The 57,671-nt window shown below is 62.4% G+C and carries 49 protein-coding genes and 1 other RNA gene (2 of these 50 only partly in view); 14 read left to right on the top strand and 36 right to left on the bottom strand.

Annotated features, from left to right (window positions below):
* The 26 genes from ligA to ABCW43_RS19125 all read right to left on the bottom strand — a co-directional run.
* Window positions 1-876, bottom strand: partial view of an NAD-dependent DNA ligase LigA gene (gene ligA, locus ABCW43_RS19000; RefSeq protein ID WP_345927268.1) — the 5' end (the start) only. 1,281 nt of this gene lie to the left of the window's left edge; only the first 876 of its 2,157 coding nucleotides appear in the window; it begins with the start codon at window positions 874-876; the stop codon falls past the left edge of the window.
* 89 nt (window positions 877-965) lie between these two features.
* Complete coding sequence (gene recN / locus ABCW43_RS19005; protein ID WP_345927270.1) at window positions 966-2,639, bottom strand: DNA repair protein RecN; 1,674 nt, start codon at window positions 2,637-2,639, stop codon at window positions 966-968.
* 10 nt (window positions 2,640-2,649) lie between these two features.
* Window positions 2,650-3,492, bottom strand: a complete 843-nt coding sequence (locus ABCW43_RS19010; RefSeq protein ID WP_105400782.1) for an outer membrane protein assembly factor BamD — start codon at window positions 3,490-3,492, stop codon at window positions 2,650-2,652.
* A 241-nt stretch (window positions 3,493-3,733) separates the two neighbouring features.
* Window positions 3,734-4,690, bottom strand: coding sequence for a UDP-3-O-acyl-N-acetylglucosamine deacetylase (lpxC, locus tag ABCW43_RS19015; protein WP_345927273.1), 957 nt, complete (start codon window positions 4,688-4,690; stop codon window positions 3,734-3,736).
* A 266-nt stretch (window positions 4,691-4,956) separates the two neighbouring features.
* Window positions 4,957-6,738, bottom strand: a complete 1,782-nt coding sequence (gene ftsZ, locus ABCW43_RS19020) for a cell division protein FtsZ (protein ID WP_345927275.1) — start codon at window positions 6,736-6,738, stop codon at window positions 4,957-4,959.
* 87 nt (window positions 6,739-6,825) lie between these two features.
* Window positions 6,826-8,157 carry a cell division protein FtsA gene (gene ftsA / locus ABCW43_RS19025; protein WP_345927278.1) on the bottom strand — a complete coding sequence of 444 codons (1,332 nt, stop codon included), beginning with the start codon at window positions 8,155-8,157 and terminating at the stop codon, window positions 6,826-6,828.
* Window positions 8,154-9,086, bottom strand: coding sequence for a cell division protein FtsQ/DivIB (locus ABCW43_RS19030; protein WP_345927280.1), 933 nt, complete (start codon window positions 9,084-9,086; stop codon window positions 8,154-8,156). Before ABCW43_RS19030 ends, ftsA begins: the two co-directional genes overlap by 4 nt.
* On the bottom strand, window positions 9,074-10,000 hold the full coding sequence (locus ABCW43_RS19035; protein ID WP_345927282.1) for a D-alanine--D-alanine ligase: 927 nt from the start codon (window positions 9,998-10,000) through the stop codon (window positions 9,074-9,076). The genes ABCW43_RS19030 and ABCW43_RS19035 overlap by 13 nt, the downstream gene beginning before the upstream one ends.
* Before the next feature lie 346 nt (window positions 10,001-10,346).
* Complete coding sequence (gene aqpZ, locus ABCW43_RS19040; RefSeq protein WP_345927284.1) at window positions 10,347-11,048, bottom strand: aquaporin Z; 702 nt, start codon at window positions 11,046-11,048, stop codon at window positions 10,347-10,349.
* A gap of 275 nt (window positions 11,049-11,323) precedes the next feature.
* Window positions 11,324-12,298: a UDP-N-acetylmuramate dehydrogenase gene (gene murB / locus ABCW43_RS19045; RefSeq protein ID WP_345927286.1), complete on the bottom strand. Its 975-nt coding sequence runs from the start codon at window positions 12,296-12,298 to the stop codon at window positions 11,324-11,326.
* Window positions 12,299-12,301: 3 nt separating this feature from the next.
* The gene (murC, locus tag ABCW43_RS19050) at window positions 12,302-13,711 is read right to left on the bottom strand and encodes a UDP-N-acetylmuramate--L-alanine ligase (RefSeq protein WP_345927288.1); all 1,410 of its coding nucleotides are present in this window, start codon (window positions 13,709-13,711) and stop codon (window positions 12,302-12,304) included.
* The gene (murG, locus tag ABCW43_RS19055; RefSeq protein WP_345927290.1) at window positions 13,708-14,832 is read right to left on the bottom strand and encodes an undecaprenyldiphospho-muramoylpentapeptide beta-N-acetylglucosaminyltransferase; all 1,125 of its coding nucleotides are present in this window, start codon (window positions 14,830-14,832) and stop codon (window positions 13,708-13,710) included. The genes murC and murG overlap by 4 nt, the downstream gene beginning before the upstream one ends.
* Before the next feature lie 7 nt (window positions 14,833-14,839).
* Window positions 14,840-15,994: a putative lipid II flippase FtsW gene (gene ftsW, locus ABCW43_RS19060; protein ID WP_345927291.1), complete on the bottom strand. Its 1,155-nt coding sequence runs from the start codon at window positions 15,992-15,994 to the stop codon at window positions 14,840-14,842.
* 25 nt (window positions 15,995-16,019) lie between these two features.
* Window positions 16,020-17,417, bottom strand: a complete 1,398-nt coding sequence (gene murD / locus ABCW43_RS19065) for a UDP-N-acetylmuramoyl-L-alanine--D-glutamate ligase (RefSeq protein WP_345927293.1) — start codon at window positions 17,415-17,417, stop codon at window positions 16,020-16,022.
* 7 nt (window positions 17,418-17,424) lie between these two features.
* Window positions 17,425-18,528 carry a phospho-N-acetylmuramoyl-pentapeptide-transferase gene (gene mraY, locus ABCW43_RS19070; protein ID WP_306870622.1) on the bottom strand — a complete coding sequence of 368 codons (1,104 nt, stop codon included), beginning with the start codon at window positions 18,526-18,528 and terminating at the stop codon, window positions 17,425-17,427.
* 30 nt (window positions 18,529-18,558) lie between these two features.
* The gene (locus tag ABCW43_RS19075; RefSeq protein WP_345927298.1) at window positions 18,559-19,989 is read right to left on the bottom strand and encodes a UDP-N-acetylmuramoylalanyl-D-glutamyl-2,6-diaminopimelate--D-alanyl-D-alanine ligase; all 1,431 of its coding nucleotides are present in this window, start codon (window positions 19,987-19,989) and stop codon (window positions 18,559-18,561) included.
* Complete coding sequence (locus ABCW43_RS19080) at window positions 19,986-21,446, bottom strand: UDP-N-acetylmuramoyl-L-alanyl-D-glutamate--2,6-diaminopimelate ligase (RefSeq protein WP_345927300.1); 1,461 nt, start codon at window positions 21,444-21,446, stop codon at window positions 19,986-19,988. Before ABCW43_RS19080 ends, ABCW43_RS19075 begins: the two co-directional genes overlap by 4 nt.
* Window positions 21,447-21,505: 59 nt before the next feature.
* Window positions 21,506-23,248: a peptidoglycan D,D-transpeptidase FtsI family protein gene (locus ABCW43_RS19085; RefSeq protein WP_345927302.1), complete on the bottom strand. Its 1,743-nt coding sequence runs from the start codon at window positions 23,246-23,248 to the stop codon at window positions 21,506-21,508.
* Window positions 23,248-23,709 carry a cell division protein FtsL gene (gene ftsL, locus ABCW43_RS19090; RefSeq protein ID WP_345927304.1) on the bottom strand — a complete coding sequence of 154 codons (462 nt, stop codon included), beginning with the start codon at window positions 23,707-23,709 and terminating at the stop codon, window positions 23,248-23,250. The genes ABCW43_RS19085 and ftsL overlap by 1 nt, the downstream gene beginning before the upstream one ends.
* A gap of 3 nt (window positions 23,710-23,712) precedes the next feature.
* Complete coding sequence (gene rsmH, locus ABCW43_RS19095; RefSeq protein ID WP_345927306.1) at window positions 23,713-24,738, bottom strand: 16S rRNA (cytosine(1402)-N(4))-methyltransferase RsmH; 1,026 nt, start codon at window positions 24,736-24,738, stop codon at window positions 23,713-23,715.
* Window positions 24,739-24,752: 14 nt separating this feature from the next.
* Complete coding sequence (gene mraZ, locus ABCW43_RS19100; RefSeq protein WP_245440363.1) at window positions 24,753-25,187, bottom strand: division/cell wall cluster transcriptional repressor MraZ; 435 nt, start codon at window positions 25,185-25,187, stop codon at window positions 24,753-24,755.
* Between the two features lie 445 nt (window positions 25,188-25,632).
* An RNA gene (gene rnpB, locus ABCW43_RS19105) (RNase P RNA component class A) lies at window positions 25,633-26,067 on the bottom strand.
* Window positions 26,068-26,122: 55 nt separating this feature from the next.
* Complete coding sequence (locus ABCW43_RS19110) at window positions 26,123-27,313, bottom strand: NAD(P)/FAD-dependent oxidoreductase (protein ID WP_345927308.1); 1,191 nt, start codon at window positions 27,311-27,313, stop codon at window positions 26,123-26,125.
* Between the two features lie 67 nt (window positions 27,314-27,380).
* Window positions 27,381-27,977, bottom strand: a complete 597-nt coding sequence (locus ABCW43_RS19115; protein ID WP_345927310.1) for a lytic transglycosylase domain-containing protein — start codon at window positions 27,975-27,977, stop codon at window positions 27,381-27,383.
* 241 nt (window positions 27,978-28,218) lie between these two features.
* Entirely contained in the window at window positions 28,219-28,977 is a 759-nt protein-coding gene (locus ABCW43_RS19120) for an N-acetylmuramoyl-L-alanine amidase (protein ID WP_345927312.1), read from the bottom strand.
* Window positions 28,974-29,723, bottom strand: a complete 750-nt coding sequence (locus ABCW43_RS19125; protein ID WP_345927314.1) for a TerB family tellurite resistance protein — start codon at window positions 29,721-29,723, stop codon at window positions 28,974-28,976. The genes ABCW43_RS19120 and ABCW43_RS19125 overlap by 4 nt, the downstream gene beginning before the upstream one ends.
* A 328-nt stretch (window positions 29,724-30,051) precedes the next feature.
* Here ABCW43_RS19125 and ABCW43_RS19130 point away from each other — a divergent pair, with 328 nt between their 5' ends.
* The 3 genes from ABCW43_RS19130 to ABCW43_RS19140 all read left to right on the top strand — a co-directional run bounded on the left by ABCW43_RS19130 (window position 30,052) and on the right by ABCW43_RS19140 (window position 33,158).
* On the top strand, window positions 30,052-31,263 hold the full coding sequence (locus ABCW43_RS19130) for a pyrophosphate--fructose-6-phosphate 1-phosphotransferase (RefSeq protein ID WP_345927315.1): 1,212 nt from the start codon (window positions 30,052-30,054) through the stop codon (window positions 31,261-31,263).
* A gap of 48 nt (window positions 31,264-31,311) precedes the next feature.
* Window positions 31,312-31,947 (top strand): LysE family translocator, encoded by a 636-nt coding sequence (locus tag ABCW43_RS19135; RefSeq protein WP_345927316.1) that lies wholly within the window; start codon window positions 31,312-31,314, stop codon window positions 31,945-31,947.
* A 140-nt stretch (window positions 31,948-32,087) separates the two neighbouring features.
* Window positions 32,088-33,158: a transglycosylase SLT domain-containing protein gene (locus ABCW43_RS19140; RefSeq protein WP_345927317.1), complete on the top strand. Its 1,071-nt coding sequence runs from the start codon at window positions 32,088-32,090 to the stop codon at window positions 33,156-33,158.
* Between the two features lie 41 nt (window positions 33,159-33,199).
* On the opposite strand, the gene ABCW43_RS19145 is transcribed toward ABCW43_RS19140, so the two are convergent.
* Window positions 33,200-34,552, bottom strand: coding sequence for a serine hydrolase (locus tag ABCW43_RS19145; RefSeq protein ID WP_345927318.1), 1,353 nt, complete (start codon window positions 34,550-34,552; stop codon window positions 33,200-33,202).
* A 165-nt stretch (window positions 34,553-34,717) separates the two neighbouring features.
* On the opposite strand from ABCW43_RS19145, the gene ABCW43_RS19150 reads away from it, so the two are divergent.
* From ABCW43_RS19150 to ABCW43_RS19170, 5 genes are all read left to right on the top strand, one after another.
* The gene (locus tag ABCW43_RS19150; RefSeq protein WP_345927319.1) at window positions 34,718-35,965 is read left to right on the top strand and encodes a BtaA family protein; all 1,248 of its coding nucleotides are present in this window, start codon (window positions 34,718-34,720) and stop codon (window positions 35,963-35,965) included.
* Entirely contained in the window at window positions 35,965-36,633 is a 669-nt protein-coding gene (locus ABCW43_RS19155; RefSeq protein WP_345927320.1) for a class I SAM-dependent methyltransferase, read from the top strand. Before ABCW43_RS19150 ends, ABCW43_RS19155 begins: the two co-directional genes overlap by 1 nt.
* Before the next feature lie 147 nt (window positions 36,634-36,780).
* Window positions 36,781-37,566 carry a glycoside hydrolase family 25 protein gene (locus tag ABCW43_RS19160; protein ID WP_345927321.1) on the top strand — a complete coding sequence of 262 codons (786 nt, stop codon included), beginning with the start codon at window positions 36,781-36,783 and terminating at the stop codon, window positions 37,564-37,566.
* Window positions 37,567-37,707: 141 nt separating this feature from the next.
* A complete protein-coding gene (locus ABCW43_RS19165; RefSeq protein WP_345927322.1) occupies window positions 37,708-38,910 on the top strand; it encodes a lytic murein transglycosylase in 1,203 nt (400 codons plus the stop codon).
* Window positions 38,911-39,001: 91 nt separating this feature from the next.
* Entirely contained in the window at window positions 39,002-39,931 is a 930-nt protein-coding gene (locus ABCW43_RS19170; protein ID WP_345927324.1) for a DMT family transporter, read from the top strand.
* Between the two features lie 414 nt (window positions 39,932-40,345).
* Here the strand turns inward: ABCW43_RS19170 and metF are convergent, their stop codons facing one another.
* From metF to ettA, 4 genes are all read right to left on the bottom strand, one after another.
* Window positions 40,346-41,233, bottom strand: coding sequence for a methylenetetrahydrofolate reductase [NAD(P)H] (metF, locus tag ABCW43_RS19175; RefSeq protein WP_345927326.1), 888 nt, complete (start codon window positions 41,231-41,233; stop codon window positions 40,346-40,348).
* Between the two features lie 13 nt (window positions 41,234-41,246).
* The gene (locus tag ABCW43_RS19180; protein ID WP_345927328.1) at window positions 41,247-42,245 is read right to left on the bottom strand and encodes an ArsR/SmtB family transcription factor; all 999 of its coding nucleotides are present in this window, start codon (window positions 42,243-42,245) and stop codon (window positions 41,247-41,249) included.
* Window positions 42,246-42,410: 165 nt separating this feature from the next.
* Window positions 42,411-44,708 (bottom strand): methyl-accepting chemotaxis protein, encoded by a 2,298-nt coding sequence (locus tag ABCW43_RS19185; protein WP_345927330.1) that lies wholly within the window; start codon window positions 44,706-44,708, stop codon window positions 42,411-42,413.
* Between the two features lie 224 nt (window positions 44,709-44,932).
* Entirely contained in the window at window positions 44,933-46,582 is a 1,650-nt protein-coding gene (ettA, locus tag ABCW43_RS19190; RefSeq protein WP_046625932.1) for an energy-dependent translational throttle protein EttA, read from the bottom strand.
* A 91-nt stretch (window positions 46,583-46,673) separates the two neighbouring features.
* On the opposite strand from ettA, the gene ABCW43_RS19195 reads away from it, so the two are divergent.
* The 4 genes from ABCW43_RS19195 (at window position 46,674) to ABCW43_RS19210 (ending at window position 51,535) form a co-directional block, all read left to right on the top strand.
* Complete coding sequence (locus tag ABCW43_RS19195; RefSeq protein WP_345927333.1) at window positions 46,674-47,612, top strand: alpha/beta fold hydrolase; 939 nt, start codon at window positions 46,674-46,676, stop codon at window positions 47,610-47,612.
* Between the two features lie 98 nt (window positions 47,613-47,710).
* Entirely contained in the window at window positions 47,711-48,673 is a 963-nt protein-coding gene (locus tag ABCW43_RS19200; protein WP_345927335.1) for a DMT family transporter, read from the top strand.
* Window position 48,674: 1 nt separating this feature from the next.
* Window positions 48,675-49,877 (top strand): succinate--glutarate CoA-transferase, encoded by a 1,203-nt coding sequence (caiB, locus tag ABCW43_RS19205; protein WP_345927337.1) that lies wholly within the window; start codon window positions 48,675-48,677, stop codon window positions 49,875-49,877.
* Complete coding sequence (locus ABCW43_RS19210) at window positions 49,874-51,535, top strand: thiamine pyrophosphate-binding protein (protein WP_345927339.1); 1,662 nt, start codon at window positions 49,874-49,876, stop codon at window positions 51,533-51,535. Before caiB ends, ABCW43_RS19210 begins: the two co-directional genes overlap by 4 nt.
* A gap of 60 nt (window positions 51,536-51,595) precedes the next feature.
* Here ABCW43_RS19210 and ABCW43_RS19215 read toward each other — a convergent pair whose 3' ends face one another.
* From ABCW43_RS19215 to ABCW43_RS19225, 3 genes are all read right to left on the bottom strand, one after another.
* Window positions 51,596-51,937: a RidA family protein gene (locus ABCW43_RS19215; RefSeq protein ID WP_345927341.1), complete on the bottom strand. Its 342-nt coding sequence runs from the start codon at window positions 51,935-51,937 to the stop codon at window positions 51,596-51,598.
* Between the two features lie 71 nt (window positions 51,938-52,008).
* A complete protein-coding gene (locus tag ABCW43_RS19220) occupies window positions 52,009-52,347 on the bottom strand; it encodes a protein tyrosine phosphatase family protein (protein WP_345927343.1) in 339 nt (112 codons plus the stop codon).
* Between the two features lie 78 nt (window positions 52,348-52,425).
* Window positions 52,426-53,265 carry a DUF4432 family protein gene (locus ABCW43_RS19225; protein ID WP_345927345.1) on the bottom strand — a complete coding sequence of 280 codons (840 nt, stop codon included), beginning with the start codon at window positions 53,263-53,265 and terminating at the stop codon, window positions 52,426-52,428.
* Window positions 53,266-53,458: 193 nt separating this feature from the next.
* Here ABCW43_RS19225 and ABCW43_RS19230 point away from each other — a divergent pair, with 193 nt between their 5' ends.
* Window positions 53,459-54,853 carry a L,D-transpeptidase gene (locus ABCW43_RS19230; RefSeq protein ID WP_445738977.1) on the top strand — a complete coding sequence of 465 codons (1,395 nt, stop codon included), beginning with the start codon at window positions 53,459-53,461 and terminating at the stop codon, window positions 54,851-54,853.
* A 134-nt stretch (window positions 54,854-54,987) separates the two neighbouring features.
* Window positions 54,988-55,590, top strand: a complete 603-nt coding sequence (locus ABCW43_RS19235; protein ID WP_345927347.1) for a ClpX C4-type zinc finger protein — start codon at window positions 54,988-54,990, stop codon at window positions 55,588-55,590.
* A gap of 29 nt (window positions 55,591-55,619) precedes the next feature.
* Here ABCW43_RS19235 and ABCW43_RS19240 read toward each other — a convergent pair whose 3' ends face one another.
* Complete coding sequence (locus tag ABCW43_RS19240; RefSeq protein WP_345927349.1) at window positions 55,620-56,336, bottom strand: AAA family ATPase; 717 nt, start codon at window positions 56,334-56,336, stop codon at window positions 55,620-55,622.
* Window positions 56,337-56,556: 220 nt separating this feature from the next.
* Window positions 56,557-57,671, bottom strand: the 3' portion of a protein-coding gene (locus tag ABCW43_RS19245; RefSeq protein WP_345927351.1) for an iron-containing alcohol dehydrogenase. 31 nt of this gene lie beyond the right edge of the window; 1,115 of the gene's 1,146 nt are visible here — the last part of the coding sequence; its start codon lies beyond the right edge, outside the window; the stop codon is at window positions 56,557-56,559.

Below are 57,671 nucleotides of genomic sequence, written 5' to 3' on the forward strand. Positions count from 1 at the left end.
GAGGTCCGGGCGCTTGAGGCCGATCTCGTTGTAATGGGCGATGATGTCTTCGACCGCATGAAGTCGTTTCATCAGCGGGTTGACCGGAAAACCCCATTCCCTGAATTTTTCGACCATGCCCATCTGGGTATCGGCCGGCATTTCCGACATCTCGCCCCAGGCATAGGCGAAGAATTGCAGGTTGCGGCTGGCAGTGACCTTGGCGTCGAGCTGGCGCAGCGACCCCGCGGCCGTGTTGCGCGGGTTGACATAGGTCTGCTTGCCTTCCGCCGCCATCTTCTCGTTGAGCGCCAGGAAGTCGCTCTTCGTCATATAAACCTCGCCGCGCACCTCGACGATATCGGGCACGCCGGCCGGCAGACGATTGGGGATTTCCTTGATGGTCTTGATGTTTTCGGTGACGTTCTCGCCGGTCGTGCCGTCGCCGCGGGTTGCGGCATTCACCAGCCGGCCGTTCTCGTAGCGGATCGACATGGAGAGTCCGTCGATCTTCGGCTCGGCCGTAAACGCGATCGAACCATCGGGAAGCTGGCCGAGGAAGCGGTAGACGGAGGAGACGAAGTCGCGCACGTCTTCGTCGGAAAAGGTATTGTCGAGCGACAGCATCGGCCGCGAATGGGTGATCGCCGCAAACGTCGGCAGGGGTGCTGCGCCGACACGGATAGAGGGGCTGTCGGCGCGGATCAGCTGCGGGAACCGCTTCTCGATCGCATCGTTGCGCCGTTTCAGCGCGTCGTAATCCGCATCCGAAATCCGCGGCGCGTCGTGGCCGTGATAGAGCTCGTCATTACGGGCAATCTCCGCCGCCAGATAGGCGAGCTCGGCTGCGGCCTGTTCTTCGGTCAGGTTTTCGACGGGCGTCTGTTCGGCGGGCATGCGGGTCTACTCCTCGGGTAGCGAGGAGTCGTTTTGTAGCGCAAAATTTACCGATGGGAAGAGCGGATGGAGGGTCTCGGAGGATGAGTCTACCCGCCGCCAGCCAGCAGCCGCTTGGCCGCCGCCCTCGCCTCGTCGGTCACCGATGCGCCGGCGAGCATGCGGGCGATCTCTTCGGTGCGGTGTTCCGGCTCCATGGTGGCGACGCGGGTGGCGATCTTGTCGGTGCCCTCGCCGGCCGGACCCTTGGAGATCAGGAGATGCGTTGCCGCACGGGCGGCCACCTGCGGCGCGTGGGTGACGGAGAGCACCTGCACCTTGTCCGAGAGCCGTTTCAGCCGCTGGCCGATCGCGTCGGCCACCGCGCCGCCGACACCGGTATCGATTTCGTCGAAGACCAGCGTCGGGGCCGAGCCTCGGTCGGCGAGCGCCACCTTGAGCGCCAGAAGGAAACGCGACAGTTCGCCGCCCGACGCGACCTTCATGATCGGGCCGGGACGCGTGCCGGGATTGGTCTGGACGTGGAACTCGACGGTATCGATGCCCTCGGCGCTCGCCGCTTCCGGATCGCTCGCGACGTCGACCATGAAGCGGGCCCGTTCGAGCTTCAGAGCCGGCAGTTCGGCCATCACGGCTTCGGCCAGCGCCTCGGCGCCATGCCGGCGCTTCTCTGACAGGATGGCGGCGGCATGATCGTATGCGGCCTTGGCAGCGGCGGTCAGCTTTTCCAGCTCGGCGAGCTTCTCCTCACCCGCATCGAGATCGGCAAGGTCCGATATCATCTTTTCGGCAAGCGCCGGCAGGTCGGCGACCGGGATCGAATATTTACGGCCTGCGGCCCTGAGCGCAAACAACCGCTCCTCGACCCGCTCCAGTTCGCGCGGGTCGAATTCGGTGCGCCTCAGCGCCGCCTCGACTTCCATCTGGGCATTGGAGAGATAGTTGAGCGCCTGGTCGAGGAGCTCGACGGTTTCTTCGAGCAGGCCCGGCGCCTCGTGGCTCTTGCGCTCCAGGCGCCGCACCAGCGAGGCGATCAGCGGCACGGGCGATGCATTGCCGTTGAGGAATTCCGACGCCTCGGAAATGTCGCCGGCGATCCGTTCGGATTTCTGCATCCGCGAGCGCTGTTCGGCGAGCCCGTCCTCTTCGCCGTCACGCGGCGAAAGCGCTTCGAGTTCTTCCACCGAGGCGCGGATATAGTCTGCTTCACGGGCGGCGGCCTCGACCTTGGCGCGATGGGTCTTGAAGGCCCGCTCGGCGTCCCGCCACGAGCGATAAAGGGTGGACAGCTGCAGCACCTCGTCACCGAGGCCGGTGAAGGCGTCGAGCAGCGTGCGATGGGCGTCCGTGTCGATCAGCGCCCGGTCGTCGTGCTGCCCGTGGATCTCGACGAGCAGCTGGCCGGCCTGGCGCATCAGCTGCACGCTGACCGGCTGGTCGTTGATAGAAGCGCGGGTGCGCCCGTCGGCCGACTGGATGCGGCGGAAGATCAGGTCGCCGTCGTCGTCGATGCCGTTGTCGCGCAGGAGTTTTCGGGCGCCGTGGCTGCCGGACACGTCGAAGACGGCCGTCACTTGGCCCTTGTCCTCGCCATGGCGCACCAGGTCGCCGTCACCGCGGCCGCCGAGCGCCAGCGAAAGACTATCGAGAAGGATCGATTTGCCGGCGCCGGTTTCGCCGGTCAGCACCGAAAGGCCGGTCTCGAAGGCAAGATCCAGCCGCTCGATCAGAACGATATCGCGGATCGATAACTGGATCAGCATGTCTCAGACCTTAAGCGCCGATCAGCTTGGCCCCGGCGCGGGAAATCCACGAACCGCGATTTTCGCGGGGTTCGACGCCGTTGCCCTTCAGCAGCTTGAAGGAATCGGCATACCACTGGCTGTCGGGATAATTGCGCCCGAGGACGGCGGCAGCGGTCTGCGCCTCTTCGGTGATGCCCATCGCATAGTAGGCTTCGGTCAGGCGCGCCAGCGCCTCTTCCACCTGGTTTGTGTTCGGGTACTGCTCGACCACGTTGCGAAAACGCTGGATCGCGGCAAGATATTCCTTGCGCTCCAGGTAGTAGCGGCCGATCTGCATTTCCTTGCCGGCGAGTTGGTCGCGCGCAAAGCGAATCTTCGCCTGCGCATCCTCGACATATTCCGAGGTCGGATAATTGGTCACGACCTTGTTCATCGCATCGATGGTGCGCACCGCAGCGCGCTGGTCCTGGGTCACGTCGGCGATCTGCTTGGAGTAAGCGAGACCGACGAGATACTGGACATAGGCCGAATCCTGCGATTGCGGATACTGGCTCATGTAGCGGTTGCCGGTGGCGACCGCCTCGTCGTTGCGGCCGAGCCGGTACTTGGTGAATGTGCTCATGACGAGCGCCTTGCGGCCCCATTCGGTGAAGGGATTCTGGCGGTCGATCGAATCGAACTTGCGGCCCGCTTCGGCAAGGTTGCCGGCCTTCATGTTGGCGAGACCCTGGTTGTAGAGCGTCTCCGGCGCGTCCGTTTCGAGACCGAGCTTGGTGATGTCGATATCGGGATCCGATTGGCAGGCGGTCATGCCAAAGCCGGCGCCGGCCAGCACCAGCGACACAAGCGCTACTCTTGCCGTCTTACGCATTCCAACAGACCTTACATGGTTCATTCGACAATTCCTGATCGTCCCGCGCCTGAGAAGCCCGCTGCCAAGCAGGCCGTTCTAGCCATAAAAGCAAAGGGAGAGCAACGCAATGCTGTGGCATTAATGCATTTTTGTGGCACGCCGCAGCAATACGGCATTTCAAGGTTAAATCCGGAACCGGTCTCCCAAAAAGAAAAAGGCCGCTTCCGGAGAAGCGGCCGAGTCGACTGGGTCAACTTTATCAGGCAAACCAGGACGCCAGTTCCGGCACGTTGACCGGTACGAACTCCCGTGCCCGCACGCGGGCCGCGCGCGACGACGGAGCCTCGACGACCTCATAAGCCGTCGGATCGCTCATCAGCGCCTTCAATGCGTTGGCATTCATCTTGTGGCCGCCGCGATAGGAGCGGTAGCAGCCGATGAACTGGGCGCCGGCAAGCGCCAGGTCGCCGACGGCGTCGAGCGTCTTGTGACGGACGAATTCATCCTTGTAACGAAGGCCTTCGACATTGACGATCGAGTCGTCGTCGGAGATGACCACCGAGTTTTCGAGCGAGGAACCGAGTGCGTAACCGGCAGCCCAGAGACGCTCCACGTCGCGCATGAAACCGAAGGTGCGGGCCCGCGAGAGTTCCTGCTTGAAGGTCTCAGGCGTCAGGTCACCCTTCCAGCTCTGGCGGCCGATCAGCGGCGAAGCGAAATCGATCTCGACTTCGAAACGCGTGCCGTCATAGGGGCGGAACTCCGACCAGGAAGCACCGTTATCGATGCGGACCGGCTTCAGGACACGGATATAGCGGCGCTTGATGCCGAGATCGACGATGCCGACCTGCTCGATCGCTTCGATGAAGGGAAAAGAGCTGCCGTCCATGATCGGCATTTCACCGCTGTCGACTTCGACCATGACATTGTCGACGCCGAGCGCGTAGAGCGCGGCCATCACGTGTTCGATCGTCGCGACGGAGCGGGAAAGCGAGGTGCCGAGAACGGTGCAGAGATCGGTATTGCCGACCTGGGAGGAGACGGCGCGGTATTCGACCGAGCTGCCGTCATCCAGAAGACGCGTGAAGATCACGCCGGTGCCGGCTTCGGCAGGCTGAAAAGTAAGGCTGACGGGGGCTCCGGAATGAACGCCAATGCCCTTCAGGGTTACCGGGGAGGCGATGGTGGTCTGGAAACCGAACAGTCCGATAGTCATTCCTGCTGCCTTCTTTTCGCCGGATCCGTAAAGGAAAAAGATCCGATATTCTTGAGCGCCCTGGGACCGATCGCCTGAATCGGTCGATCTCTTTTGGCGTGTCTTAGCGTCTTTCATACGCAGCCGTTTGGCACAATCCAAATCACTGTTCATTTCGGATTGTTACGTTGTTAACTCTGCGTCTTGATTGATAAAACGAGCGAAGGCCCGGATGCGTGATCCGGGCCTTCTTCACATTTCGTGACCGTCTTTATCAGTTCGCCAGATCAGTTGGATTGGCGACGCAGGAAGGCCGGAATTTCGAGCTGGTCTTCCTCGTGATGAGCCTGCGGAACCGCACGTCCATGATCGTCAAGATTGCCGCGCCGCGGCGCGTAGAGGCTTGCCTCGGCCGACAGCGGACGACGCTGCTGGGAGGCCGGAGCCGGTGCGGCCGGCTCGACGTGAGCAGGCTCTTCCTCTTCGCGGCGGCCGAGCGAGTTGGTGATCCGCTTCAGGAGACCCATCGGGCCACGTTCTTCCTGCACATGTTGCACCGGCTGGGCGCGACGATCCATTTCGGCCTTCACGACCGGCGGGAAATCCTCGACCTTCGGCATGCGAACCGGTTCGACCACCTGCGACATCGGCTCGCGGTAGACCGGCTGCGCCGGGCGCGGAGCCGGCTGGCTCATCGCCGGAGCGGGCTGCTGCACGTGATGATGAACCGGGGCCGGCTGCGGGGCCGGAGCCGGGCGGCTCATGACCGGTGCGGGAGCCTCGGCCGGAGCCGCACCGAAGATGCGGCTCTGCGGACGGAACTCTTCCTGCTGATGCATGACCGGCTGCGGAGCGACCGGCTGGGGTGCCGGTGCCGCATACTGCTGCTGCGGTTCTGCAATCGCCAGTTCGCGTTCCATCTCGGCTTCCGCCATGCGGATCGTCTCGGCGATCGGGTCGACGACCGGCTTCGGAGCCGGAGCTGCCTGCATGACCGGAGCCGGCTGAGCGGCAACCGGAGCCGGAGCGATGGCGGCCGACGGGCGGATGATCGGCTTTGCAGCGGCACGCATTTCGGCGGCGCGGATGTCGACGGCGCCGGCGGCGCGATCGATGCCGGTCGCCACGACCGACACGCGGATCAGGCCTTCGAGCGCTTCGTCGAAGGTCGCGCCGAGGATGATGTTGGCGTCCGGATCGACTTCCTCGCGGATGCGGGTCGCGGCTTCGTCGACTTCGAACAGCGTCAGGTCACGGCCGCCGGTGATCGAGATCAGCAGGCCCTGAGCGCCCTTCATCGAAGTTTCGTCGAGCAGCGGATTGGCGATCGCGGCTTCTGCGGCCTGCATGGCGCGGCCCGGGCCGGACGCTTCGCCGGTACCCATCATCGCGCGGCCCATCTCGCGCATCACCGAACGGACGTCGGCGAAGTCGAGGTTGATCAGGCCTTCCTTGACCATCAGGTCGGTGATGCAGGCGACGCCCGAATAGAGAACCTGATCGGCCATCGCGAACGCGTCGGCGAAGGTGGTCTTGTCGTTGGCGATGCGGAAGAGGTTCTGGTTCGGGATGACGATCAGCGTGTCGACCGACTTCTGCAGTTCCTGGATGCCGGATTCGGCAAGTCGCATGCGGCGCTGGCCTTCGAAGTGGAACGGCTTGGTGACGACGCCGACGGTCAAGATGCCCTTGGAGCGGGCGGCCTGTGCGACGACCGGGGCAGCACCCGTGCCGGTGCCGCCGCCCATGCCGGCGGTGACGAAGCACATATGGGTGCCGTGCAGGTGGTCGACGATTTCGTCGAGGCATTCTTCCGCGGCGGCGCGGCCGACTTCCGGCTGCGAACCGGCGCCGAGACCTTCGGTAACCCGGGCACCCATCTGGATGATGCGCTCGGCCTTGGTCATGGTCAGCGCCTGGGCATCGGTATTGGCGACGACGAAATCGACGCCTTCGAGGCCGGCAGTGATCATGTTGTTGACGGCATTGCCGCCGCCGCCACCGACGCCAAACACGGTGATCCGCGGCTTCAGTTCGGTGATATCAGGCTTCTGCAGCTTGATGGTCATTGCACCAGTTCCTTCTTTTTCTGGCCGCATCGCCGCCGGCCAATTCATTACAACTCTGCTCCGATGCGGGCGGGCGAAGCCCTCACATCAAAAACTTTCCTTCAACCACTGCCCCACGCGGGCCAAGCGGCCATTCCCGCTTCCCAGCGAGGCCATCAGACCGCTCTGCGAAGCGTGTGTTTCAAGATCCGCGACCTGCGGATAGATCATCAACCCGACTGCCGTCGAAAAGGCCGGTCCCTTGGCGGCCGTCGGCAGGCCGGAGACGCCCATCGGACGGCCGATGCGGACATTGCGCGCCAGGATGCGGCGCGCCGTCTCCGAAAGACCGGTGAGCTGGCTGGCGCCACCGGTCAGCACGACGCGCTTGCCGACGATCGGGCTGAAACCCGACTTCTGGATGCGGTCGCGGATCAGTTCGAGCGTCTCTTCGATGCGCGCCTGCACGATGCGGGTGACTAGAGAACGAGGCACCTGGGTCGGCTGGTCGCGATCGTCCTCGCCGATCGGCGGAACGGAGATCACATCCCGTTCGTCGCCACCGTTGGCGAGCGCCGAACCGTGCACGACCTTCATGCGCTCGGCATCCTCGATGCGGGTCGAAAGCCCGCGGGCAAGGTCGGTGGTCACGTGATGACCGCCAAGGCTGATCGCATCCGTATGGACGAGCTTGCCCTCGGCAAAGACCGAGATCGTCGTCGTGCCGCCACCCATGTCGATCGCAGCGCAGCCGAGTTCGACTTCGTCGTCGACGAGGGCTGCAAGGCCGCTGGCATAAGGCGTTGCGACCATGCCTTCGACCGAGAGATGCGCACGGTTGACGCAGAGCTCGAGGTTCTTCAGCGTGGCGCGCTCGGCGGCCACGACATGCATGTCGACACCGAGTGTGTCACCGAACATCGCCAGCGGATCGCGGATGCCGCGCTCGCCGTCGAGCGAGAAACCGGTCGGAAGCGAGTGGAGGATGGCACGATCCTGGCGCAGCGACTGCTGGCTTGCCGCCACCAAAACCTTCTTGAGGTCGGCTTCTTCGACTTCCTGGCCGCCGAGATCGATCGTCGCGGTATAGACGTCGCTGGTGATGCGGCCGGCCGAGACGTTGACGATCAGGCTGTCGACGGTAAGCCCCGCCATACGTTCGGCGGCATCGACCGCCAGGCGCACGACGTTTTCGGCGGCATCGAGATCGCCGATCACACCGGACTTTACGCCGCGCGAACGCTGGTGGCCGATGCCGATGATCTCGATATTGTGGGTACGGCCCGGCAGAACCTGGCTTTCCTGGCGCGGCGTCAACCGGGCGATCATGCAGACCACCTTGGTCGAGCCGATATCCAGGACCGAAACGACGTGACTGCGCTTGGAAGACAGCGGCTTCATGCGCGGCAGGCCGAAATGAGAAGAACCGAATACGCTCAAGACTGCTCTCCCAGTTTCTTCAGGGCCTTAGTGCGCGCATCGAGCGCCTCCTTGCGGCGATCCATGGCACCGGGAGTGAGCTGAATGGTGGTACGATCCTCAAGCCTCAGATCGACGGCGGCAACATCGCGTTCCAGTAGGCCCTGCTCCCTTTCGAGCCGCCCGAGCACGCGCAGCGCCTTGGCGACATTGGCTTCCGGCAGCTTCAGCACGACGCCGTTGTCGAGATGCAGATCCCAGCGGCGACCGGCGATGCGGACATAGGCCTTCACACGATTTTTCAGCTCCGGCCAGCCGGACATGGCATCCTCGAAGGAGGATGCGGCCGTCTCGGCATCGCGGCCGACAAAGAGCGGCAGAGAGGCGAACTTGTTGTCACGCAGCGGCGCGATCACGCTGCCGTTCTTTTCGATCAGCGAGAGCTCGGAACCATGCTGCCAGATGCCGAAGGCCTGACGCTCCTTCAGCATCACCTCGATCGTCTTCGGATAGATCTTGCGGACTTCCGCATACTGGACCCAGGGAAGCGCCGAGAGCTTGCGGCGGGCGGAATCGATGTCGAGGGCGACAAGGGACGTCGTCCCGTCGAGGCCGAGAAGCTGCAGGATGTCGATTTCCGACGTCTGGTCATTGCCCGAGACGCGGACGTCCTCGATCGCAAAGCCGACAGCCGCCGTCGTCGCCTGCGCGACCGCCTGGCCATGGCCGCCGAGCGACATGCCGTAGAGGCCGACCGCAGCGAAGAAGCCGATGGCCGAAACGGTTCCGGTATGGGCCGGGATATGGATGCGGCCAGTGGCGAGGCTCACACAGAAGCGAAACACCCGGCGCAGCGGACGCGGAAGCACCCGGCGCTCTTCGGCACCGAGATAATGAGCCTGAGAACGGCCCCGCGGTCCACCCGCCTTTCTGCCGATCAACGCAAACACGTAGCGTCCTCCACCATCCAACGGACGAGTTCACCAAACGAGTGGCCGGCGTGGCCGGCCATTTCGGGCACCAGCGATGTCGGGGTCATGCCCGGCTGCGTGTTGATTTCCAGCCAGATAACCTCGCCGTTCTCGGAGAAGCGGTCGTCGTAGCGAAAGTCGGAGCGACTGACGCCACGGCAGCCCATCGCCTGATGCGCCTTGAGCGCTAGTGTTTGAATCTTTTGGTAAATATTCGGTGAAATTTGCGCCGGGATGACGTGTTTCGAACCACCCTCCGCATATTTCGCATCGTAATCGTAAAAGGCGTGACTGAGAGGCACCACTTCAGTGACGCCAAGCGCCACATCGCCCATCACGCCGCAGGTCAGTTCGCGGCCATAGATATAGCGTTCGACCAGGACACGGTCGCCGTAGCGCCATTCGGGCGAGCCGATGACCTGCGGCGGATGCGACTGATTCTCCTGGACGATCACGACGCCGAAGGACGACCCTTCGCGCACCGGCTTCACCACATAAGGCGGCTTTATCGGATGGACACCACCGATATCGAAGCGGCTCATGGCCTTGGCTTCGGCGACAGGAATGCCGGACGCCTTGGCAACGTGCTTGGCCTGGTGTTTATCCATGGCGAGCGCCGAGGCAAGCACACCGGAATGCGTGTAGGGAATCTCGAGGTATTCGAGGATACCCTGGATCGTTCCGTCCTCACCGAAAGGTCCGTGCAAGGCATTGAAGGCAACGTCCGGCCGAAGCTCAGAGAGAACGGCCGCGACATCCCGGCCGACATCGACGCGGGTGACGCAGTAACCTTCGCCTTCGAGAGCATCCGCACAGGCAGAGCCCGAGGACAGGCTGACAGGCCGCTCGGAGGAAAATCCTCCCATCAAAACAGCCACGTGCTTGTCGCCCATCAATCACTCCCGCCAAAAAGGACTACACTCTCTAGTACGGCGCTTGCGCCAACCTGTTCTCTGACGATTCTCGCCGGACGTTAGGCATGCCTGCATTAGTGCCCGAATATAGTTAACAAACCGTTTACCTTGATTAACCCGAGCAGCCAAAAGCATGAAAACAAAGGAAAAATCGAATCGCGGGATGTTAACGCGCGGTTTGCGGCAACATTCGGATCGGCAATAAAATGATGCCGGGTCTCTCGAATCGGCAGACGATTCCTGAGATCGAGACACAGAAAAGCCCGCAAAGCATTCGGCTTCGCGGGCTCTTTTACGTCGGCGGAACGCGCCGGTTTTCTGAAGATCAGGCTGCGACCCGCTCTTCCGAATCGTCCACCAGCTTCCACGCCAGCGCGCCGAGGATTGCGCCTACGATCGGCGCAAGCCAGAAAAGCCAAAGCTGTCCGAGAGCCCAGTCCCCGGCGATCAGCGCCACACCGGTCGAACGGGCGGGGTTGACGGAGGTGTTGGTCACCGGGATCGAGATCAGATGGATCAGCGTCAGCGCAAGGCCGATTGCGATCGGAGCAAACCCGGCCGGCGCCTTCGGCCCGGTTGCGCCGAGAATGATGAAGATGAAGAAACCGGTCAGAACCAGTTCGATCAGCAGCGCGGAGATCAACGAATAGCCGCCGGGCGAATGCTCGCCATAGCCGTTGGACGCAAAGCCGCCAAGTTGGAAACCAGCCTTGCCGGAGGCGATGAGATAAAGAACCAGGGCCGCGACAATGGCCCCCACCACCTGGGCGACGACATAGGCCAGGAGGCTGGATGCCGGGAACCTGCCCGCCACCGTCAGTCCCACCGAGACGGCCGGATTGAAGTGCCCGCCGGAAATACCGCCGACCGCATAAGCCATGGTCAGCACCGTCAGGCCGAACGCGAGCGCAACGCCGACGAAACCGATACCGAGATCGGGGAATGCAGCAGCCAGAACCGCGCTGCCGCATCCACCGAAGACAAGCCAGAAAGTGCCGAAAAACTCGGCCGTTAATTTTTTGAACATTGGATATCCCCCTGCTTGTGCCCCCCGGCAGCCTGCCGGTTTTCGGCACGAATCTCATTCACGACAGGATCATTATGCAATACACGCTCATGAATGCTCAATGAATAAGCAGGCTCTGAAAAACATGTTCACATTACGGCAGCGGTTCTGGTCCGGTTTATGAAACCAGGAAGCGAGAGAACAGCCGTAGATCTCCGTTTCAGAAATTCTCGTAGAGAACGCGTGATCGGCGCGTCGCAAGATGCTTTTACCTCAGCCTGCCGGCCGGCCTCCTGTCATTCGCTCGTCATGCCGTGGAACGGTCTCACCTCGCGGCCAGGCATGAAGATGCCGAGGCGCTTGATTTCCCATTCGAGCTTGATGTCGGAATGTTCGAAGACCCGCTGGCGGATGGTCTCGCCGAGATATTCCAGGTCGTAGCCGCTGGCATGGCCGATATTGATCATGAAATTGCAATGCAGTGACGACATCTGTGCGCCGCCGCTGACCAGCCCGCGGCAACCCGCTTCGTCGATCAGCTTCCACGCGGAATGGCCTTCCGGGTTCTTGAAGGTCGAGCCGCCGGTCTTTTCCTTGATCGGCTGCACCGTCTCGCGATGCTGACGCACGGCATCCATCTCGGCGCGGATCTTCGCGCGCTCCTCGGGATATCCCTCGAAGACCGCGTGGGTGAAGATCATCTCCGCCGGAACCGAGGAATGGCGATAGCTGTAGCCCATCTCGGCGCCTGAGAAGACGTGCGTAACGCCCTTGCGGTCGACGGCATGAACTTCGATGACGCGCCCGGCCGTCTCGCCCCCATTGGCGCCGGCATTCATGCGCAGAGCGCCGCCGATCGAGCCGGGGATGCCGTAATAGAAAGCGAAACCGCCGATGCCATTGTCCATCGCCATTGCGGCGATGTGCTTGTCGGGGCAGATTGCACCGGCCTTGATCCGGTTCTCGCCGACAAGGTCAACCCCGCCAAAGCCCTTGGCCGAGAGGCGTAGAACGACGCCCGGAATACCGCCGTCGCGGACGAGCAGGTTTGAACCGACGCCGACTACCGTCAAAGGTACTTCTTCCGGCAGGATCTGCAGGAAGGTCACGAGGTCGTCGACGTCATGGGGCTGGAACATCAGTTCGGCAAGCCCGCCGGCCTGGAACCAGGTGACGCGATCCATCGGCGCATCCGGCGTCAGCCTTCCGCGCAGTTTGTTGACGTCATCCCCCAACGACGCCAGAAGTTTTTCCCCATTCACCTGTTTCATTTCCTATCGTCCCGATATGCTTTCCAGTTCCTTCGGCAATGCCGCCGCCCATTGCGTGATATTACCTGCCCCCAGAAGAACCACGAAATCACCCGGTTTCGCAATGCCCGATACAATCGAAGCGAGTTCGCTCGGCGATTCCATGTATCGTGCGTCGCGATGACCGCCCGACCGGATGCGGGAAACCAGGGTTTCCGAATTGGCACCTTCGATCGGCTCCTCGCCCGCGGCATAGACCGGCGCCAGGAGGATGCTGTCGGCATCGTTGAAGCAATTGGCAAAGTCCTCGAACAAGCTCGACAGGCGCGTGTAACGATGCGGCTGGTGAACGGCGATGATGCGGCCCTGGCACGATTCTCGCGCGGCCCGCAGCACGGCCTTGATCTCCACCGGATGGTGGCCGTAGTCGTCGAAGATCGACACGCCGTTCCAGGTGCCTGTCAGCGTGAAGCGCCGCTTGACGCCGCTGAAATTGGCGAGCCCCTTGCGGATATCCTCTTCCGAAATGCCGAGCCGGTTGGCGACCGCGATCGCGGCCGTCGCATTCGAGATGTTGTGGCGACCAGGCATTGGCAGCGCAAGATCCTTGAACTGGAACACACGGCCGGTGCGGCGACGGCGGATTTCCACGTCGAAGATCGACCTGGTGCCTTCCATGCGGACATTCGAGAAACGCGCATCCGCCTGGGGATTCTCGCCATAGGTGACGATCTTGCGGTCCTCGATGCGGCCGACCAGCGCCTGCACTTCCGGATGGTCGAGGCAGAGCACGCCAAAACCGTAGAACGGCACGTTCTCGACGAATTGCCGGAAGGCGGCGCGCACAGCGTCGAAATTGCCGTAATGGTCGAGATGTTCGGGATCGATATTGGTGACGACGGCGACGTCGGCGGGCAGTTTCAGGAAAGTGCCGTCCGATTCGTCGGCTTCGACCACCATCCATTCACCCGCGCCCATACGGGCATTGGTGCCGTAGGCATTGATGATGCCGCCGTTGATGACGGTCGGGTCGAGACTGCCTGCTTCAAGCAGCGCCGCGACCATCGAGGTGGTCGTGGTCTTGCCATGCGTGCCGCCGATGGCGATCGCATTGCGGAAGCGCATCAACTCGGCGAGCATTTCGGCACGGCGGACGATCGGCAGCGATTTTTCGCGCGCCGCCATCAGCTCCGGATTGTTCTTCTTGATCGCCGTCGAGACGACGACCACCTCGGCATCACCGATATTCTCGGCCTGATGGCCGACGAAGACCGGGATTCCCTTGTCGCGCAGGCGCTGCACATTGGCGCCGTCGGCCTGATCGGATCCCTGGACCTTGTGGCCGAGATTATGCAGCACCTCGGCGATACCGCTCATGCCGATACCGCCGATGCCGATGAAATGGACGAGCCCTATGGCCTTCGGCATCTTCATGCACGCACTCCCTTAAATTCCGAAATCGATTTCCGCTCCGCGATTGCCTCGACCAGATCCGCAAGCTGGCCGGTTGCATTCGGCCGTCCGGCAGACTTGGCGGCAGCCGCCATTCTTTCGAGCTTGTCCGGATCCTTCATCGCACCCGAAATGATCGAGGCGAGCTTTTCCGGAGAAAGCTCCGACTGCTGCACAACCTTTGCGCCACCGGTCGCCACCAGCGCCTCGGCATTGGCGGCCTGGTCGTGATCCAGAGCATGCGGGTAAGGCACGAGAATGGCCGGCCGGCCGATCACCGCAATTTCCGACACCGTCGAGGCGCCGGATCGGCAGATGACGAGATGTGCCGTCGCCAGCCGTTCGGCCATGTCCGAGAAGAACGACGAGATATCGGCGGGCGCCTTGAGCTTTGCAAAGCAGGAGCTGACGCGATCCTTGTCTTCCGGACGCGCCTGCTGGGTAACGACGACACGATCGCGTTCGGCCTGGTCCAGCAGGCTCAGCGCCGTCGGTACGGTCGAGGAAAAGAACTGCGCGCCCTGGCTGCCACCGAACACGACCAGCCGGAACGGATCGTCGCCCCGGGATGCGACATAGGGAATATTGGAGGCCGCAAGCACGGCCGGGCGCACCGGGTTGCCGGTCGTGACGGTCTTGTCCGCATAGGGACCGCTGCCTTCCGGCAGGAAGCCGCCGGCGATTGCCTGGACCTTGGCAGCCAGCGCCTTGTTGGCGCGGCCCATCACGGCGTTCTGTTCGTGGATTATCGTCGGCACGCCCATGGCGGTAGAGGCCATCAGCGGCGGCACGGTCGGATAACCGCCGAAGCCGACGACGGCGAGCGGCTTCAGACGGCCGATCAGGCGGCGGGCGGCCCGCAGGCCCGTCCACAGCTTCCAGCCGGTGCGGGCGAGCGCGATCGGGTTCTTGGATCCGAATGTAGCGGACGGAACGACATGGATTTCGTCGGCAGGAAACGTGCCGGCATAACGCTCGGCCCGGCTGTCGGTGACGAGATGCACGGAATAACCGCGCTTCTTCAGTTCGTGCCCCAGCGCTTCCGCCGGAAACACATGACCGCCGGTCCCCCCGGCGGCAAGCAATATGATGCCCTTGGTCATTGGACTTTTACTCCGCGGGTACGCCCTGGGCGACCCGGAACAGGCTCCGCTCTTGCGCTCGCTTCTCCGGACGATGGCGTGTCAGCGCCAGGATGAAACCTGCAGTGATGCAGATCGCGATCATCGAGGAGCCGCCATAGGAGATCAAGGGGAGCGTCATGCCCTTGGCCGGCATGAGTTCGAGGTTGACGCCGATATTGATGAGCGACTGCATGCCGATCTGCAGCACGAGGCCAGCGACCGCGAACCGGTTGAAGTCGTTGCGCTCCTTGAAGGCGTGGTTCAGGCCGCGCAGCACGATGAAGGCGAAGATCGCCACAAGTGCCATACAGAAGATAATGCCGAATTCCTCGGCTGCAACGGAGAACACGAAGTCCGTGTGGCTGTCCGGCAGGATGCGCTTGACGATGCCCTCGCCCGGCCCCTGCCCGAACCAGCCGCCCTGCAGGATCGCTTCATGCGCCGTCTCGATCTGGAAACGGTCGCCCTCGCCGGTCAGGAATTTGTCGAAGCGGGCGGTCACGTGCGGCAGCATGTAATAGGCGGTGAGGATGCCCCCGGCGCCGACGCCGCCGAGCAGCACGATCCACAGCCAGGGCATGCCGGCCATGAAGAACATGCCGCCCCAGACGACGCTGGTGAGAATCGTCTGGCCAAGGTCCGGCTGGGCGACGAGCAGCGCCGCGACGATGCCGAACAGGATAATGGCGAAGAGATTGCCTGGAATTTCCGGCTGCCGCGCGTGCTCGGCAAAAAGCCAGGCACAGACGACCACGAAAGCCGGCTTCATGAATTCCGAAGGCTGGATCGAGAACATGCCGACGCCGATCCAGCGCCGTGATCCCTTGACCTCGACGCCGAAGAACAGCGCCAGCACCATCAGCGCCAGCGAGATGATCAGGAGGACAATCGCGGTCCGCCGCACCTGCCGCGGCGTCAGGAAAGACAGGCCGACCATCACCACCAGCGACGGCAGCAGGAACAGCGCGTGCCGCTCGACGAAGTGAAAGCTGTTGAGGCCGATCCGCTCGGCGACCGCCGGCGACGCGGCGAAGGAGAGCATGAAACCGACCCCCATCAGCAACACGAAGGCGACGAGGAAGAAACGGTCGATCGTCCAGAACCAGTCTGCGAGCGGCCCACGGTCTGCGCGGCTTACCATCTGTCGTTCCCCTTTTCCGTCTCGATCAATCTGAATCGACCAACATCGTGACGCCGTCGAGGCCCGCGACATGGCCGACAAAGGCATCGCCGCGAACTTCGAAATTCTTGAACTGATCGAAGCTGGCACAGGCCGGCGACAGCATCACCGCGGACGGCGTGGTATCGGCGCTCGCATCCGCAGCGGCATGCGCGACCGCCTTTTCGAGTGTGCCCGAAATCTCGTAGGGCACCGCCTCGCCAAGCGTCGCCGCGAATGCCGGTGCGGCTTCTCCGATCAGATAGGCTTTGACGATACGCGGGAAGAGTGGAGCGAGGCTGACTATGCCGCCCTCCTTCGGCAGGCCACCGGCAATCCAGTAGATCCGGTCGTAGCTGGAGAGCGCCGGCGCCGCCGCATCCGCGTTGGTCGCCTTCGAATCGTTGACGAATACCACCTGCACCCGGCGCCCGACCGGCTGCATCCGGTGCTTCAGGCCCGGGAAGGATCTCAACCCCGCACGGATCTCGTCCCTCGACACGCCGACCGCCAGGCAGGCGGCGATTGCGGCCGCCGTGTTCTGGGCGTTGTGGCTGCCTTTCAGCGTCTCGATACCGTCGAGATCGACGAGCTGCGACGCAGTTCCGCCATGCGCCTCGATGATCCGACTGCCCTCGGCATAGACACCGTCGGCAACGACGACCCGCTTGGAAATCCGCTTGACCGTGACGCCGGTCCGTTCGACGCGGTCGGCGATGAGGGCACAGAACGAATCGTCGACGCCGATCACGGCGGTCCGGCTGCCGGCGACCAGCCGTTCCTTGACGTCGGCATAGTGCTGCATGGTGCCGTGCCGGTCGAGATGGTCGGGCGTGAGGTTCAACAGAATGCCTGCGGTCGGATTGAGCGTCGGAGCCAGGTCGATCTGGTAGGACGAACATTCGACGACGAAGAAGCGCTGATCTTTGGGCGGGTCGAGCGTCAGGATCGCCGTGCCGATATTGCCGCCGAGCTGCGTGTCGCGACCGCTGGACCTAAGAATGTGGGCGATCAGCGCCGTGGTGGTCGATTTGCCGTTGGTGCCGGTGATCGCGATGAAGGGGCAATCCGGCGCATGCGCCCGGCGCTCGCGCACGAAAAGCTCCACATCACCGATAATCTCGACGCCGGCGGCGTGAGCGAGATCGACGCTCCAATGGGGTTTTGGATGGGTGAGCGGCACGCCCGGAGACAGGACGAAGGCGGCCTGTGCCGACCAGTCAATGCCGCGCAGATCGGCGGTCGCGATCCCCTCGGCCGCGGCCTTGGCGACGCTGTCGGGATTATCGTCCCAGGCGACGACCCTGGCGCCGCCCGCGACGAGCGCCTTGGCGGTCGCAAGCCCCGAGCCGCCGAGCCCGAAGAGCGCGACGGGCTTATCCTTGAACGTGGTGACCGCGATCATCGCCGTGTCACCGCAGCTTGAGTGTCGAAAGGCCGAGCATGGCAAGGCCGACGGCGATGATCCAGAAGCGGATCACCACCTGGCTTTCGGTCCAGCCGAGCTTTTCGAAATGGTGGTGGATCGGCGCCATCAGGAAAACGCGCCGGCCGGTCATCTTGAAGAAACCGACCTGGATGATCACCGACAAGGTCTCCATCACGAACAGGCCGCCGACGATCGCCATGACGATCTCGTGCTTTGTGGCAACCGCGACGGAGCCGATCAGCCCGCCGAGCGCCAGCGATCCGGTATCGCCCATGAAGATCGCCGCCGGCGGCGCATTGAACCACAGGAAACCGAGGCCGGCGCCGATCACCGCTCCGAGAATGACGGCAAGCTCGCCAGTACCGGGCACGAAATTGATCTGCAGGTATCCCGCAAACACCGCGTTGCCGGCGAGATAGGCGATGATGCCGAAGGAGGCCGCGGCGATCATGACAGGCACGATTGCGAGCCCGTCGAGGCCGTCCGTCAGGTTCACCGCATTACCGGCCGCCACGATGACGAAACCGCCGAACAGGACGAAGAAGATGCCGAGATTGATGAACAGGTCCTTGAAGAACGGGAAGGCGACCGACGTGCCGAGCGTCGGATTGCTCGACTGGCCGGTGGCGAGCGCCACCCGCATCATGAAGAACACGGCGATGCCGGCGATTACGAACTCGATGCCGAGGCGGGCCTTGCCGGAAAACCCCTTGTCCGTCTGCTTGGTGACCTTGAGATAGTCGTCATAAAAACCGATCGCGCCGAAACCCAGCGTAACGAGCAGGGTCGCCACAACGTAGACGTTGGAAAGGTCGGCCCAGAGCAGCGAGCCGCCGACGATGCCGGCGAGAATCATCAGGCCGCCCATGGTCGGCGTACCGGCCTTCTTGAAATGGGTCTGCGGGCCGTCGGCGCGGATCGGCTGCCCCTTGCCCTGGCGCAGGCGAAGCGATGCGATGATCATCGGCCCGAACAGGAAGACGATCAGCGCAGAGGTAAAGAGCGCAGCGCCCGTCCTGAAGGTGATGTACCGGAACAGGTTGAAAAATTGGACTTTGTCCGCCAGTTCCACAAGCCAGATCAGCATTCAGCGCCCTTTCTAGAAGCCGCGTCTCAATTAGTGGCGCTCCGTGTCGGAGAATGCCGGGTAGTTGTCAATAAGCGCGGCCACGATCTTGCCGAAACCGATGCCAAGCGAAGATTTCACCATCACCACGTCGCCTGGCATCACCGAGCGCACTGCGTAATCGGCGAGATCCGCCGTTTTTTCGAAATACGTTACTTGGACGTTTGCCGGCAGCGATTCCTTGAGTGCCGCCATTTCTTTTCCTGCCAGCCAGACATGCTCGATGCCGGCGGCAAGCAGCGGACCTGCCAGTTCCTCATGCACCTTGGCCGAAAATTCACCCATTTCGAGCATGTCGCCGAGAACGGCGATTCGCCGGCCGGTCAGTTCCGGCACCGAGGATGCGAGAAGCGCGATCGCTGCCCGCATCGAGGCCGGGTTGGCATTATAGCTCTCGTCGATCAACGTCAGATGCCCCTCGCCGATGCCAAGCCGGTGGCGTTCGCCCCTGCCCTTGACCGGCTTCAGCGCCGCAAGCGCCGCCATGGCACCGGCCATGTCCGCGCCGACCAGCAGGCAGGCACCGAGGACCGCCATGGCGTTTTCGGCGATGTGCCGGCCCGGCGCGCCGATATGGACTTCCGACGTCTCGCCGTTCAGCACCGCCCAGACGACCGAGTTATCGGCATTGCCTTCGAAATCCGCGAGCCGGAAATCCGCCTTGGCATGCTGGCCGAAGGTGTGGATATGCGAAACACCCGCTTCCTGCGCCTTTTTCTGCAGAAAGCCGAACTGCTTGATGTCGCGATTGAGGATAGCCGAACCGCCGGGCTCCAGGCCTTCGAAAATCTCGGCTTTGGCGGCGGCGATCTCCTCGAGGTCCTTGAAATGGCCGAGATGGGCGGCCGCGATGGTGGTGATCATCGCTACATGCGGACGCACCATCTTCACCAGCGGGCGGATCTCGTCCGGATGGTTCATACCGATCTCGAAGACGCCGAAATGGGTATCCGCCGGCATGCGGGCAAGCGTCAGCGGCACGCCCCAGTGATTGTTGAACGATGCGACGGCGGCATGCACCTTGCCGGAGGGGGCCAGCGCATGCCGCAGCATTTCCTTGGTGGTCGTCTTGCCGACCGAGCCGGTGATGGCGATGATGCGTGCCCGGCTGCGCGCACGCGCTGCAAGCGCCAATTTTCCAAGGGCGGCAAGCACGTCCTCGACGACGATCATCGGCACGCTCAGCTTGCCGAGCGCCGGCAGTTTCGCCTCGTTGACGACGATCAGCGTCGCGCCGTTGGCGACGGCGAGGCTTGCATAGTCATGACCGTCGACGCGGTCGCCCTTGATGGCGAAGAAAGCCTCGTCCTGGCCGATGGAACGGCTGTCGATCGAGATGCCGGTAATGCCCGCCGGAAGCGCACCGATCGGCCGGCCGCCCATGGCAGACGTCAAATCCTCCGAGGTCCATAACCAACTCACGATTTCAGCTCCTCCAAAGCCTTGCGGACTTCGACGTGATCGGAAAACGGCAGGACCGTGGTGCCGATCGTCTGGCCGTGTTCATGGCCCTTGCCAGCGACGATCAACGTATCGCCCGACTGCAGCATATTGACTGCCTCGCGGATCGCGTTCGCCCGATCACCGATCTCGATTGCGCCCGGAGCCGCCGCCAGGATTTCGGAACGAATGACTTCGGGAACCTCGGAGCGCGGATTGTCGTCGGTGACGATGACGATATCGGCGAGCCTCGTCGCCACGTCGCCCATGATCGGCCGCTTGCCCTTGTCCCGGTCGCCGCCGCAGCCGAACACCACGATGACGCGGCCGGTCGTGAAAGGCCGGACGGATGTCAGCACGTTTTCCAGCGCGTCGGGCTTGTGGGCATAATCCACATAGGCGAGCGCGCCGTCTTTTGTCTGGCCGATCAGTTCGAGACGACCCGAGGCGCCGACCAGCTTTTCGAGCGCGGCCATGGTAACGGCGGCCGGAACGCCGGTCGACATGGCAAGCCCCGCCGCGACCAGTGCGTTCGCCACCTGGAAATCGCCGGCCAGCGGAATATCGACTTCGAAGATCTGGTCGCCGATATGGATCTCGGCCATCTGCTTGTGGCGGAAATGCTCGACCCGCTTGAGGCAGATATAATCGCCCCTTCGGCCGACCGTGCGGACTTCGAGGTCGGCAACCGTCGCCACCCGCATCGCTTCTTCCGACCAGGGGTCATCGGCGAAGATGACGGCCGGCGAGCCCTTCGGCATCAGCGTATCGAAAAGCCGCATCTTGACGGCCATGTAGCTCTCGATCGTCGGATGGTAATCCATGTGGTCGCGGCCAAGATTGGTGAAACCGGCGGCCGAAAGACGCACGCCGTCGATCCGGCACTGGTCGAGGCCATGGCTGGAAGCTTCCATCGCTGCATGGGTGACGCCTTCGGCAGCCAGTTCCGCCAGCAGTTGCTGCAGTTCGACCGGATCCGGCGTGGTCAGCGTTCCGTAGTCGTTGCGGGTGGGCGAGACGACACCGGTCGTGCCGATCTGTGCCGCAGCATGGCCGGCATGCGCCCAGATCTGGCGGGTGAAGGAGGCGACCGACGTCTTGCCGGCGGTGCCGGTGACGGCAACCATGGTTTCCGGCTGCGCGCCGTAGAAGCGGGCAGCGGCCAGCGCCAGCAGCCGGCGCGGATTGGAAACCGCAAGGACGGGAATGCCCGCCTCCGCCGTATACCCCGCAATCGCCGCGACCGCGCCGCGCGCGGCAGCATCGCCGATATAGCTCGAACCGTCCGCCTTGGTACCTGCAAGCGCGGCAAACAGCATGCCGGGCGTCACCTTGCGACTGTCGAAAGTGAGGCCGGTCACATCGAGATCACCGACCGGCCCGGCCATCAGGTCGGTTATTTCCGGGAAATCCCCTCCGGCAAGTTCTCGCAATTTCATCGGTTGATTGTCCATTCTGAGCGTCGTCCCCTCGAATCGTGCGCTCAAGTTGTTATCGCTTAATAAGACACAAGCAGGGCAGAACCGTCATTGCCGAATTTCGGCTTCACACCGAGAATGGGTGCCGCCCGGGTGATGATCTCCTTGACCATCGGAGCGGCAGACGTTGCGGCAAGAGCGGCGCCGTTGCCTTTCTCGGTCTTGGGTTCGTCGCAGAACGTCAGGACAACATATTGCGGATTGTCCATCGGGAATGCGGCGAGGAACGCGTTGAAGTTCTTGTCATGGGCGTAGCGACCGTTGACGACCTTGTCTGCCGTACCCGTCTTGCCGCCGACGTTGAAGCCCGCGACGCGTGCATTCCGGCCCGATCCGTTGACGCCGTTCCATTCGAAAAGATAACGCATGTCCTTGCTGGTCGAGGGCTTGAGCACCTGGGTCGCGATCTTGTCGGCTTCTGCCCGGTTGCGCGGCAGGAAGGTCGGCGGGATGTATTTTCCCCCGTTGACGAGGGCGGCACCGGCAACCGCCGTCTGCAACGGCGTCGTCGATACACCGTGGCCGAAGGAAATTGTGACCGAGTTGATCTTCTTCCATTCGCGCGGCTGGCTCGGAGTGGCGACTTCCGGAAGCTCCGTGCGCATTTTGGTCAGCAGGCCGAGCTTGGTCAGAAAATCCTTGTGTCCTTCGATGCCGACAGTGTCAGCAATCTTGGCGGTGCCGATATTCGACGAATACTGAAAGATTTCCGGAACGCTCAGCACGCGACCCTTGCCGTGGAAATCCTTGATCGTGAAGCCGCCGATCCGGATCGGGAACCGGGCGTCGAACGTGCTCTGAAGGTTTACCTTGCCGGAATCGAGGCCCATGGCGATCGTGAAGGACTTGAAGGTCGAGCCCATTTCGAACGTGCCGTTCGACATGCGGTTGAACCAACCCTCCTCGCCGCCTTCGGCGGGATTGTTGGGATCGAAATCGGGTGCGGACGCCATGGCGACGATTTCGCCGGTATGGACGTCGAGGACGACCGCGCCGGCGCCGATCGAGCTGTACTTGCTGATCGCCTCCGTCACCACGTCGCGAACGATCGACTGGACGCGCAGGTCGATGGACAGCTTGACTGGCTCCAGCGGCTGGCTAGAGGTCATGCCAACGGCCGCGAGATCCGCAAGGCCCTGATTGTCGACGTAGCGTTCCATGCCGGCAACGCCGCGGTTGTCGATATTGACGTAACCGACGACATGCGCGGCCGTCGGACCACCCGGATAGAAACGGCGCTTTTCCGGCCGGAAACCGATGCCCGGAATGCCGAGCGCCAGGATCTGGCTCTGTTGTTTCGGGCTCAGCTGGCGGCGCAGCCACTGGAAACGCGAGTTCGAGGTCAGCTTCGAATAGGTGCCCTTGACGTCGAGGTCGTTCAGGACCGTCCCGAGCTTCTCGATCACTTCGTCGGCATCGATGATCTTGTTGGGCTCGGCAAACAGCGAAACCGTGCGGATGTCGGTCGCCAGAACCGCGCCGTTGCGGTCGACGAGGTCGGGACGCGAGGCCAGCAGCCGGTCTGCCGGCAGGATGCTCGACGTCGTCAGCGGCTGCGCGACGCCATATTGCATCAGGCGGCCGCCGATGACGCAATAGAAGACCGTGAAGCCGGCGATCAATAGACCAACGCGGTTTTTCGCCTGGGCGGACTTGCGCTTGCGGGTTCCTTCGAAGGACGCCTTTTCGGAGCCGCTGACACGGCTGCCGGACGAAAAATGCGCGCGGCTCTTGACGATCATGATGCGGGACAGGAAAGACATCAGCGTTTCACCGATCCTGTGGAAATGACTTCGATGGGACCGCGCCGCAACGGCACGGGAATTTTCGGAGCGGGCTTGGCCTTGGCAGCGGCAACCCCCTTCAGCGCGGCGGCGACCTCGCTGTTCTTGCCGGCGATAATGTCCTCGATGGTGGTCTCGGGCTGCGGAAGCCGCGCCTTCGGCATCGGCAGCTCCTTCGGCATCGCAAGCTGCGTCGTCTCGGTCGGCGCAAGCGCAAGCTCGGAATTGTAGACGTTGATCAGCCGGTGCAGGCGGTTCGGCTGGGTCAGCAGGGCCCAGTCCGCTTTGAGGAGATCGATCGTGTCCTTCTCCAGCTTGATTTCCGATTCGAGCCGGCGAACCTCGTTGAGCTTCTCGTCGGCGCGATGCTTGATCGAATAGGTGACGACGGCCGCTGCCGTCATCACGCCGATCAGGACAAGATCGAAGCTACGCAGCATGTATCAGGCTCCCATCTTTGCAAGGCTGGCGAGATCGGGCAGATCGAAAATGGACATGTCGGCGGATCGCGGCAGGGCTTCCGTCCGGATACCGGCACGAAGCTTGGCGGAACGGGCGCGCGGATTGAACTCCGCCTCCTCGTCGCTCGCCGAGATCATCGACTTACCGAGCGGCTCGAAGATCGCGGGCTTGGCCTCGACCATCGGCAGGTGGCGCGAACCGGAGGCCTTGCCGGAACGATCGGCGAAGAACTGCTTGACGATCCGGTCTTCGAGCGAGTGGAAGGTGACGACCACCAGCCGGCCGCCCGGTTTCAGCGCCCGCTCGGCGGCAAACAGCGCCTGCGCAAGCTCACCGAGTTCGTCGTTGACGAAGACCCTCAGCGCCTGGAAGACGCGGGTCGCCGGATGGATCTTGTCCTTGGCCTTGCGCGGATTGACCGTCTCGATGAGGTTGGCGAGTTCGCGCGTCGTGGTGAAGGGTTCGGTGAGGCGCCGCTTTTCGATGGCCCGGGCGATACGGCCCGACTGCTTTTCCTCGCCGAGGAAGCCGAAGATGCGGGTGAGATCGCCGACCTTGGCGCGATTGACGACATCGGCCGCCGAAACGCCGCTCGCCGACATGCGCATGTCGAGCGGCCCGTTGCGCTGGAAGGAGAAGCCGCGATCAGCCTCGTCGATCTGCATGGAGGAAACGCCGATATCGAGCACGACGCCGTCAAGCCCGCCTTCCGGCGCGTGATCGGCAAGGTTGGAGAATTGCGACTGAATGAGGTGGAGGCGGCCCTTGTGGGCATCGGCCAGCGCCTTGCCGGCGGTGATCGCATTCGGATCGCGATCGAGCGCGATGACTTCGGCTTCGGCGGCAAGAATGGCGGATGTGTAACCGCCCGCCCCGAACGTGCCGTCGAGAATGATCTTGCCGGCCCGAGGTTCGAGCGCCTCGAGGACTTCCTTCAGAAGAACCGGAATGTGACGAACCGGTCCGCCTTCGGGCTCGGTTGTTCCGTCGCCTGGATTCGCCGCCATTCCGTTCCCCTGTACTACGCGGGACGCGAACCGAAGCGCCCCTCTCTCGCCGCCGCCTGCGCCTCGTGGAACGCCTGCGGTTGCCAAAGTTGAAAATGATCCGAGCGCCCAACGAAGGTAACGTCCGAGCTGATTCCCGTGAAGTCGCGGATGAAATCCGTGACCATCAGCCGGCCTTCCGCATCGAGCCTCATGAAGACGCCGCCACCGTGTACGAGCAGCGACATCCGGTTCGCTTCCGGCGAAAACGGATCGACGGAGGCGATCTGCCGCTCGTAACGATCGAGCAGATCCGGCCCGCCGACGCTGATCGCCGGATAGGTGAAATCCTGGAGGCAATAAAGCTCCTGGATCCCGCGCTCCGAAAGAACCGAACGAAAACTCGCCGGAACGGAGACCCGTCCCTTCGCATCGATCCTGTTCGTCGCATTCGACAGGAAGCGGCTCATCACGCCAAACATCCGCCCCGTTATGGTTCAGGACGGAAGCCCGTCCACCGGTCGGCACCACACCAAACACAGCTTCGCCGCCCGGATGGGCGGATATCCGCCCGGCCGCAGGACGACCGAAACTCTGTGATTGGCGGGCGCTCGTTCGCCCTTGTGCAGTGCGATTTTGGGATACCATGGGACCATATGGGCGTCAATGGGAGAAGCCCCACCAGCCACTCCCAGATGGGATTTATTTATAAGCTGTTAAGTTTAACAAAGGGTTATTAGAGGAGGCGAAGAAACCGCCTTTGCAGTGCCCGGCAAGTCGGTTTGGGACACCCAGTAAGCTGCGGAAAACAAAATAGCTTTCAGAATGCCTTATATAAAACTCGAGGCGCGAAATCGGCCTCCCGCCACGCCCGCTTCGGATCTGGCAGGCGTACACAGAATCGCGAGGAAGATAAACGCCAGTTGGCCTGTAAGCCGGGTTCTGTATGGCCCCGGTGCGAGCACCGGAACGTGGCAGCCATTCATCTGGGACGATATTTGCATATCGCCTCACGCAACCCACCCGGATGACTGGCCCGGAAACAGGCTGTAGCCACGCTTTCACGCGACCCGCGTCATCCCTATTCGGTCTTGCTCCCGGTGGGGTTTACCTTGCCGCCGCTGTTACCAGAAGCGCGGTGGGCTCTTACCCCACCCTTTCACCCTTACCCCGCCAGCTCTGCCGCTTTGTTTAAAGCGGTACAGCAAGCGGGGCGGTTTCCTTTCTGTGGCACTTTCCCTAGGGTCGCCCCCGCCGGACGTTATCCGGCACCGTGTTTCCGTGGAGCCCGGACTTTCCTCACCCTACCGCCTTTCGGCATTGGTAAAGCGCGGCTGCCCGGCCAACTGGCAGGCGGTCCATAACCGAGATGAATGACGAAAGCCATAGGCCAGGGTCGATTGAATCAGAGATAATCGGCCCGGAAATCCGTCGAATAGGCGTCGTCCCGGATTTCCCCATGGAAGATCAGCTCCGCACCGAGCCGGCCGATCTCGTCGGAACTCTTGGCCGCCGCCCCACAACCACCGCTGAGGATGCCGATCCGGGAGGCCTCGGTCATCGCAATCGCCGGATATCCGGTCGGGGTAAACGAGGTGACGCAGGCCGCCATCGACGAGCGGGAAAGATCGAGCTTCGGCATCAGCCGCGTCATGATCTCGGTTAGCCGCGCCCGTGTGCTTTCGCGCCCCCCGGAGCGGAACCAGGCGCGGATGTCCGGCTCGGTCGGCAGCAGCAGGTCGTCCGGATCGCCACCGATCTTCAGGTAGACTTTGCCATCGGGATAACGTACCGGCGGCAGGAGATAGATGCCGTCCTCGCCCTCGCGCCATTTCCAGATCAGCGAAGGCACCCTGCCCCAGACATCCAATGCGGCTTCATCGACCTCGAAAAACCCAACGGTGCGCGCATAGACATTGAGGTCGAGGCGCCGCGGCAGCAGGTTCTCGTTGATCGAGAAGCCGCCGGCCGCCACCAGCACCTTTTCCGCCAAGTAGCTGTTGCCTTCGACGGTCGTGACAGTGACGGAATCGCCGTCCTGCCGCACGGAAACCACCGTCTCCGGAATGATCGTCGTGCCTTGGCGCTCGGCAATCAGAGCCTGCGCCTTCACCAGCCGGCGCGGATTGATGTGCCCGGCATTCTTCGGTTCCCAGACGCCCTCGCTCTCCCTGGGGAAGGAGAAGAAGCCGAATCGGCCGCCAAGATCCGCATCCGACAGCGTCTCGGTCGAAACGCCGAGCTTGTCCGCCGCTTCGAGGACGTCTGCGACATAGGACGGGCCAGCGCCGCGCTTCGGGCCGACCAGCAGGCAGCCCGATTCGGAATAGAAATCCACGCCGCTTTCGCGGGCGATCTCGCCGTAACGTTCGATCGAACGGTTGGCGAGGCGCGCCCACACGGGATCGGGGTCGATCGTCCGGGTGATGCGCGCCTCGTCGTAGTGGCTGGCAAAGACGCCGTCATGGCGCCCGTAGTCCGCCGGCTCACCGGGACCGACCAACGCAACACCGTCGGTCCACTTCGAGAGGTACCGGGCCGCCGCAGCGCCCATCATGCCCCTCCCGATCACGATAAATCTGAACCGCTCTGTCATGCCCTCGCCTTTCGATTCCACCGGCCGAAATGTCTTCTGTCAGAAGCACTTCTAGCCGTTTTCGGAATCAAAATGCCACAGGCGAAAGCGACGCAGTCTGTTCGGCCGTCTCTTCAGCGGTCGCGATCACCGTCTGGACCCGATTGCAATAGCGCTTGGAAACCGGGTTCATGCGCTTGGCGCCGTGGCCGGCATTGTATTTGAGGATGGTGCCGCAGATCTTGCCGCCACCGAGTTCGTGAGCGCCGGCCAGATATTTCATCCCGAAGCGGATATTGGTTTCCGGATCGTAGAGGCCATAGTCCGGCCCCCGGTAACCCATCAGCCTTGCCGTCGCCGGCTTGATCTGCATCAGCCCGATCTCGCCCGCACTGCCCTTGACGGTCGGACGGAAATTGCTCTCGATCTGCACCACCGCCAGTGCAAGTTCTTCCGGAACGTCGTATTCATCCGCGTATTTCGAGATCAGCTGAGAATAATGAAGCTGCCGAACCAACCGTCTTGCTTCGTCTGTGGGCGCGGCAAAACCGGTTTCGCGCGTTTCCCACGGAATGATGAGGGGCTTGGTATAGACATTGACGCTGTCGTCTTCAGCGCGCACGAGTTCGGTTCCCGCGACCAGCATGGCAAGGCCCGCCGCGGCAGCAACAATCATTTTATTCATAGAGGTGAGGTGTCTCCGGACCAACAGGAACCGCGGGTGTCGGTACGCAAACACCCTCTCATCGCGTCGCCGGATTGACGGCGCGATGCTTCACGATTCCTGGTCGTTTATCTCTGCAACCCCCGTCCACATGGCGGCTGCCGTTAGCGGGTCCTTTAGACCGGGCTAATAAGGAGATGATGTGGCACTGCAAAATTTTGCGGTTTCGACGCGGGCCCAAACGACCGGCGCGGCGCCCACGCTAATTGAATTTCGGCAAGGATTTGAGCAGCCGGTGAAGCGTGTCGATCGTCGAAAAATCGGCGATGCCGTCGATCAGCTGCGGCCGGAAATGACGCTGGAAGGCTTCAACCACGCCCCTCGTGCGCTCGCAGAAATTCCCCGTGATTTCAATTCCGTAGCCGTAGAGAGACAGCATCGACTGCAATGCCTCGATGGGCTGGCCGCTCTCCCCGAACTGGAAAAACCGCCCGCCGCTGATCGGTGCTGGATCGATCCAATGTCCGACACCCTCAAGGTGCAATTTCTCCCAGGGGAAATTTTCCCCCGGATCGACCTTGCGTATGGGGGCGACATCGGAGTGCCCAAGCACACGTTCCGGCGGGATTTGCCACCTTTCGCCGCAATCGCGACACAATTCGACGACGGCCGCGATCTGCACGGACGGATAATCCGGCAGGCCTCCGGGATGACCGGGATTGGCGATCTCGATGCCGATCGAACAGGAATTGATGTCGGCCTCGCCGGCCCAGGAGCTCTTGCCCGCATGCCAGGCACGGCGTTCTTCCGGCACGAGCTGCACGACGCGCCCGTCCTCGTGAATGAAATAATGGCTGGAGACCTGGCTTTCCTCGTTGCAGAGCCAGGAGAGCGCCTGATCGCCGCTGGGCATACCCGTATAATGCAGGATGATCATGTCGGGCCTGCGCCCGCCGGCACGCTCACCATGGTTGGGGGAAGGCCTTACCATCGCGCCGGCATAATCGGCGTTGAACGTCATGCGGCGCGGCGCTCTTTCTCGATCGCCGAATATGCGGCATTGAGTGCCGCCATGCGCTCATTGGCTGCGGCATGCAGCGAAGCCGGAACGCCACGGGCGATCAGCCTGTCCGGATGATGCTCGGACACCAGCGAGCGGTACTGCTTGCGGATTTTTGCAAAATCGTCTTCCGGCGAAACGCCAAGCACGAGATAGGGATCGCGGCCGTCGAGATGCACGTGCCGCGCCATGATGCGGCGGAAATGCCCCTCGTCGATGCGGAAGATTTCGGCGATGCGGAAAAGGAAGGCAAGCTCCGCCTCATGCACCAGGCCGTCCGCCTTGGCGATATGGAACAGCCCGTCGACGACGTTTTCGAGCATCGGGCAGTTCGCAGCCTTGCCCGCACCGGGGCTGCACAGGCCAGCAAGCTTCGCCGCATAGGCTTCGTAGCCTGCGACGTCCTGGCGCGCGAGATTATAAAGGCGCGCGACGTTGCGGGCTTCGTCGTCGGGAAAATCGAATATCTGCTGAAAGGCCTTGACCTCGGCCTCGCTGACGATACCGTCAGCCTTCGCCATCTTGGCCGACAGCGCGATGATCGCGACCGAGAAAGACACCTGCCGGCGCGTTTCCGGATCACCCTCGAACGTAGTGCGGATCGCCTCGATGACACGGCCGAGCGCGTTCCCGGCCGCATCGCCCATGGCGCCGAGAAGCCGTTCCCAAAGGGAGGAAAAGTGAAGGCAGGCAAAATCCCAGATCATGAGCGCAGTGGACCAGATTATAATTGGGATTGCAAGGCGACCAACGGCCCGTCTTAGATTAAACTATGTTCATGTTTTCCGAACAATCACCGGGGCTCACAGACAGGTGACCCTGCTCTTCGGGACAATTGCGAAGCCTCCGAATCTGTTTTTCCACAAGCACGAATAGAGGGGCCGCGACAGTTGAATCGATTATATTAGGCTCTCCTGCGCCGAGAAGTCGAAGCTGCGGTTTTTCTTGAGAAATTCACTTTACAGAGGCCTGTCTCTGTCGCATCCATTCCACCGGTTTTGAACTGTACGCGGGCATGCGCGTCAAGGAGGATCGATGGCCAAACAGAAAGTAGCAATGCTGACCGCAGGGGGCCTCGCGCCTTGTCTGTCTTCCGCCGTGGGCGGCCTGATCGAGCGCTACAACGACGTCGCGCCCGATATCGAGATGGTCGCCTATCGTTCCGGTTATCAGGGTGTCCTGCTCGGCGACCGTATCGAAATCACCAAGGACATGCGCGAAAAGGCCCATTTGCTGCATCGCTACGGCGGCTCGCCGATCGGCAACAGCCGCGTCAAGCTCACCAATGCCGCAGACTGCGTCAAGCGCGGCCTGGTCAAGGAAGGCGAGAACCCGCTTCGCGTTGCCGCCGACCGGCTGGCAGCCGATGGGATAACCATCCTTCACACGATCGGCGGCGACGACACCAACACGACGGCCGCCGACCTCGCCGCCTATCTCGGCGCCAACGGCTATGATCTCACCGTCGTCGGCCTGCCGAAGACCGTCGACAACGACATCGTGCCGATCCGCCAGTCGCTCGGCGCCTGGACGGCTGCCGAAGTCGGCGCTTCATTCTTCGACAACGTTTCCAACGAGCAGAGCGCCGCTCCTCGCACATTTGTGATTCACGAAGTGATGGGACGTCACTGCGGCTGGCTTACCGCCGCGACTGCGCGGGCCTATATTCAGAAGACCAAGGGCAATGAATATGTCGAGGGCTTCATGATGAACAGCGCGATGAAGAACATCGACGGTGTCTACCTGCCGGAGATGGCCTTCGACCTTGACAAGGAGGCCGCACGCCTCAAGGACGTCATGGACAAGCGCGGTTTCGTGACCTTGTTCGTTTCGGAAGGTGCCGGCCTCGATACGATCGTCGCCGAGCGGGAAGCCGCAGGCGAATCGATCAAGCGCGACGCATTCGGCCATGTTAAGATCGACACGATCAATGTCGGCGGCTGGTTCCAGAAGCAGTTCGCGGCGCTGATCGGCGCCGATCGCTCGATGGTTCAGAAGTCCGGATATTTCGCCCGCTCGGCGCCGGCAAACGGCGACGACCTGCGTCTCATCCAGGGCATGGTCGATCTGGCGGTCGAAAGCGCGCTCAACAAGGTTTCGGGCGTCACCGGCCACGACGAGGAACAGAACGGAAAACTGCGCACGATCGAATTTCCCAGAATCAAGGGTGGAAAACATTTCGATCTGACGGCAAAATGGTTCGGCGAAGTGATGGATCACATCGGCCAGCCCTTCGAAACGGCTTGAGACAAAAAAATAGCGGGCGCCGCTCACTGGCGTCCGGGAGGAAATGGAATGACGGCTGACATCTGGCTCGCTTTCGCTGCGACCGCGATCTTCCTCGCCCTCCTTCCGAGCCCTCTCGCTTGCCTGACTGCCAGTTTCTCTCTCCAGCGCGGTCGCCGCACGGCGATCGCGACGGTCCCGGGGCTTGCTGTCGGAATGTCGGCGGCCCTGATCGTGGCGATGATCCCCATGGCGCTGATCTCCGTCTATCTGCCCAAGCTGATCGACGTGATCTCCTGGGCAGGGCTCGGCTACCTGATGCTCTATGTGATCTGGTCCTACCAGGACCCGCGAATCTCCGGCCCGATCGCCGACAACGACAATCTTCCCGAATGTCGGGCGGCACGAATCTTCGGATGCCTGTTCGGCAAATCCGCCTTCCAGGCGCGTTATGCCGTGGTCCTTGCGGCCGTGCTCACCCAGTTCATCGATCCCGACCGGTCGCTCCTGCCCCAGCTTCTCGAAATGCAGGCGACCTTCCTTGTCTGCGCAGCCCTTGGAGCCGGGATTCACGTGCTTTTTCCGCGCCGCGTGCTCAGCCGCAGACGCCGGCCGGCCAACCTCAACTCCGCCTCGGGCAAGCCCCAGACCCGCTTTATTTCCCGCCGCGCCGTCACCGCCGGCTATCGCCGGATCGCCGCCTGACGTTCGCCGTCTTGCCGGACGCGGCCCAATAGGTTAATCAAAACATTCTTTTGGTGGCGTTTGGGCGACTGGGGTAACCATTTTTTCATGAAAGCGACCCAATGGCGATAATCCGATTCCTCGGCCGCGGGACGGTTGTGGTGTGCGCCGTTTCTTCGGCTCTCGCCGGATGTTCGAGCGTCGAACGCGAGCAGAAGCTCGCAGCGACGCAGACAGCTGCCCCGACCAACGGCCAGGCGACCGGACCTGTGCAGACGGCCTCCGCGGACGGCCAGACGACGATCCATAAAGCCGACCTGCCCGTGTACGGGCCGCAGGTTGTCGGCCAGATGCCCCCTCCGGGAGTTCAACTTGCTTCGGCCACTCCGGCAGCCGGCACACAGCCGACCGTGACGCTCGCCAAGACGACAAGACTTCCCATTCCAATGCCCGCCGCCGCCGATGCGATATCCGTTCAGTCGGCCGCGATGGCATCACCCACCATGGCCCCAATCGTCGCTTTTGCCCCGACGCCCGGCCCGGCGATGATGCCGCCGCCCGTTGCTCCGACCACATCGACAATTCTCGCGTCTGCCCGGCCGGCGAACCTTGCGGCGCCGAAGGGCGGCCGCCTGGTGTCGCCGCCGATCGCGCCGGCGGTCAGCGAGGGCAAGATCCAGCCGGCGGCAGCTTCGGCGATCGCGCTCGACGAACCGGAACTGACGCCGGACATGGTCGCGCTGCAGAGCGTCGTTCCCACTCCGCGCCCGGACACCGCAACGCTTGCCTATGCATCGCAGCCGAGAGCCATCGCCGCACTATCGGCCATGGAATTCCCTCCGGCCCCCGGCGAGCCGATGCCGACCACGGCGTCCGATGCGCCGCCGGAATTGAGCAAGCTCATCAAGCGTTATGCCGGCATGTACGGCGTGCCGGAATCGCTGGTGCACCGCGTCGTGCACCGGGAAAGCAAGTACGACCCCAAGGCCTATCACAAGAACGGCTACTGGGGCCTCATGCAGATCAAGTATTCGACCGCCAAGTCGATGGGTTACGAAGGCCCGCCGGCCGGCCTGCTCGATGCCGAGACCAACCTGAAATACGCAATCAAATATCTGCGCGGCGCCTGGCTTGTCGCCGACAACAGAAACGACAACGCCATCAAACTCTATGCGCGCGGCTATTATTACGACGCCAAACGCAAGAACATGCTGGACGTCCTGGAGAAGTAGCCGGGGCGGAAATGCCCGGGTAAAAAATGTTCGGCGGCGCCTCAGGGCGCCGTTGTTGCTTTCGCCACCTCGGCGACAAGCCGGGTCGGATCGTAGCGGTTCCAGCTCGGTGTCAGCCCCAGCCGCACCACCACCAGATCGAGCGACGGGATGACCGTGATCGTCTGCCCGTCATGTCCCTGCAGGAAAAACGCATCCGCCGGGATGTCGGGATTGTCCGTGCCGGGCAGCCAGGTCTGCATTTTCGAATAACGCCCGTTCGAGGTGGCGTTCGGCTGCTGCATCAAATCGACAAAACCTTCCGGAAGGATCCGGTTGCCGTCCCAGACGCCGTCCCGGGCAAGCAGAAGCCCCATCCGGGCCCAATCGCGTGCGGTCGCATACATATAGGAACTGCCGACGAAGGTGCCTGCCGCATCGGCCTCCATGACAGCGCTTTGCATGCCGAGCGGACCGAACAGGGCGGCGCGGGGATAGGAGAGCGCCGCAGCCCCGCCGCCGATCTTGTCCATCCAGATCTTTGACAGCATCACCGCCGTGCCGGAGGAATAACTGAAGCGCGAACCGGGATCCGCCTCGAGCGGCTGGTCGGCGGCGAAACCCGCCATGTCCGGCTCGAGGTAGAGCATGCGGGTGACATCGGCGACCGCGCCGTAATTCTCGTTGAAGGCGAGCCCGCTCTCCATGGCGGCGAGGTCGGCAATCCGGATATCGCCCCGCTGGTTGCCCTGCCACTGCGGAAACAGGCCCCTGTCTTCCAGCGAAAGTTTTCCGCCGCGAATCAGCGTGCCCAGGATCGTGGCGTTCACGGTCTTGGTCATCGACCAGCCGAGCAACGGAGTATCCTTGGAAAAACCGGTGGAATAGGCCTCGCCGACGATCCGTCCCCGCTTGACGACGACCGCCGCCCGAAGGCCCGGACCGGCAAGACCCGTATCTGAAAGAAGCCGCACAACCGACGGATCAGATTCGACTTTTCCGCCTTCCGGCCAAAGCGTGGACGGATTGATTGACGTAACGGCAGGTACCGGAATGCCGGCGGCGGCCGCCGGCGTCCCATCTGGGACGACGGCGCAGCCGAGCCCTTCGCGATAGACCGCATCACTGCCGGCAAAAATACCGAGCAGGGCTGCATGAACCCGCTTTTCCATCCGATCGACGGAGACCCGCATCAATCTCAGAAGCGGGTGACCCGGAGCCTGCACATCGACGGCCAGGACCTCGCCGCTGTCGCGACCGGCAAGGAAGACGTTCGAGCAGACGATCTTGGCGGAATAGCCGCTGCCCACCCTCAGCAGTTCCGGCGGCGACGTATAGAGCCAGACCCCGAGCCCGACCAGGCCGACGACGATGACGCCGCCGAGGACTTTTACGAACCGCACCAACAACCGCATGCCTGCCTCCGTCTCAAGGCCGCATGCAATCAGGATTCTTGGGCGCAAGGAAGAGGGTGTTCGGCCGCGGCCGCGTGGAAGTGGGACTGCACACAGGCGGCGTCATCAATCTGTAGCATGACGGGTTTACACGCCCTGAAACTCTGGACAAGGCGGGACTCGACCATGGCGGATATTGCACAGGAAGCCGGTTTTCGGAAAAACCAGAAGCTGAAGGACGCACTTCTGCAGCATAAAGCCCTGTCCCGGCAGGGTTTCTCGGAAAGGCTTTTCGGCCTGCTGTTCTCCGGCCTCGTCTACCCGCAGATCTGGGAAGACCCGGAAGTCGACATGACCGCCATGGAGCTTTCCGACCGGCATTCGATCGTCACCATCGGCTCCGGCGGCTGCAACATGCTTGCCTATCTGTCCCGGTCCCCGAAAAAGATCGACGTCGTAGACCTCAACCCGCATCACGTCGCGCTGAACCGCCTGAAGCTCGCCGCCTTCCGCCACCTGCCGGGTCATGGCGATGTCGTGCGCCATTTCGGCATGGACGGCGTCCGCACCAACAGCAAAAGCTACGACACCTTCATCGCGCCGAACCTCGATGCGGCAACCCGTGCCTACTGGGACAAGCGCTCGCTCGCCGGCCGCCGCCGGATCGAAGTGTTCGACCGCAACATCTACAAGACCGGGCTGCTCGGCCGCTTCATCGGCGCCGGCCACCTGATCGCCCGCCTGCATGGCATAGACCTCACCGAGATGGCCAATGCCAAGTCGCTGCGCGAGCAGCGCCAGTTCTTCGACGACCGTATCGCGCCGCTGTTCGACAAGCCGCTGATCCGCTGGATCACCAGCCGCAAGAGCTCGCTGTTCGGCCTTGGCATTCCGCCGCAGCAATATGACGAGCTGGCGAGCCTTGCCTCCGACGGCTCGATCGCCCCGGTTCTCCGCCAGCGCCTCGAAAAGCTCGCCTGCCACTTCCCGCTACGCGACAACTATTTCGCCTGGCAGGCCTTCGCCCGCCGTTACCCGAAGCCCGAGGAAGGCACGCTGCCGACCTACCTCAAGGCCGAAAACTACCGCGCGATCCGCGAAAATGCCGAGCGTGTCACGGTCCATCATGCGAGCTTCACCGAGCTTCTGGCCCAGAAGGCCGCCGGTTCGGTCGATCGTTACGTCCTGCTCGATGCGCAGGACTGGATGAACGACGAGCAGCTCAACGACGTCTGGTCGGAAATCACCCGCACGGCCGCCCCCGGCGCGCGCGTGATCTTCCGCACCGCCGCCGAAAAGAGCGTGCTCGACGGCCGTCTTTCCCCTGCCCTGCTTGATCAGTGGTCCTATCTGGAAGAACGCTCCAACGAACTCAACCTCGAGGATCGCTCGGCGATCTACGGCGGTTTCCACATCTATGTGAAGAAATCCTGATGACGACGGATATGGCGAGCAGTCCCCTGTCCAATGGCCACGCCGAACGCATGGACCGGATGTACCGGTATCAGCGCCATATCTACGACATCACCCGCAAATATTACCTCTTCGGCCGCGATCGGGCGATTGCCGGACTGAATGTCCCACCGAACGCTTCGCTACTCGAAGTCGGCTGCGGCACGGGCCGTAACCTGGCCCTCGCCCACCGCCATTATCCGGCGGCGAAGCTCTATGGCCTCGATATCTCCGCCGAAATGCTGGAAAGCGCCCAGGCCAATTTCCGCGGCAAGCCTGTCACGCCTGAATTCCGCGTCGCCGATGCGACGAACTTCAAGGCGGAGGAATTCGGCACGACCGGCTTCGACCGCATCCTGATCTCCTACGCGCTGTCGATGATTCCCGACTGGGAAAAGGCGATCGACGCCTCGCTTGCGGCGCTCGCACCGCATGGTTCCCTGCATATCGTCGACTTCGGCCAGCAGGAACGGCTGCCGGGCTGGTTCGGACGATTTTTGAAGGCCTGGCTGACGCGTTTCCACGTCACGCCGCGGCCGAATCTGCACGAAGTGCTGGAGAGCAAGCTGGCCAGCGCCGATGCCGACATGATCTTCGAGGAGATCGGCCGGGGGTATGCCTGGCATGCCGTCATCCGCCGCCGGAGCTAAAATCCCGCACATCCCGCCATTCCAGGCCGGAAACCCTCTTGCCCTAACCGATTTTTTACGACGTTATGGTGAATATGGGGTTCATGCCTCCCTGTTTTGCGTTGAACGGGGCAAGAGGCTTCCACATCGACACCACACGGGATGTTCATGCCTCGGCTCCTTCTGGCCCTTCTTGCCACCGCGCTCCTTGCCACGGGATGCACATCCTCAAGTTATGACCTGATGGAAACGTCATCGGTCAAGAAGATGCGGTTCAAGGACAATGACCCGCAGGATTTCGGCAAAACTCACCCTGGGCTCCACGAAATCCACGGCATCGACGTCTCCAAGTGGAACGGCACCGATATCGACTGGCCCGCCGTCAAGAAATCCGGCATCGCCTTCGTCTTCATCAAGGCGACGGAAGGCAAGGATCGCATCGATCCGACATTCGAGCTGAACTGGCGGGGCGCCGCATCGGCCGGCATTCCTTATGCTCCCTACCACTTCTATTATTTCTGCTCGACGGCCGACGAACAGGCCGACTGGTTCATCAACAATGTCCCGAAAGACGCGGTGAAGTTGCCGCCCGTCCTCGACATGGAATGGAACCACGCCTCGCCGACCTGCAAGATCCGTCCTGACCCTGAAACGGTGCGCGCGTCCATGCAGCGCTTCATGGACCGGATCGAGGCCTATTACGGCAAGCGGCCGATCATCTACACCTCCGTGGATTTCCATCGCGACAATCTGGTCGGTGCCTTTGGCAACTACCATTTCTGGCTCCGCGCCGTGGCACAGCATCCTACCAAGATCTACCCGGATCGCCGTTGGGCTTTCTGGCAGTATACCTCGACGGGCGTCGTGCCGGGCATCAAGGGCGAGATGGATATCAACGTCTTTGCGGGCACGTCCAAGAACTGGCACAGCTGGGTTGCGGCAACCGCAAAGTAAACCCCGTTCCCCTGGCGAACAGGTATCTGGCAATGTGTGAGCAGTTGCGATAAAAACTGCGCCAACACGGCTGCCGCCCATGTTTCGGTCACAAATTTTTCCGAGATCGGACGGCGCTTACTCAGATTCTAGGAACGCCGAATGTCCGCTCGCTTTGCCCGCCGCCTCGCCCTTGCCTCCGTCATCACCAGCTGCCTTGCCTCCACCGCGCTTGCCCAGTCGCCGGCGCCTGCCTGCGGCGGCGATCTCGGCGCTTTCCTGAATGGCGTGAAAGCGGAAGCCATTTCCAAAGGTGCTTCGTCAAGCGCGGCGGATGAAGCGCTTGCCGGCGCCCAGATCGATCAGAAAGTTCTGTCACGCGACCGGGCCCAGGGCGTCTTCCGCCAGACCTTCCTCGAATTTTCGCAGCGCACCGTCAGCCAGGCGCGCCTCGACATCGGCCGCCAGAAGATCAAGCAATATGCGGACGTCTTCGCACGCGCGGAGAAGGAATTCGGCGTGCCGCCCGGCGTCATCACCGCCTTCTGGGGGATGGAGACCGATTTCGGCGCCGTCCAGGGCGACTTCAACACCCGTAACGCTCTGGTGACGCTCTCGCACGACTGCCGCCGCCCGCAGCTTTTCCGCCCACAGCTGATCGCCCTGATCGAGATGGTCCAGCACGGCGACCTCAATCCGGCGACCAACACGGGCGCATGGGCGGGCGAGATCGGCCAGGTCCAGATGCTTCCCGAGGATATTATCGAGCACGGCGTAGACGGCGATGGCGATGGCCATATCAACGTCAAGACCAGTTCCCCGGACGCCATCCTGACCGCCGCCAAATTTATCCAGAGCATGGGCTTCAAGCCCGGCCAGCCCTGGATGCAGGAAGTGACGCTGCCGGAAAATCTCCCCTGGGACAAGTCGGGCCTCGGCAACGAGATCCCGGCAAGCGAATGGTTCAAGCTGGGCGTCACCCCGCGCGATGGCGTGACTACTTTCGGCAACCTGCCGGCAGCCCTCATCCTGCCACAGGGCCGCAAGGGACCGACCTTCCTGACCTACCCGAACTTCAACATCTATCTGGAATGGAACCAGTCGTTCATCTACACGACCTCGGCCGCCTATTTCGCGACCCGACTTGCCGGCGCTCCGACCTATCAGAAGGGTACACCGGAGCAGGGCCTCGACGATGGCGGCATGAAGGCGCTGCAGACCAAGCTCGAAGCGCTTGGACACAATATCGGCAAGGTCGACGGCATCCTCGGATCGGGCACCCGCCAAGCCGTCCAGAAGGAACAGGCACGCCTCGGCCTGCCGGCCGACGGATGGCCGACCCAGTCTCTGCTCTCTGCTCTTTAAAGATCGCAACCGTCGACGCCCGAACGAAATCGGGTGGCGACTCGCGCACCATAGGGTTATTCCCTCGCCTTGACCGCGAGGGAGATACCCCATGACAACCGCCGCCATTTCAAAGCCTAGCGCCACCGTCTGGGCACTGATCCTGCTGCTCGGGCTGATCTGGGGTGGTTCCTTCTTCTTCGCGCGCGTAGCGGTCCTCGAAGTGCCGCCTTTTACCCTCGTCTTCCTGCGCCTGTTCCTGGCAGCAGCCGCGCTGCACATCTATCTGCACGGCCGGTTCGGGCTCTACGCGACGCTCGCAACCCACTGGCGTTCCTTCCTGGCCATGGGCTTCATCAACAACGCCCTGCCCCATACCCTGATCTTCTTCGGCCAGACCGAGATCGGCGCAGGCCTCGCCTCGATCCTCAACGCGACAACCCCGATCTGGACGGTGCTGATCGCCAATCGCTGGACGACCGACGAGAAACTGACGAGCGCGAAAATCGCCGGCTGCCTGGCGGGCCTCGCCGGCACGGCAGTGCTGATCGGCCCCGGAATCACGGCCGCCGCCTCCGTACCGTTCTGGGCGCTGACCCTGCCGGTCCTCGCAGCAATCTCCTACGGCGTGGCCGGAACCTACGGCAAACGTTTCCGCGGCCTGCCCGCGCCCGTCAGCGCCACCGGACAGCTCACCGCCTCCAGCTTGATGATGCTGCCCGTGTCGCTGATGGCCGACCAGCCCTGGGCGCTGCCGGCGCCATCCATGAACGCCGTCCTCGCCATCCTCGCCCTGGCGCTGCTATCGACCGCCTTTGCCTATCTCCTCTTTTTCCGGATTCTGGGGCTCGCAGGAGCCACCAACGCCTCTCTGGTGACCCTCGTCGTACCCCCGAGCGCGATCCTTCTCGGCGCGCTTTTCCTCGGCGAAAGATTGGAGGCAACCGACCTCATCGGCATGCTGCTGATCGGTTTCGGCCTCGTCCTGCTCGACGGACGGCTCCTTCGCAGGCGCAGCAAATCGCTATCAAGAGCGTCGTAACGGATCGAAACCATCACGGAATATGTCAGAAGTTAACAGCCGTACACCGCTTTTTAACTCTATGGAAATTAAGATTAACAGATGATTTACATATAGATATCAGTGATTTACGAGGTCGCGATCGGCGCAGGCCCGACACCTCTGCGGCACTGCAGCACAGAAACATGCTTCCCAATCGGCACAAAACCGACATAAAGTCTGCCCGTCAACGCAAGGAGGCAGACATGGGACGTACATACTCTCTCAATGTCTTGGTAGTCGGTGCAGCGTTTGTGTTTGTGGCATCCATGCTCTTCATTTGAGCGCCACCAGTTCCACTACCAGTTCAAATATCGCATCCACGACCGTTTGATAATCAGCACTTCCGGTGAAGACGCATGCTCCTTTCGTAGGAGCATGCGTTTTTTTCCGCACTCAGGCGGCGGCGATACGGGGGGTACGGATCTGCCGGCGGCCAAGCCGCTGAAGGACGGCGGATACGAGCGGTGCCCGGTTCATCGTGTAGATATGGAAGTCGCCAAGGCCGCGGCGGATCAGATCCTCGATCTGTTCGGCGGCGATGTCGGCAGCCACGCTGGCGCGATCCTCGGGCTTGTCGTCCAACCCTTCGAAACGGGCATCCAGGAAAGACGGAACCGAGGAACCGCAGCGTCCGGCGAAACGCTTGAGCTGGGTCAGGTTCTGGATCGGCATGATGCCCGGCACGATCGGGATCGCGATGCCGGCGGCGCGGACCTTTTCGAGGTAACGTTCAAAAACGTCGTTGTCGAAGAAGAACTGGGTCAGTGCCCGCGCCGCACCGGCATCAGCCTTGCGCTTCAGCATTTCGATGTCTGCGCCAAGATCGGCGCTTTCCGGATGTTTTTCGGGATAGGCGGAGACGGAAATGTCGAAGCCGCCGAGTTCCGTCAGGCCGCGCACCAACTCCGCCGCATTAGCGTAACCATGCGGATGCGGGCGATACTCGGTGCCGATACCGCTCGCCGGATCGCCGCGCAGGGCAACGATGTGGCGAATGCCGGCAGCGCGATACTCGCCGACGACCGAATGCGTCTCTTCGCGCGTGGCGTCGACGCAGGTCAGGTGCGCGGCTGTCGCCAGCGAGGTCTCGCCGACCAGGCGGCGCACCGTGTTGATCGTCGGCGCCTTGGTCGAACCGCCAGCACCATAGGTCACGGACACGAAACACGGATCCCAGAGCGCCAGTTCATCGACCGTATCCCAGAGCTGGCCCTCCATCTCGTCCGACTTCGGCGGAAAGAATTCGAAGGAAACGCTGAAAGTTTCGCTATCGGCGGTCATTGGTTCAGCTCCCTTAAAGGACGGTTTGCGATTGGGCAGATGCATGATGGGCGGCGATCAGCAGACGGCGATCGCGGGCGAGCCAGACAGTGGCCGTCAGCCCGCCCTCCTTGCCGGAACCGAGATCGAGCGCCTGCTCGACTTCGAGGCCCACCTTCTCCAGCCATTCCGCCATCACCTGATGGGAAAAGCCGAGGCGCACATGGGCGTGGTCGTCTCGCAGGTATTCGAGCGTATGCGGTGCGAGATCGACGATCAGCAGGCGGCCGCCCGGACGCAGCACGCGGGCGGCCTCCGCGATCGCCAGTTCCGGCTGGTCGAGGAAGTGCAGCACCTGGTGAACGGTGATCAGGTCGAAATCCTGCCCTTCGAGCGGCAGGTTGAGAATGTCGCCGTGGCGGACGGACGCCTTGACGATCCCGGCCTTGTCGAGATTGGAGCGGGCGACCGACAGCATGTCGCGGCTCGCATCGATGCCGACGGCGCGACGGTAGATGTTGGACAGAAGCTGCAGGATCCAGCCGGTGCCGGTGCCGAGATCGAGAAGCGCGTCGACCGGCGCCGGGCCGATCAGCTTGAGCAGCGCCGATTCGACTGCCGCGTCGCTGATATGCAGGCGGCGAAGCTCGTCCCATTCGGAGGCATTGCGCGTGAAATAGGCCTGGGCGCGTTCGGCGCGCAGCCGCTTGACCGTCGTCAGCCGCTCGCTGTCCCTCAGCAGGACCGGATCCTCCTCCGAGGCCGCGGCGAGCAGCGTCCTCACCAGCGTTGCCGCCTTGCCTTCCTGCTTCAGCCGGAAATAGGCCCAGGCGCCTTCCTGATAGCGATCGATCAGCGCTTCCTCGGCAAGCAACTTCAGATGCCGCGAAATGCGGGGCTGCGACTGGCCCAGTATCTCGGTAAGATCGGTGACGGTCAGGTCCCCGGCAGCCAGAAGCGCGAGCAGGCGGAAGCGCGTCGGCTCGCCGGCTGTTTTCAGTACGTCCACCAGGGTATCGAGCGCCAATCCCATTCAGCCGCATCCTCATGCAATCAAGATATAAAGATATGTTTATATGGTTTTGCAACTCTATGCAAGCGGGAACTGATGGATCCAGCCCGGCTCCGCTGAAACGCAGAAGGCGGCCGAAGCCGCCCTCTTAGGTTCTGTTCGTGCCAGTGGGATCAGAATTTGGGATCAGAATTCTTCCCATTCGTCGGCGGATTGCGCGAGAGCCGTATTTCCGCGGGAAACCGGAGCGCGCGACGGCGCCGGACGGCTCGGTGCGGCAGCGACCGGGCGTGAGACCGGAGCTGTCGGGGCACGCATGCGGCTTGCCGTTTCGCGAAGCTGGCCGGCGGCACTGCTGCCGAGCTGGAAGTGCGAGAGGAGATCGCTGAGCTTTCCGCTTTCCTGGGCAAGGCCCGCGCCGGCGGCGTTCATCTCTTCGACCATTGCGGCGTTCTGCTGGGTCGACTGGTCCATGTGGTTGACGGCGGTGTTCACCTGCGCAAGGCCGACCGACTGCTCCTGTGCCGCGGTGGCGATCGCATCCATGTGACCGTTGACAGTCTGAACCAGTTGTTCGATGACGCTGAGCCCCTCACCCGTCTCGCTGACGAGCTTGACGCCTTCGCCGACGGCGACAGCCGAATTGGAGATCAGCGATTTGATTTCCTTGGCGGCGTTTGCCGAGCGCTGGGCGAGTTCGCGGACTTCCTGCGCGACGACCGCAAAACCCTTGCCGGCTTCACCGGCACGCGCAGCCTCGACACCGGCGTTGAGCGCCAGCAGGTTGGTCTGGAAGGCGATCTCGTCGATCACCCCGATGATCTGGCCGATCTGCTGCGACGACTTCTCGATCCGTTCCATGGCGGCAACCGCGTTGCGGACGACCTGGCCCGACTGGTCCGCGCGGGTCCGTGCGTCGCGGACGACGTCGCGAGCCTCGCCGGTGCGCTTGGAGGTCGAAACGACGTTGGCGGTGATCTCTTCGAGCGCTGCGGCTGTTTCTTCCAGCGAAGCTGCCTGCTGCTCCGTGCGTTTGGACAGGTTGTCGGATGCGTCGGAGATTTCCCTCGAACCGCTGGTGACGGTGGCAACCGAATTGCCGACGCTGAGCAGCGCGTCGCGCAGCTGGCGAACCGAGGTATTGAAGTCGTGGCGCAAGCCCTCGAACTGCGGCGCCAGAGCTTCGTTCACTTCGCAGAGCATGTCGCCGTCGGCAAGACGGCGAAGGTTTGCGGCAAGCGCGCCGGTCGCCTGGGTCAGCTTCGCCTCGGCATCCGCCTCGCTCTGGCGCTGCATTTCGAGGCGCTCGGCTTCGGAGCGACGACGGGCGGCTTCCGCCTCGGCTTCAAGCTGAAGATTGCGGATAGCGGCTTCACGGAAAACCTCGACCGAACGAGCCATTTCGCCGATGCCGTCCCTGCGATCCGAATAGGGGATAGCCTCCTCGGTATTGCCGGAGGCAAGGCTTGCCATCCGGTCGCCGATCTTGCGGATCGAGCCGGACAGGCTGCGCGCGATCATCACGCTGAGCGCAATCACGGCCAGGATGAAGATCGACAGCGACGCAAAGAGAATCTGCAGGCTGGACGCTGCGTCGGAAGATTTCTGATCGCCCAACTGTTTCAATTCGCTCGTGGCCTGAGCGATGATACCGGAGGTGAACACGCGGCGGTTTTCCATAGCGCGCGCCCAGGCGCTGAAGTCGTCGGCGGCCGGCGTATAGGGCTTCAGACTGTCGAGCGCCTTCAGCGTATTGGTGATCAGCTGTCCGTCAGGCGTCTGGAAATAAGCGTCGTATTGCGCAACCAACTTGGGGGACAGGAAAGCGCGCATCGGCTTTTCATAAAGCCGGACCTGCTGCCGCCCCTGCATGAAGCGGGCGGCCTCATCAACGGTCAACGCACCGTTTTTGGTATACTGCTGCCCCATCCGGTTGACGATGACGTAGCCGTTGCTGAGTTGGACAAGCGCATGAAAGCCGTCGACATAACGGGCAAGCGCCCGGTCCTCCGTCAGTCCGCCGACGAGGCCGATGATATCGAGCGTCTTCTCGGAAACCGGCGTGACGTATTGCGCAGACAGAAGCTGGTTCGTATCGCCGCTATCGATCTTGGCGCGATATTCCGGCATCCGCTGGAAACGCTCATCGACTGCCGCAACCAGCTCGCGCAAGCTCGGCTCGCCGTAACCCTGTGCGTCGATCACCTTATACTGGTTCACAAGTCGCTTTTCCGCCGCATCCACGCTCGCGCGGGCCTGAGGCCGCTGCGCCAGAGAACCAAAACTCTCTTCCGGGATGGCGTTCATCAACTCGCCGCCGGCAAGCGCCAGGCTTTCAAGAGCGATCGCACGGTTCAGCTCCCGGTATTGGTTGTAGGCGTCCCAGCTTGAGAACGCGCCGAGCCCGATCACCGCCAGAAGCGGAACGGAAGCAAGAAGCATCAACGATGTACGGAAAGGCAAACGTTCGATCAAATTGAGCATGAATAAAACCCTCTGAAACGGGCCGTCATCATGACAGCGTCGAGACCCAAGCAGACATGGTCTCCCCGGCCCGGAAAATGCACCGGCAATCTTTGCGATTGTCTTTATCGGGCTAGGTCAAAAATACCCATGATTTTGGGGGTTCGGATTTTAGCTTTTGTTAACTTCGCACAAAACAAAAACCCCGGCAGAACCGGGGTTTAACTTAGGCAAGACTAAAAAACTTAACGAGTCAGACGCTTGTGCGCCTGGCTTCCGGGGTTAAGGGCGTCGGGGCCGAGTCGGCGGACCTTGTCCTGCTCATAATCCTCGAAATTGCCTTCGAACCATTCCACATGGCCGTCGCCTTCGAAGGCGAGGATATGCGTCGCCAGGCGGTCGAGGAACATGCGATCGTGGCTGATGATGATGGCGCAGCCGGCAAAGTTTTCCAGCGCGCTTTCGAGCGCACCCAGCGTTTCCGTATCGAGGTCGTTGGTCGGTTCGTCGAGGAGGAGAACGTTGCCGCCGGCCTTCAGCATCTTGGCAAGGTGAACGCGGTTGCGCTGGCCGCCCGAGAGATTGCCGACTTTCTGCTGCTGGTCGCCGCCCTTGAAGTTGAAGGCGCCGCAATAGGCCCGGGAGTTCATGTCGAACTTGCCGAGCTTGATGATTTCGGCACCGCCCGAGATTTCTTCCCAGACGGTCTTGTTGCCGTCGAGCGCATCACGGCTCTGGTCGACATAACCGAGGTGAACGGTCTCGCCGATCCGGATCGAACCGGCATCCGGCGTTTCCTGGCCGGTGATCATCCGGAACAGCGTGGTCTTGCCGGCGCCGTTCGGGCCGATGATACCGACGATGCCGCCCGGCGGCAGCTTGATCGACAGGTCGTTGATCAGCGTGCGGCCCTCGAAGCCCTTGGTGATGCCTTCCATCTCGATGACCACCTGGCCGAGACGCTCGCTGACCGGGATGATGATCTGCGCGTCGCCGGGACGCTGCTTTTCAGCCGCTTCCACCAGCTGTTCGTAGGACTTGATACGCGCCTTGGACTTGGCCTGACGCGCCTTCGGGCTGGAAGCGATCCATTCCTGTTCGCGGCTGATCGCCTTCTGGCGGCCGGCCTCTTCCCGGTTTTCCTGCTGCATGCGCTTGGCCTTGGCGAGCAGGTAAGCCGAGTAATTGCCTTCGTACGGAATGCCACGGCCGCGGTCGAGTTCGAGGATCCAGCCGGTAACGTTGTCGAGGAAGTAGCGATCGTGGGTGATCATCATCACGGCGCCCGGATAGTCGCGCAGGTGCTTTTCGAGCCAGGCGATGGTTTCGGCGTCCAGATGGTTGGTCGGTTCGTCCAGCAGCAGCAGGTCCGGCTGCGACAGCAGCAGGCGGCAGAGGGCGACGCGGCGGCGTTCACCACCCGACAGGCTGGTAACCTCCGAATCGCGCGGCGGGCAGCGCAGCGCTTCCATGGCCATCTCGACCTGGCTCTCCAGGTCCCAGAGGTTCTGGCTGTCGATGACGTCCTGAAGCTTGGCGCCCTCTTCCGCGGTCTCGTCTGAATAGTTCATCATCAGTTCGTTGTAGCGGTCGAGCACCGCGGTCTTCTTGGCGACGCCGACCATGACGTTTTCGAAAACGGTCTTGGTCTCGTCGAGATGCGGTTCCTGCTCCAGGTACCCGACAGTCGCGCCTTCGGCGAGCCAGGCTTCGCCGGTATATTCCTTGTCCTGACCGGCGATGATGCGCAGCACGGTCGACTTACCGGCGCCGTTCGGGCCGAGGATACCGATCTTGGCATCGGGGTAGAAAGACAGATTGACGTTCTCAAGGATTTTCTTGGCGCCGTAGGACTTGTTGAGTCCCGACATGTGATAGATGAACTGACGTGCCATGGATAAAAGTGCTCCGGGGGGAATTTCGGTTTGCCGCTATGTAGGCGAATTGGGAGCCGGGAGCAATGCGCGAACGGTCGAGGGAGCGAGGATGTTCGACGAAACGAGGCGGTTTAAGAGCCCGACGGGGGCAAACCTTGCCTATCATTACCAACCGGCGGCAGAACCGGCGCACGCCATCCTCATGATCTCGCACGGGCTTGCCGAGCATTCCAGGCGCTACAGGGCTTTCGCCGAGGCGATGGCTGGCCATGGTTTCCACGTCTATGCCTTCGACCATCGCGGCCATGGCGAGACGACCGCGCCGGACGCGCCGACCGGCCGTTTCGCCCGGCACGACGGCGTTGGTCTGGTGCTCTCGGACGTAAAAGCCATGCGTGACATGGCGGCCGCAGCTCATCCCGGTCTGCCGGTTCTGCTCTTCGGCCACTCCATGGGCGGCCTGATCGCGCTCAATGCCGCCGTCGCCCATCCCGATAGTTTTAATGCCGTCGCCGTCTGGAATTCGAACTTTCATCCCGGCCCCGCGGGCCGCGCCGCGCAGGTGATCCTGCGCATTGAAAAAGCCCTGAAAGGCTCGGACGTGCCGAGCGGGCTTCTGCCGAAACTGACTTTCGGCGCCTGGGGTAAATCTGTCCCTGGCCACCGCACGGAATTCGACTGGCTCAGCCATGACCGGGATGTCGTCGACGCCTATATCGCCGACCCCCTGTGTGGTTTCGATGCCAGCGTTTCGCTATGGCTCGATCTCTTCGAACTCACTTATCGCGCGCCCGAACTCATCGGTCGATTGGCGAAAAACCTGCCGATCCATCTGATCGGCGGGGCGGAGGACCCCGCAACCAATGGCGGCCGCGAAATCCTGTGGCTGTCCGAGCATTTCAAGCGCAACGGCTTTTCGAATGTCACCACCAAGATCTGGCCGGGCACCCGTCACGAAACCTTGAACGATACGGTACGGGCTCGCGCCACCGCCGAGTTTGCCGCCTGGGCCAGGGCCGCCCTGCCCGTCTCGGCGCCAGCAATCTGAGACGGCCACCGAACTCAAGCGGTCCTTCATATCAAACGGAATGAGTTCATGACATTTAATCAAGTGCTTCCGGGATCGGCCCCGGCTATAGGAAATCCATGAATTCGTCGCCCGCAAGTCTTGCCGCATCAGCCCCGAACCGGATCGTCAACGGCCTCGGCCTGATGATCGTCGCGATGCTGATCGCGCCTTTCATCGACATCTTTTCCAAGCTTGCGACCGATACCGCATCGCCTACCTTCATCACCGCCGCCCGCTTCGTCTTCCAGGCGCTCTGCATGCTGCCGATCGTGCTCTGGAATGGATATTGGCGGACATTTTCCTGGCGGCTCAGCGTCTTCCATGCGATCCGCGCGAGCCTCATCACCGTCTCCATGGTCTGCTTCGTGGCGACGCTGGCGGTCATGGAAGTGGCCGATGCCATCGCCATCTTCTTCGTCGAGCCGATCATCCTGACGGTGCTTTCCAGCATCTTCCTCAAGGAGACCATCGGCTGGCGGCGTTATACCGCCTGCGCGGCCGGCTTCGTCGGCGCCATGATCGTCATCCGCCCGAGCTTCCAGGAGATCGGCTTCGTGGCGCTGCTGCCGATCGTCACCGCCTTCTGCGTGGCGATCTTCGCGATCCTGACCCGGGCGCTCGCGCATCGCGAAGATCCCTGGTCGATGCAGTTCCAGATGGCACTCTGGGGAATTCCGATCTCCGCCACCCTGCTCTTTGTCGGCGATCGGACCGGCATCGTCTTCCTGGCGCCTTCCATACCGGACTGGACGACCCTGCTGTGGCTCGCGGGCGTCGGCGCCTTCGCGGCCCTGTCGGGCATCCTTGCCGTCTATGCCTATCGCGCCGCCCCGGCATCCGTGATCGCGCCGCTGCAGTATTTCGAGATCGTTTCGGCGACGCTGTTCGGCTGGCTGGTCTTCGGCGACTTCCCCGATCCGGTCAAATGGCTCGGCATTTCGATCATTATCGGCTCCGGCCTCTATATCATCTGGCGGGAACGCCGGGTTGCCTCGATCAAGCCCGTAACCGGCTCCGCCAAATCAACCATGACCCCGTGACATGACCCAGCCACCCAAGAAACCGCCGCTTTCCGGCATCCGCGTCATCGAACTTGCCCGCGTGCTCGCCGGTCCCTGGGCCGGCCAGATGCTGGCGGATATGGGCGCCGACGTCATCAAGGTGGAAAACCCCGACGGCGGCGACGACACCCGCGCCTGGGGCCCGCCCTTCGTCGAAGGCAAGGACGGCGGAAACCTGTCCGCCGCCTATTACCACTCAACCAATCGCGGCAAGCGCTCGATCGCCGTCGATCTGAAGACCGAGGAAGGCCAGGACATCGTCCGCCGGCTGGCCGCCACCGCCGACGTGCTGATCGAAAATTTCAAGCTCGGCGGCCTCGTCAAATACGGCCTCGACTACGAGAGCCTGAAAAAGATCAATCCGAAGCTGATCTACTGCTCGATCACCGGTTTCGGCCAGAACGGCCCCTACGCCAATCTTGCCGGCTACGACTACATCGTCCAGGGCATGTCGGGCTTCATGTCGATCACCGGCGAACCGGACGGCCAGCCGATGAAGGCGGGCGTCGCGATCGCCGACATCTTCACCGGCATCTATGCGGTGACCGCCATTCAGGGCGCGCTGATCCACGCGCTGAAGACCGGCGAAGGCCAGCATGTCGACATGGCGCTGCTCGACGTCCAGGCCGGCATCCTCGCCAACCAGAACATGAACTACCTGGTCTCCGGCGAAGCACCGGTGCGGCTCGGCAATGCCCATCCGAACATCAGCCCCTACGAGGTGGTGCCGACCGAAGACGGTCACCTCATTCTCGCGGTCGGCAATGACGGCCAGTTCCGCCGCCTCTGCCGTATTCTCGGCATCGAGCAAGTCGCCGATGACGAGCGTTTCGCCACCAACAAGGCGCGCGTCGCCAACCGTGTCGAAGTGCGCCGGCTGATCCTGGCGCAGACGTCGAAATGGAAAAAGGCCGAGCTGCTTGCCGCCTGCGGTGACAACGCCGTGCCGGCCGGGCCGATCAACTCGATCGCCGAAATGTTCGACGACCCGCAGGTCAAGGAACGCGGGCTTCGAATCGATCTCGAAGCGGCCGACGGCACGGTCATTCCGGGCGTGCGCAGTCCGATCGTGCTCTCCGAAACGCCGCTTGCCTATCACCGGCCGAGCCCCGCACTCGGCGAACATACCGCAGACGTTCTGGCGGAACTCGATCACATCGAAAAAGAGGGGAGAGACATATGAACACCGTCATGAAGACCGGAGGGCAGCTCATCGTCGAGGCGCTGAAGGCGAACGGCGTCAAGCGCATCTCCTGCGTTCCGGGCGAAAGTTATCTCGCCGTGCTCGACGCGCTGTATGAAAGCGGCATCGAGGTGCTCGTCTGCCGCCAGGAAGGCGGTGCCGCGATGATGGCCGACAGCTGGGGCCGCCTCAGCGGTGAGCCGGGCATCTGCATGGTGACCCGCGGTCCCGGCGCCACCAATGCCTCGGCCGGTCTGCATATCGCCAGGCAGGATTCCATTCCGATGATCCTCTTCGTCGGCCAGATCGGCCGGGAGATGAAGGAACGGGAAGCCTTTCAGGAGGTCGAATACCGCCGTGCCTTCACCGAATTCGCCAAATGGGTGGGCGAAATCGACGACGCCCGCCGCATTCCGGAATTCGTCACCCGCGCCTTTGCGGTCGCCACGTCAGGCCGCCCCGGCCCGGTCGTGCTGACGCTGCCCGAAGACATGCTGGTAGATGAAGTCGAGGCCGTCGACGCGCGCGCCTACATGCCGGTCGAAAGCCACCCCGGCAAAAGCCAGATCGCCGCATTCGAAACCCTGCTCAAGAACGCCGAGCGTCCGCTGTTCATCCTCGGCGGCACCCGCTGGAGCGAGCAGGCGGTTGCCGATTTCCAGGATTTCGCCAGCCGCTTCAAGGTGCCCGTCGGCTGTTCTTTCCGCCGCCAGATGCTGTTCGACCACCTGCACCCTTCCTATGCAGGCGATGTCGGCATCGGCATCAATCCGGTGCTCGCCAAGGCGGTGAAGGAGGCGGACCTGCTCGTGTTGATCGGCAGCCGCATGTCGGAAATGCCCTCCTCCAGCTACACGCTGATCGACATCCCCTATCCGAAGCAGAAGCTCGTCCATGTCTTCCCCGATCCGGAAGAACTCGGCCGCATGTATCGGCCCGACCTGGCGATCTGCGCCGCCCCGGCGGAATTCGTCGCTGCCCTGAAGGACCTCGAACCGCCGGCCGCGCCACTTTGGGCCGAACGGAAATCGGCGCTGCACGATGCCTATCTGACATGGTCGACGCCGCCGGAGGCCGGTCCCGGTCCGGTCAAGATGGGCCCGATCATGCAATGGATCGAGGAAAACGTTCCGGACGACGCGATCTTCACCAATGGCGCCGGCAATTACGCCACCTGGCTGCACCGCTTCCACCGCTTCCGGAAATACAACACCCAGTCCGCCCCGACCTCCGGCTCGATGGGCTATGGCCTGCCGGCGGCCGTTGCCGCAAAACAGCTCTTTCCGGAGCGCGAAGTCGTCTGCTTTGCCGGTGACGGCTGTTTCATGATGCACGGCCAGGAATTCATCACTGCAGTCCGCTACGGACTGCCGATCATCACGGTGCTGGTGAACAACGGCATCTACGGCACGATCCGCATGCACCAGGAGCGGGAATATCCGGGCCGCGTCAGCGCCACCGACCTCGTCAACCCGGATTTCGTCGCCTACGCCAAGGCTTTTGGCGGACACGGAGAACTGGTCGAGAAGACGGAAGAGTTCGGCCCGGCCTATGAGAGGGCGCGAGCGAGCGGCAAGCCTTCGATCATCGAGGTGAGGCTGGATCCCGAAGCGATCACGCCGACGCGGACGCTGACGCAGATCCGGGAAAAGGCATAAAACAGAAAAAGCCGGCCTATCAGAGCGATAGGCCGGCTTTCTGATTCAATATCGCAGCGATCAGATCGCAGCGGTAACGATGAACTCGACCTTGTACTTCGGCGCAGCGAGCTTGGCTTCGCTGGTGGCGCGGGCCGGCGGGTTCTTCGGGTCGATCCAGGCTTCCCAGACGGCGTTCATTTCGCCGAAATAGGCGATGTCGGAAAGATAGATGATCGTCTGCAGGATCTTCGACTTGTCGGAACCGACAGCGGCGAGCAGGCGATCCACTTCGGAAAGCGCGTCCTTGCACTGGTCGGTGACCGATTCACCTTCGCCAACCTGGCCGGCGAGATAGACGGTGTTGCCGTGGACGACGGCGCCGCTCATGCGGGCGCCCGGCTCGATACGCTGGATGCTCATGGAATTCTCCTCAAAAAAATTGAGCTTCGGGAAAAGACCCCGCGCAAAAGGCACGAGGCCGCGGAAAATCTTCAGCCGCGCAGATGCTGGCTCTTTTCGTAGATCGCCGTCGAACGGGCGCCGGACCGGCAGAAGCCGAGCATCGGGCGCGGGAATTCGTCGAGCGCATCGACCATCGCGTTGATGCCCTGTTCGTCGACGCCCATGCGGCCGACCGGGATGTGGCGGATGTCGAGGCCGAGCTCCTTGGCGCGGGCTTCGATCTGCGCAAAATGCGGCTGGCCCGGCTCCTCGTCGTCGGGACGGTGGCAGACGACCGACTTGAACCCCATGGCCTTGATCTGATCGAGATCCTCGACGGTGATCTGGCCGGTGACGGAATACTCGTCGTTGATCTGGCGGATATCCATGGACTTAGCCCTCCGTTCTATTTGAGGCGCCAGCATTACGACGGTGCCCTCTAGGCGTCAATCACCGAACGGCAACTCTCAGACGAAGCAGAAGCGCAGGCCGTATTCGGCGCTTTCGCCGGGCTTGATCCAGCCCATTTCTCCGGTCCCGGCAAGTTCCTGGCGGCTTGCGAGGCGATGGGAGACCGGCTCGATCCCAAGCACATGCGCCGGCGCCTTCTGGTTACGCCAGACCTGCAGATGCGGCAGCGTGTCGGTCCTGAATTTCACCTTCAGCGTCAGCCCGCCGATCGCTGCGATCGGACCGAGCGCAATCTCGGCCCACTGCTCGCCCTCGACGGCCGCCGGGACGCAGAATATGCCGCCTGTCTCACCCCCGAACGTCCAAGGGAAACCGCCGCCTTCGAGCATCTTGCCGGCAAGCCGGACCCGATCGTCGAACAGCCATGCGCCGATATTCATATGGTACATATGCACCCGCGCGAATGGCTTCGAACCGGTATTGGTGACCTTGTCCGACAGGCTGACCTCGCCCGTCGCGCCGTCGATCCGCCAATGGCGTTCCAGCAGAGCCGTCTCGCCGGTCGCAAGGGTCAGCGGCACGCGGGCACGGCACTCCGCATCCGGCCCTTGCGCATCCCAGAACAGGATTTCGGCGGGGTGGGAGGAGAAGGATCCGTGCAGCGGATATTTCCGGCCGTCGGCGGCGCCTTCGATCGCCTCCGGGTGGCGAATATGGTCAGGCCCGCAGGTAAAGAGAAAGCCTTCCAGCGAGTGATCGATTCGCGGATCTCCGTCGTCGGGAATGGCCCGACCCGGAGCAAGGTCGATATCGCCGATAAAGCAGCCTCCGATGTCGAGAACGGAACTTTCGTCGAGGAAAATCCTGGGGCCGTTGGCGGCGGAAAAAGCCTTCATAATCATTCCCTTCACGGTTTCGTCAAAACTTCTAACCGATCGTGAGGTGAATTTAACGGTGCGTTCATGACGAATTCACTTTTTCCACACTACGGTCAAATTTAACTTGTCTGTGGCGACAGGCAAACGGGCGGGAACCAATGTCCGATTTCCCGATTACGTTTAAGTAGGAAACAAGGAAGTCGGTGACATCGTGAAGCGGCTATTTTTCGCATGCGCAAGTCTGGTGATCCTGACCGCGGCGCAGGGAATTCCCTCCGCCGAGGCGCAGAATCGTTATGGCCGCTACCCTTCCGAAACGATGCTCGTCGCTCCTGACGGCTCGATCCTGGACTATGAACCTGATCGCCGTGACGTCATCATCAGCCGGGACGGCATGGGCCGTCGCGTCCTGATCGACCATTTCGGCAATGTCGTCGCAACCGAGATCCGCCAGGAAACCTATCGCCCCAACCGGAGGCAGGAATATCCGCCGGTGCCGGGTGGTTACCGCTCTCTGCGCGATTCGGGCGGTTACCAGCAGGGTGCGGGCGGTTATCGCGATTACCGCGAATACCGGCCCGGCGAACCGGGCGCCATCACCGGCGGTATTCCGGGGCCAGGCTCGGTCAGCCGCATGCCGCTCGATGATCAGGCCCTCCCCGACGCTGACACCGGTTATCCGCAGGAAGCCTCGATAGAACCGGACCAGCGGCCGGCGGAAACGCTTCTGCCGCAGAAGCCGATCATCACCGTCACCAAGAAGCCGCAGGCACAGATCGCAGCACTTCAGGTCTTCCTCGACCGGGAAGGCATCTCGCCCGGCGTCATCGACGGCCATCTCGGCGACAACGTCAACAAGGCAATCGCCGCCTGGCAGGAAATGACCGGCGAGACGCTCGACCCGAACAATTCCGAGGACATCCTGCAGCGGCTGACCTATTCGGGCGGCCTGCCGATCGTCGACTACACGATCACACCGGCCGATGCCGCCGGTCCCTATGTCGCGTCGATCCCGGAAGACTATGCGCATAAGTCGCAGCTGCCGGCCATGTCCTATACGTCCGTGACCGAAAAGCTTGCCGAGCAGTTCCACATGGACGAGAACTATCTGAAGGCACTCAATCCCGGCGTGGATTTCACGATCCCTGGCTCGACCATAAAGGTCATCAATCCCGGTCAGCCGAAGGTCGGTCAGGTCACCCGCATCATCGCCGACAAGAGCAGGAAGCAGGTCTTCGCCTATGGCGCGGACGGACGCCTGATCGCCGCCTATCCGGCAACCATCGGCTCGACCGACACGCCTTCGCCGACCGGAACCCACACCGTCGAACGCATCGCGCTCGATCCCGGTTACACCTACAATCCGAAGATCAATTTCAAGCAGGGCAACAACGACCAGATCCTGCAGATACCGCCAGGCCCCAACGGGCCTGTCGGTTCGGTCTGGATCGCGCTCTCTAAACCGACCTACGGCATCCACGGTACGCCGGAACCCTCCAAGATCGGTAAGACCAACAGCCATGGCTGCGTGCGTCTGACCAACTGGGATGCAAGGGAGCTCGCCAAGATGGTCAAGCCCGGCGCGACAGTGGAATTCACCGAGTAAGGTTCGTCACTCCCGGAACGTCATCTGAGCCGTCGGCACCTGCTGTCGACGGCTTTTTGTTTGCCTGGCGATCTGGCTTCGGGCAAAAGCAGTACTAGTTTTTCGCTAGAGACATGTGCATCGGCGGTGGATGAATGGACTTCTCAACGAGACTGAAAGGCGCCCTGTCGCTCCTGTTCGGACGCGGGGACTATGGAGCCGTTTGCTCCTTTTGTGGCGAGAACCGCCGCGCGGTCGAAATGATCATTGCCGGTCCGGCAACCACGGCGATCTGCAACCGTTGCATCTTCGTCTGCAACCAGGTCATGCTTGAAAATTCCGGCCCGCCTAATTTCCGTCGCCATGCCGAAAAAGATCATGAAAAGACGATCGCGATACCGCTTGCCCATGACGAAGTCCTGCTGGGCGCTCCCGAGCGTGTTGCGCTCGAGCAAATGCTGCATGTCCTCGTCGCGTCGCTTCCGCAAAGCAGACTGATCGGATGGAGCTATATGCATTCGGAGAATCGGTTCGACCTGCTGACAGTCGAGATCCAGACCACATCGGGGATGCCGCCGAGTGAAGTCAGCAGCCTCGCCCAGCAGAACTGGCGTCAGATGCGCGACCGGTTCGTCGCCGCACGCAGCGTGCCGGCCAATCAGGAAGAGCCGGACCTGATCGCAACTGCGGTCGCAGCCACCCAAGCGGCCAGCGCATATGCAAAGGCGGCCGGCTCTTTCGAACCGACCGCCTCTTAAGCGAAGTCTTGGGATGGCTCGGATGGCGATCAGGCGGCGTAGCGGCCCAATCCGAAGAGGCGTGACGCGACAGACCGGGTGATCTTGACGGGCATCAGGCGCATGACTTCCTGCGCATAGGACCGGGCGTTGTCCCTCGCCTTGTCGATATTGCTGACCTTGGCCGGATCGAGCGTGTGGAGCGTTCCACCGATCTCGAACAGTTCCTTGAAGGCGATGCGTTCGCCGATCGGCGTATCGAGGACATGCACGCCGCGGGCAGCCAGAAGACCCTTGATGGTCAGAAGCGCCTTGGTGGTGACCATCGAGGTGACGCGCGTCAGTACCACCGAATGCGGGATCACCAGGCCGGCCCTCTCCTTCATGTAGGCGAGAAGGTCGAGGATCTGCGCCGCACCCTTGGCATCCATGGCCGACCCCTGGACCGGGATCATCACGTGGTCCGAAAGGCCGATCGCCGTGGTGACCAGCGCATCACGGGCGCCAGCGAGGTCGATGATGAAATAGTCTGTGCGCGAAGCCATTTCCCGGAGATGACACTGGAGCGATGCGAGGGTGACTTCCGATACCACCTCGATGTTACGCACGGTGCCGGAGGTTTCGAACCACTGGCTGATCCAGCGCTGCGGATCGGCATCGATGACGGTGACGCGAAAACCCTGATGGGCAAGTTCGGTAGCGAGCAGGAGCGCAGCGGTCGTTTTTCCGGCTCCACCCTTGGCGTTGGCAAAGGAAATTACGGGCATTTTCGGTCCTCGAACAAGTCTTGAGCCACATCGCTCACGAGGACACCGGGAAGCATGGTGTCATAAGCACATCCTTTCCAAACATGGTTAACGAATTGCAAATTTAGACACCATTAATATCACTCAGGAAATTTAACTCCCGGCTCTAAAATGCGGAAAAGCCCGGAGGTTTCGGCCTCCGGGCCTTCGTTAACGCGGGTCCTGCGAGGATCTGGAAGTCTTAAAAGCAGTCGATGAAAAGCGCCTTGGTGTTTTCCATCGTCATGGTGACCGGGTTGCCGCCGCAGCTCGGGTCCTCCATCGCCATGGCCGTCAGCTCATCGATTCGGTCTGGCTTGATACCCATCGCCGTGAGATTTTCGGGAACGTTGAGTTCCGAGCGCAGCGACAGGACGTAATCGTAGAAACCGTCGAAACCGCCTGCAATGCCGAGATAGGCCGCGGCGCGAGCGATCTTCTCTTCGATGGCCGGACGATTGAAGCGCAGCACCGGCGGCATGACGACCGCATTGGTCATGCCGTGATGGGTGTTGTAGATCGCCCCAATCGGATGCGACAGCGAATGGATGGCGCCGAGCCCCTTCTGGAAGGCGACCGCACCCATGGCCGCTGCCGACATCATGTTGGTGCGCGCTTCGAGATCGGCCCCGTCCTTATAGGCGCGCGGCAAAAATTCCTTGACGAGTCGCATGCCTTCGAGCGCGATGCCGCCGGACATCGGGTGATAGAAAGGCGACGAATAGGCTTCCAGGCAATGGGCGAACGCGTCCATGCCGGTGCCGGCGGTGATCGCCTTCGGCATGCCCATCGTCAGTTCCGGATCGCAGATCACGACGCCCGGCAACAGTTTGGGATGGAAGATGATCTTCTTCACATGGGTGACGGAATTGGTGAGCACCCCTGCCCGGCCAACTTCCGAACCGGTCCCGGCCGTGGTCGGCACGGCGACGATCGGCGCGATCTTGGCGGCGTCGGCGCGGGTCCACCAGTCGCCGATATCCTCGAAATCCCAGACCGGCCGCGTCTGGCCGGCCATGAAGGCGATCAGCTTGCCGAGATCGAGGCCCGAACCGCCGCCAAAGGCGACGACGCCGTCATGGCCGCCGTCCCTGTAGGTCTTGATTCCGGCTTGGAGATTGTTCTCGTTCGGATTGGGGTCGACGTCGGCAAAGATCGCCCGGCCGAGGCCTGCCTCTTCCAGCACATCCAGCGCATGGCCGGTGATCGCCATCGAGGCCAGTCCCCGGTCGGTGACCAGAAGCGGTTTCTTGAGGCCGAGCGTCTTGCAGGCGTCCGCCAGTTCCTTGATCCGTCCGCGGCCCAGCTTGACGGCGG

This window comes from Neorhizobium tunisiense, assembly GCF_039631515.1.
Classification (GTDB): domain Bacteria; phylum Pseudomonadota; class Alphaproteobacteria; order Rhizobiales; family Rhizobiaceae; genus Neorhizobium.

What these genes read in the sequence shown, in the direction of transcription:
- recN (WP_345927270.1), bottom strand. Translation starts at nt 2,639, where the DNA reads ATGCTGATCCAGTTATCGATCCGCGATATCGTTCTGATCGAGCGGCTG.
- ABCW43_RS19010 (WP_105400782.1), bottom strand. Translation starts at nt 3,492, where the DNA reads ATGCGTAAGACGGCAAGAGTAGCGCTTGTGTCGCTGGTGCTGGCCGGC.
- lpxC (WP_345927273.1), bottom strand. Translation starts at nt 4,690, where the DNA reads ATGACTATCGGACTGTTCGGTTTCCAGACCACCATCGCCTCCCCGGTA.
- ftsZ (WP_345927275.1), bottom strand. Translation starts at nt 6,738, where the DNA reads ATGACCATCAAGCTGCAGAAGCCTGATATCACCGAACTGAAGCCGCGG.
- ABCW43_RS19035 (WP_345927282.1), bottom strand. Translation starts at nt 10,000, where the DNA reads ATGGGCGACAAGCACGTGGCTGTTTTGATGGGAGGATTTTCCTCCGAG.
- aqpZ (WP_345927284.1), bottom strand. Translation starts at nt 11,048, where the DNA reads ATGTTCAAAAAATTAACGGCCGAGTTTTTCGGCACTTTCTGGCTTGTC.
- murB (WP_345927286.1), bottom strand. Translation starts at nt 12,298, where the DNA reads ATGAAACAGGTGAATGGGGAAAAACTTCTGGCGTCGTTGGGGGATGAC.
- murC (WP_345927288.1), bottom strand. Translation starts at nt 13,711, where the DNA reads ATGAAGATGCCGAAGGCCATAGGGCTCGTCCATTTCATCGGCATCGGC.
- murG (WP_345927290.1), bottom strand. Translation starts at nt 14,832, where the DNA reads ATGACCAAGGGCATCATATTGCTTGCCGCCGGGGGGACCGGCGGTCAT.
- ftsW (WP_345927291.1), bottom strand. Translation starts at nt 15,994, where the DNA reads ATGGTAAGCCGCGCAGACCGTGGGCCGCTCGCAGACTGGTTCTGGACG.
- murD (WP_345927293.1), bottom strand. Translation starts at nt 17,417, where the DNA reads ATGATCGCGGTCACCACGTTCAAGGATAAGCCCGTCGCGCTCTTCGGG.
- mraY (WP_306870622.1), bottom strand. Translation starts at nt 18,528, where the DNA reads ATGCTGATCTGGCTTGTGGAACTGGCGGACAAAGTCCAATTTTTCAAC.
- ABCW43_RS19080 (WP_345927300.1), bottom strand. Translation starts at nt 21,446, where the DNA reads ATGAAATTGCGAGAACTTGCCGGAGGGGATTTCCCGGAAATAACCGAC.
- ABCW43_RS19085 (WP_345927302.1), bottom strand. Translation starts at nt 23,248, where the DNA reads ATGTCTTTCCTGTCCCGCATCATGATCGTCAAGAGCCGCGCGCATTTT.
- ftsL (WP_345927304.1), bottom strand. Translation starts at nt 23,709, where the DNA reads ATGCTGCGTAGCTTCGATCTTGTCCTGATCGGCGTGATGACGGCAGCG.
- rsmH (WP_345927306.1), bottom strand. Translation starts at nt 24,738, where the DNA reads ATGGCGGCGAATCCAGGCGACGGAACAACCGAGCCCGAAGGCGGACCG.
- mraZ (WP_245440363.1), bottom strand. Translation starts at nt 25,187, where the DNA reads ATGAGCCGCTTCCTGTCGAATGCGACGAACAGGATCGATGCGAAGGGA.
- ABCW43_RS19110 (WP_345927308.1), bottom strand. Translation starts at nt 27,313, where the DNA reads ATGACAGAGCGGTTCAGATTTATCGTGATCGGGAGGGGCATGATGGGC.
- ABCW43_RS19115 (WP_345927310.1), bottom strand. Translation starts at nt 27,977, where the DNA reads ATGAATAAAATGATTGTTGCTGCCGCGGCGGGCCTTGCCATGCTGGTC.
- ABCW43_RS19120 (WP_345927312.1), bottom strand. Translation starts at nt 28,977, where the DNA reads ATGACGTTCAACGCCGATTATGCCGGCGCGATGGTAAGGCCTTCCCCC.
- ABCW43_RS19125 (WP_345927314.1), bottom strand. Translation starts at nt 29,723, where the DNA reads ATGATCTGGGATTTTGCCTGCCTTCACTTTTCCTCCCTTTGGGAACGG.
- ABCW43_RS19130 (WP_345927315.1), top strand. Translation starts at nt 30,052, where the DNA reads ATGGCCAAACAGAAAGTAGCAATGCTGACCGCAGGGGGCCTCGCGCCT.
- ABCW43_RS19135 (WP_345927316.1), top strand. Translation starts at nt 31,312, where the DNA reads ATGACGGCTGACATCTGGCTCGCTTTCGCTGCGACCGCGATCTTCCTC.
- ABCW43_RS19145 (WP_345927318.1), bottom strand. Translation starts at nt 34,552, where the DNA reads ATGCGGTTGTTGGTGCGGTTCGTAAAAGTCCTCGGCGGCGTCATCGTC.
- ABCW43_RS19150 (WP_345927319.1), top strand. Translation starts at nt 34,718, where the DNA reads ATGGCGGATATTGCACAGGAAGCCGGTTTTCGGAAAAACCAGAAGCTG.
- ABCW43_RS19155 (WP_345927320.1), top strand. Translation starts at nt 35,965, where the DNA reads ATGACGACGGATATGGCGAGCAGTCCCCTGTCCAATGGCCACGCCGAA.
- ABCW43_RS19160 (WP_345927321.1), top strand. Translation starts at nt 36,781, where the DNA reads ATGCCTCGGCTCCTTCTGGCCCTTCTTGCCACCGCGCTCCTTGCCACG.
- ABCW43_RS19165 (WP_345927322.1), top strand. Translation starts at nt 37,708, where the DNA reads ATGTCCGCTCGCTTTGCCCGCCGCCTCGCCCTTGCCTCCGTCATCACC.
- ABCW43_RS19170 (WP_345927324.1), top strand. Translation starts at nt 39,002, where the DNA reads ATGACAACCGCCGCCATTTCAAAGCCTAGCGCCACCGTCTGGGCACTG.
- metF (WP_345927326.1), bottom strand. Translation starts at nt 41,233, where the DNA reads ATGACCGCCGATAGCGAAACTTTCAGCGTTTCCTTCGAATTCTTTCCG.
- ABCW43_RS19180 (WP_345927328.1), bottom strand. Translation starts at nt 42,245, where the DNA reads ATGGGATTGGCGCTCGATACCCTGGTGGACGTACTGAAAACAGCCGGC.
- ABCW43_RS19185 (WP_345927330.1), bottom strand. Translation starts at nt 44,708, where the DNA reads ATGCTCAATTTGATCGAACGTTTGCCTTTCCGTACATCGTTGATGCTT.
- ettA (WP_046625932.1), bottom strand. Translation starts at nt 46,582, where the DNA reads ATGGCACGTCAGTTCATCTATCACATGTCGGGACTCAACAAGTCCTAC.
- ABCW43_RS19195 (WP_345927333.1), top strand. Translation starts at nt 46,674, where the DNA reads ATGTTCGACGAAACGAGGCGGTTTAAGAGCCCGACGGGGGCAAACCTT.
- ABCW43_RS19200 (WP_345927335.1), top strand. Translation starts at nt 47,711, where the DNA reads ATGAATTCGTCGCCCGCAAGTCTTGCCGCATCAGCCCCGAACCGGATC.
- caiB (WP_345927337.1), top strand. Translation starts at nt 48,675, where the DNA reads ATGACCCAGCCACCCAAGAAACCGCCGCTTTCCGGCATCCGCGTCATC.
- ABCW43_RS19210 (WP_345927339.1), top strand. Translation starts at nt 49,874, where the DNA reads ATGAACACCGTCATGAAGACCGGAGGGCAGCTCATCGTCGAGGCGCTG.
- ABCW43_RS19215 (WP_345927341.1), bottom strand. Translation starts at nt 51,937, where the DNA reads ATGAGCATCCAGCGTATCGAGCCGGGCGCCCGCATGAGCGGCGCCGTC.
- ABCW43_RS19220 (WP_345927343.1), bottom strand. Translation starts at nt 52,347, where the DNA reads ATGGATATCCGCCAGATCAACGACGAGTATTCCGTCACCGGCCAGATC.
- ABCW43_RS19225 (WP_345927345.1), bottom strand. Translation starts at nt 53,265, where the DNA reads ATGAAGGCTTTTTCCGCCGCCAACGGCCCCAGGATTTTCCTCGACGAA.
- ABCW43_RS19235 (WP_345927347.1), top strand. Translation starts at nt 54,988, where the DNA reads ATGGACTTCTCAACGAGACTGAAAGGCGCCCTGTCGCTCCTGTTCGGA.
- ABCW43_RS19240 (WP_345927349.1), bottom strand. Translation starts at nt 56,336, where the DNA reads ATGCCCGTAATTTCCTTTGCCAACGCCAAGGGTGGAGCCGGAAAAACG.